The sequence below is a fragment of the Streptomyces sp. NPDC047108 genome (assembly GCF_040643575.1).
GTDB lineage: Bacteria > Actinomycetota > Actinomycetes > Streptomycetales > Streptomycetaceae > Streptomyces.
On the sequence record NZ_JBEYUP010000002.1, the window covers coordinates 111,906 to 169,576 of the forward strand.

Annotated in this window: 42 protein-coding genes, 5 tRNA genes and 1 pseudogene (2 of these 48 cut by a window edge); 21 read left to right on the forward strand and 27 right to left on the reverse strand. The window is 71.2% G+C overall.

Annotated elements, in window-relative coordinates:
- Positions 1-210 carry the start of a bifunctional 3'-5' exonuclease/DNA polymerase gene (locus ABZ822_RS05685; RefSeq protein ID WP_360847386.1) on the reverse strand. 1,539 nt of this gene lie to the left of the window's left edge, so 210 of the gene's 1,749 nt are visible here — the first part of the coding sequence; it begins with the start codon at positions 208-210; the stop codon falls past the left edge of the window.
- Between the two features lie 125 nt (positions 211-335).
- Between ABZ822_RS05685 and ABZ822_RS05690 the strand changes: the two genes are divergently transcribed.
- A complete protein-coding gene (locus ABZ822_RS05690) occupies positions 336-974 on the forward strand; it encodes a C39 family peptidase (protein WP_360847389.1) in 639 nt (212 codons plus the stop codon).
- A gap of 102 nt (positions 975-1,076) precedes the next feature.
- Here ABZ822_RS05690 and ABZ822_RS05695 read toward each other — a convergent pair whose 3' ends face one another.
- On the reverse strand, positions 1,077-1,571 hold the full coding sequence (locus ABZ822_RS05695; RefSeq protein WP_360847392.1) for a hypothetical protein: 495 nt from the start codon (positions 1,569-1,571) through the stop codon (positions 1,077-1,079).
- A complete protein-coding gene (locus ABZ822_RS05700; RefSeq protein ID WP_360847395.1) occupies positions 1,571-2,722 on the reverse strand; it encodes a molybdopterin-dependent oxidoreductase in 1,152 nt (383 codons plus the stop codon). Before ABZ822_RS05700 ends, ABZ822_RS05695 begins: the two co-directional genes overlap by 1 nt.
- Before the next feature lie 208 nt (positions 2,723-2,930).
- On the opposite strand from ABZ822_RS05700, the gene ABZ822_RS05705 reads away from it, so the two are divergent.
- A complete protein-coding gene (locus ABZ822_RS05705) occupies positions 2,931-4,451 on the forward strand; it encodes a glycosyltransferase 87 family protein (protein WP_360848772.1) in 1,521 nt (506 codons plus the stop codon).
- Positions 4,452-4,534: 83 nt separating this feature from the next.
- Here the strand turns inward: ABZ822_RS05705 and ABZ822_RS05710 are convergent, their stop codons facing one another.
- The 3 genes from ABZ822_RS05710 to ABZ822_RS05720 form a co-directional block, all read right to left on the reverse strand.
- Positions 4,535-5,299 (reverse strand): VOC family protein, encoded by a 765-nt coding sequence (locus ABZ822_RS05710; RefSeq protein ID WP_360847398.1) that lies wholly within the window; start codon positions 5,297-5,299, stop codon positions 4,535-4,537.
- A gap of 141 nt (positions 5,300-5,440) precedes the next feature.
- Positions 5,441-6,061 carry a hypothetical protein gene (locus ABZ822_RS05715; RefSeq protein WP_360847401.1) on the reverse strand — a complete coding sequence of 207 codons (621 nt, stop codon included), beginning with the start codon at positions 6,059-6,061 and terminating at the stop codon, positions 5,441-5,443.
- 10 nt (positions 6,062-6,071) lie between these two features.
- The gene (locus tag ABZ822_RS05720) at positions 6,072-7,790 is read right to left on the reverse strand and encodes a GAF domain-containing sensor histidine kinase (RefSeq protein WP_360848775.1); all 1,719 of its coding nucleotides are present in this window, start codon (positions 7,788-7,790) and stop codon (positions 6,072-6,074) included.
- A gap of 401 nt (positions 7,791-8,191) precedes the next feature.
- On the opposite strand from ABZ822_RS05720, the gene ABZ822_RS05725 reads away from it, so the two are divergent.
- A complete protein-coding gene (locus tag ABZ822_RS05725; protein WP_360847404.1) occupies positions 8,192-8,899 on the forward strand; it encodes a response regulator transcription factor in 708 nt (235 codons plus the stop codon).
- Between the two features lie 198 nt (positions 8,900-9,097).
- Here the strand turns inward: ABZ822_RS05725 and ABZ822_RS05730 are convergent, their stop codons facing one another.
- Together ABZ822_RS05730 and ABZ822_RS05735 are read right to left on the reverse strand one after the other, a co-directional pair.
- Complete coding sequence (locus ABZ822_RS05730) at positions 9,098-9,472, reverse strand: STAS domain-containing protein (protein ID WP_360847407.1); 375 nt, start codon at positions 9,470-9,472, stop codon at positions 9,098-9,100.
- A 49-nt stretch (positions 9,473-9,521) separates the two neighbouring features.
- Positions 9,522-10,403 carry a universal stress protein gene (locus ABZ822_RS05735; protein ID WP_360847410.1) on the reverse strand — a complete coding sequence of 294 codons (882 nt, stop codon included), beginning with the start codon at positions 10,401-10,403 and terminating at the stop codon, positions 9,522-9,524.
- A gap of 342 nt (positions 10,404-10,745) precedes the next feature.
- Here ABZ822_RS05735 and ABZ822_RS05740 point away from each other — a divergent pair, with 342 nt between their 5' ends.
- From ABZ822_RS05740 to ABZ822_RS05750, 3 genes are all read left to right on the forward strand, one after another.
- On the forward strand, positions 10,746-11,213 hold the full coding sequence (locus ABZ822_RS05740; RefSeq protein ID WP_360847413.1) for a cyclic nucleotide-binding domain-containing protein: 468 nt from the start codon (positions 10,746-10,748) through the stop codon (positions 11,211-11,213).
- A 390-nt stretch (positions 11,214-11,603) separates the two neighbouring features.
- Entirely contained in the window at positions 11,604-12,197 is a 594-nt protein-coding gene (locus ABZ822_RS05745) for a hypothetical protein (protein ID WP_360847415.1), read from the forward strand.
- Between the two features lie 235 nt (positions 12,198-12,432).
- On the forward strand, positions 12,433-13,458 hold the full coding sequence (locus ABZ822_RS05750) for a LacI family DNA-binding transcriptional regulator (RefSeq protein ID WP_360847419.1): 1,026 nt from the start codon (positions 12,433-12,435) through the stop codon (positions 13,456-13,458).
- 66 nt (positions 13,459-13,524) lie between these two features.
- Here ABZ822_RS05750 and ABZ822_RS05755 read toward each other — a convergent pair whose 3' ends face one another.
- From ABZ822_RS05755 to ABZ822_RS05785, 7 genes are all read right to left on the reverse strand, one after another.
- Entirely contained in the window at positions 13,525-13,905 is a 381-nt protein-coding gene (locus ABZ822_RS05755; RefSeq protein WP_360847422.1) for a hypothetical protein, read from the reverse strand.
- 16 nt (positions 13,906-13,921) lie between these two features.
- Positions 13,922-20,494, reverse strand: a complete 6,573-nt coding sequence (locus tag ABZ822_RS05760; RefSeq protein WP_360847425.1) for an RHS repeat-associated core domain-containing protein — start codon at positions 20,492-20,494, stop codon at positions 13,922-13,924.
- Positions 20,495-20,585: 91 nt separating this feature from the next.
- Positions 20,586-23,312, reverse strand: coding sequence for a LamG domain-containing protein (locus ABZ822_RS05765; protein WP_360848778.1), 2,727 nt, complete (start codon positions 23,310-23,312; stop codon positions 20,586-20,588).
- Positions 23,313-24,584: 1,272 nt separating this feature from the next.
- A complete protein-coding gene (locus ABZ822_RS05770; RefSeq protein WP_360847428.1) occupies positions 24,585-26,246 on the reverse strand; it encodes a GMC family oxidoreductase in 1,662 nt (553 codons plus the stop codon).
- Complete coding sequence (locus tag ABZ822_RS05775) at positions 26,243-26,914, reverse strand: DUF5987 family protein (protein WP_360847431.1); 672 nt, start codon at positions 26,912-26,914, stop codon at positions 26,243-26,245. Before ABZ822_RS05775 ends, ABZ822_RS05770 begins: the two co-directional genes overlap by 4 nt.
- A 3-nt stretch (positions 26,915-26,917) precedes the next feature.
- Positions 26,918-27,595, reverse strand: a complete 678-nt coding sequence (locus tag ABZ822_RS05780) for a hypothetical protein (protein WP_360847434.1) — start codon at positions 27,593-27,595, stop codon at positions 26,918-26,920.
- 323 nt (positions 27,596-27,918) lie between these two features.
- Positions 27,919-28,671, reverse strand: a complete 753-nt coding sequence (locus ABZ822_RS05785) for a sulfite exporter TauE/SafE family protein (protein WP_360847437.1) — start codon at positions 28,669-28,671, stop codon at positions 27,919-27,921.
- 641 nt (positions 28,672-29,312) lie between these two features.
- Here ABZ822_RS05785 and ABZ822_RS05790 point away from each other — a divergent pair.
- Both ABZ822_RS05790 and ABZ822_RS05795 read left to right on the forward strand, forming a co-directional pair.
- Positions 29,313-30,260, forward strand: a complete 948-nt coding sequence (locus ABZ822_RS05790) for a zinc-binding dehydrogenase (RefSeq protein ID WP_360847440.1) — start codon at positions 29,313-29,315, stop codon at positions 30,258-30,260.
- Between the two features lie 109 nt (positions 30,261-30,369).
- The gene (locus ABZ822_RS05795) at positions 30,370-31,164 is read left to right on the forward strand and encodes an IclR family transcriptional regulator C-terminal domain-containing protein (protein ID WP_360847443.1); all 795 of its coding nucleotides are present in this window, start codon (positions 30,370-30,372) and stop codon (positions 31,162-31,164) included.
- 150 nt (positions 31,165-31,314) lie between these two features.
- Here the strand turns inward: ABZ822_RS05795 and ABZ822_RS05800 are convergent, their stop codons facing one another.
- On the reverse strand, positions 31,315-32,055 hold the full coding sequence (locus ABZ822_RS05800; RefSeq protein ID WP_360847446.1) for a hypothetical protein: 741 nt from the start codon (positions 32,053-32,055) through the stop codon (positions 31,315-31,317).
- A 107-nt stretch (positions 32,056-32,162) separates the two neighbouring features.
- Between ABZ822_RS05800 and ABZ822_RS05805 the strand changes: the two genes are divergently transcribed.
- The 3 genes and pseudogenes from ABZ822_RS05805 to ABZ822_RS05815 form a co-directional block, all read left to right on the forward strand.
- Entirely contained in the window at positions 32,163-32,360 is a 198-nt protein-coding gene (locus tag ABZ822_RS05805) for a hypothetical protein (RefSeq protein WP_360847449.1), read from the forward strand.
- Positions 32,361-32,668: 308 nt separating this feature from the next.
- Positions 32,669-33,784, forward strand: a complete 1,116-nt coding sequence (locus ABZ822_RS05810; RefSeq protein ID WP_360847452.1) for a methyltransferase domain-containing protein — start codon at positions 32,669-32,671, stop codon at positions 33,782-33,784.
- Between the two features lie 160 nt (positions 33,785-33,944).
- Positions 33,945-34,079, forward strand: a pseudogene (locus ABZ822_RS05815) (SAM-dependent methyltransferase); the annotation flags it as partial.
- A 162-nt stretch (positions 34,080-34,241) separates the two neighbouring features.
- Here the strand turns inward: ABZ822_RS05815 and ABZ822_RS05820 are convergent.
- From ABZ822_RS05820 to ABZ822_RS05840, 5 genes are all read right to left on the reverse strand, one after another.
- Positions 34,242-34,314: transfer RNA gene (locus ABZ822_RS05820), tRNA-Lys, on the reverse strand.
- A gap of 322 nt (positions 34,315-34,636) precedes the next feature.
- Positions 34,637-36,853: a DEAD/DEAH box helicase gene (locus ABZ822_RS05825; RefSeq protein WP_360847456.1), complete on the reverse strand. Its 2,217-nt coding sequence runs from the start codon at positions 36,851-36,853 to the stop codon at positions 34,637-34,639.
- 1,322 nt (positions 36,854-38,175) lie between these two features.
- Positions 38,176-38,550 (reverse strand): fluoride efflux transporter CrcB, encoded by a 375-nt coding sequence (gene crcB, locus ABZ822_RS05830; RefSeq protein WP_360847459.1) that lies wholly within the window; start codon positions 38,548-38,550, stop codon positions 38,176-38,178.
- Positions 38,547-39,146, reverse strand: a complete 600-nt coding sequence (locus tag ABZ822_RS05835) for a CrcB family protein (RefSeq protein ID WP_360847462.1) — start codon at positions 39,144-39,146, stop codon at positions 38,547-38,549. The genes crcB and ABZ822_RS05835 overlap by 4 nt, the downstream gene beginning before the upstream one ends.
- A gap of 107 nt (positions 39,147-39,253) precedes the next feature.
- The gene (locus ABZ822_RS05840) at positions 39,254-39,604 is read right to left on the reverse strand and encodes a metallopeptidase family protein (protein WP_360847465.1); all 351 of its coding nucleotides are present in this window, start codon (positions 39,602-39,604) and stop codon (positions 39,254-39,256) included.
- Between the two features lie 141 nt (positions 39,605-39,745).
- On the opposite strand from ABZ822_RS05840, the gene ABZ822_RS05845 reads away from it, so the two are divergent.
- The 5 genes from ABZ822_RS05845 to ABZ822_RS05865 all read left to right on the forward strand — a co-directional run bounded on the left by ABZ822_RS05845 (position 39,746) and on the right by ABZ822_RS05865 (position 43,612).
- A complete protein-coding gene (locus ABZ822_RS05845) occupies positions 39,746-41,392 on the forward strand; it encodes a metallophosphoesterase (RefSeq protein ID WP_360847468.1) in 1,647 nt (548 codons plus the stop codon).
- A gap of 260 nt (positions 41,393-41,652) precedes the next feature.
- A tRNA-Glu gene (locus tag ABZ822_RS05850) sits at positions 41,653-41,725 on the forward strand.
- Between the two features lie 39 nt (positions 41,726-41,764).
- A tRNA-Asp gene (locus ABZ822_RS05855) sits at positions 41,765-41,839 on the forward strand.
- Positions 41,840-41,843: 4 nt separating this feature from the next.
- A tRNA-Phe gene (locus ABZ822_RS05860) sits at positions 41,844-41,917 on the forward strand.
- Positions 41,918-42,193: 276 nt separating this feature from the next.
- Complete coding sequence (locus ABZ822_RS05865) at positions 42,194-43,612, forward strand: hypothetical protein (protein ID WP_360847471.1); 1,419 nt, start codon at positions 42,194-42,196, stop codon at positions 43,610-43,612.
- 133 nt (positions 43,613-43,745) lie between these two features.
- Here ABZ822_RS05865 and ABZ822_RS05870 read toward each other — a convergent pair whose 3' ends face one another.
- Positions 43,746-44,954 (reverse strand): Ig-like domain-containing protein, encoded by a 1,209-nt coding sequence (locus ABZ822_RS05870; protein WP_360847474.1) that lies wholly within the window; start codon positions 44,952-44,954, stop codon positions 43,746-43,748.
- 314 nt (positions 44,955-45,268) lie between these two features.
- On the opposite strand from ABZ822_RS05870, the gene hrpA reads away from it, so the two are divergent.
- The 3 genes from hrpA to ABZ822_RS05885 all read left to right on the forward strand — a co-directional run bounded on the left by hrpA (position 45,269) and on the right by ABZ822_RS05885 (position 49,862).
- The gene (hrpA, locus tag ABZ822_RS05875; RefSeq protein ID WP_360847477.1) at positions 45,269-49,231 is read left to right on the forward strand and encodes an ATP-dependent RNA helicase HrpA; all 3,963 of its coding nucleotides are present in this window, start codon (positions 45,269-45,271) and stop codon (positions 49,229-49,231) included.
- A 162-nt stretch (positions 49,232-49,393) separates the two neighbouring features.
- Positions 49,394-49,468, forward strand: a tRNA-Asp gene (locus ABZ822_RS05880).
- A gap of 115 nt (positions 49,469-49,583) precedes the next feature.
- Positions 49,584-49,862 (forward strand): DUF6274 family protein, encoded by a 279-nt coding sequence (locus tag ABZ822_RS05885; protein WP_360847480.1) that lies wholly within the window; start codon positions 49,584-49,586, stop codon positions 49,860-49,862.
- A gap of 392 nt (positions 49,863-50,254) precedes the next feature.
- Here ABZ822_RS05885 and bldC read toward each other — a convergent pair whose 3' ends face one another.
- Together bldC and ABZ822_RS05895 are read right to left on the reverse strand one after the other, a co-directional pair.
- The gene (gene bldC, locus ABZ822_RS05890; protein WP_003949541.1) at positions 50,255-50,461 is read right to left on the reverse strand and encodes a developmental transcriptional regulator BldC; all 207 of its coding nucleotides are present in this window, start codon (positions 50,459-50,461) and stop codon (positions 50,255-50,257) included.
- Positions 50,462-50,930: 469 nt separating this feature from the next.
- Positions 50,931-51,767, reverse strand: a complete 837-nt coding sequence (locus ABZ822_RS05895) for a hypothetical protein (protein WP_360847483.1) — start codon at positions 51,765-51,767, stop codon at positions 50,931-50,933.
- 191 nt (positions 51,768-51,958) lie between these two features.
- On the opposite strand from ABZ822_RS05895, the gene ABZ822_RS05900 reads away from it, so the two are divergent.
- Together ABZ822_RS05900 and ABZ822_RS05905 are read left to right on the forward strand one after the other, a co-directional pair.
- Entirely contained in the window at positions 51,959-53,065 is a 1,107-nt protein-coding gene (locus ABZ822_RS05900; RefSeq protein ID WP_360847486.1) for a Glu/Leu/Phe/Val dehydrogenase dimerization domain-containing protein, read from the forward strand.
- A 309-nt stretch (positions 53,066-53,374) separates the two neighbouring features.
- Entirely contained in the window at positions 53,375-53,635 is a 261-nt protein-coding gene (locus ABZ822_RS05905; RefSeq protein WP_360847488.1) for a DUF3073 domain-containing protein, read from the forward strand.
- A gap of 116 nt (positions 53,636-53,751) precedes the next feature.
- Here the strand turns inward: ABZ822_RS05905 and purM are convergent, their stop codons facing one another.
- The 3 genes from purM to ABZ822_RS05920 form a co-directional block, all read right to left on the reverse strand.
- Positions 53,752-54,825: a phosphoribosylformylglycinamidine cyclo-ligase gene (gene purM, locus ABZ822_RS05910; RefSeq protein WP_360847490.1), complete on the reverse strand. Its 1,074-nt coding sequence runs from the start codon at positions 54,823-54,825 to the stop codon at positions 53,752-53,754.
- 33 nt (positions 54,826-54,858) lie between these two features.
- Positions 54,859-56,418: an amidophosphoribosyltransferase gene (gene purF, locus ABZ822_RS05915; RefSeq protein WP_360847493.1), complete on the reverse strand. Its 1,560-nt coding sequence runs from the start codon at positions 56,416-56,418 to the stop codon at positions 54,859-54,861.
- A gap of 336 nt (positions 56,419-56,754) precedes the next feature.
- Positions 56,755-57,671 carry the 3' portion of a hypothetical protein gene (locus ABZ822_RS05920; protein ID WP_360847496.1) on the reverse strand. The gene runs 832 nt beyond the window's last position, so only the last 917 of its 1,749 coding nucleotides appear in the window; its start codon lies beyond the right edge, outside the window; it ends in the stop codon at positions 56,755-56,757.

A 57,671-nucleotide genomic window follows, 5' to 3' on the forward strand; every position in this document is an offset into this window, starting at 1 on the left:
CCCGACGCGGACGCCGGCGGCGAGGAGCCGGGGATGGAGGTCGGCGGTCGACCGCCACACCCACCGCTCGACGTCGGGCAGGCGTGACCGTACGGCGTCGGCGACCCCGGACGCGGGCACGTCGGTGACCGGCCCGTCCGTCCGCCCCTCGGCGTCGAGGGCCACGAGCCGGGCGCCGCCGTCCTCCGTCACTGCCACGGCACACCGCATGGGGGGAGTCTGGCACCGGGGTACGACAACGCGGCCGGGCAGCGGGTCCGGCCGGCGTCAGGACCCGGGCAGCGGCGCCCTGTCGCGATCGCCGAACCGCCCCGCCCGGCGGCAGACTCGGGCCCATGACGGAGAAGACGGACGCCACGAGCGTGATCCACCCGGTCCCGTACTACGCCCAGTGGGAGTCCCCCGCCCTCGTCCCCGCGATCATCGCGGGGACCCTCCACGCGAGCGAAGACCCGCTGTGGCCGAAGTCCGGAGCCGCCGACGCCGCGGAGTACGCGTTCTGGTCGTGGCGGATCTGCGGCATGGCCTGTCTCCGCATGGCGCTCGACCACTGGGGCCACGAGGTGCCGCCCGCGGTGTCCCTGGCCGAGGAGTGCACGGAGGCGGGCGCGTACGTCCGGCATGCCGACCGGGTCGACGGGCTGATCCACGCCCCGTTCGCCGCGTACGTCCGGCGGCGGTGGGGCCTGTTCGCCACCTCCGTCCCGGAGTTGCCCGCGTGCGACCTCCCCGCGCACCTCCGCGCGGGCCGCCTCGTGGTGCTGTCGGTGCATCCGTCGGTCCGCGAGCTCGCACCGGACCCGCCGGCCCGGGGCGGGCATCTGGTCCTCGCGGTCGGCGTCACCCCGGACGCGGTGGTCATCCACAACCCCTCGGGATTTCCCGGCCGTTCGCAGGAGTTCGCCCACGTCCCGTGGTCGGATCTGGACCGCTTCTCCGCGGCCCGCGGCATCGTGCTGGGCCCGGCCGGATGACCCCGGCCCTCCCGTCCAGGCCCCACCCGTACTGGCCCCCACCCGTACAGACCCCTTCCCGTACGAGCCCCCTCCCGTACGAGCCTCCGGACCGGCGGCATGTCAGTCGTCCCGGCGGCGCGCCCTGAACAGCCGGAGCGCGGCCGGCGCAGCGGCGCAGACCGCCGTCGCCCCCAGCAGCACCAGCCAGTTGCGGGGGTAGTCCAGGGGCAGGGCGGTGGGGTTCGAGGTCCGGCCCGGCCGCAGGAGCGGCGGCAGGGCGACGACGGTCAGACTGCCGCCGACCACCAGCGCGCCGCGCAGCGGACCGCGGAACACGTCGAGCCTTCGGCGGCCCACCGATTCCCCGGTCGTCACAGCGCCCTGCGCCCCGGTCGGCAGGGTCTCCGGCCCCCGCCTCCTGGTGGCCCGGACGAGCAGCCACCCCACGCCCAGCACCACCGGCGCGATCACGGCGTCGTGCAACGCCACCGCCCCGCCCAGCCACACCACCACGTCCTCCGGGTTCCGGATCCGTCCCTCCACGAACAGCAGCCACGCCCCGACCCCCATCAGGCCCAGCCCCGCCGCGCACAGCAGTCCGCGCAGCGCCCGCATCACAGCACCTCCAGCCGCGTGACCCACTTGGTCTGGAGCACCCCGGGCCGGTTGGGCGCGATGATGCGTGCGGGGTAGCCGTGGTCGGGGGACAGTTCCTCGCCGTGCAGCCGCAGCGCCAGGAGCGTCAGCGGATCGCGGGCGTGGGTGCGGCCCATCTCCATGACGCGGTACGCGCCCCGCCGCTCCATCGACGTCACCCGTATCCGTGCGGACGGTGGCGCCGCGGTCCGTTCGAGCAGATCCCGCACGCGCACGCCGGACCACTCCGCCGACGCGCTCCACCCCTCGACGCACGCGATGGGCAGCGTCACCCGGGCCTGCTCCATCGCCGCCAGCTCGTCCAGCGTGAGGGTGTACGGCAGCGGCCCCGTGACCGTCAGCCGCCACCGCTCGCGCACTTCCGCGCGCGGGCCGATCCCGGCCGCCGCGGCCGTGCGGTTGACCGGCAGGCCCTGCGGCCCGTGGCCGGGGTGGCGCGGGGCGAGCAGGTCCAGGTGCCGGAGCGGGGTGACGGACTGACCCGCCGTCACGACCGTCACCGCGCCGACGGCAGCGCCCACGGCGGCCAGCAGCGAGCGGCGGTCCGGTCCGTCCTCCGCGGGGAGGGCGAGGGTTCCGGACGACCGGCGGCCCCAGTGCGCCGCGATCTCGGGAGCCTTGACGGCCAGGTGCAGCAGCAGCGAACCCATCAGCAGCCAGCCCACGGCGTAGTGCACGGGCACGAAGGAGAACGGCCACGGATACCACTGCGCGATGTTCAGCAGTCCGGTGAACAGCTCGAAGAGCGCCGACGCGACGAGCACCGCCACCGACAGCCGCTCCAGCGCATGGCGTACGGAGCGCACCGCCGGGCGGACGAACAGCCGCGGGTAGACCGCCCACAGCTTCGTCAGGAGCAGCGGGACGGCGGCGATGCCTGACGCGACATGCAGTCCCTGGCTGACGCGGTAGCCCCATACCGGACGGGACGGCAGCCCGTTCGCCGGCCAGGCCGGGGGGTGTTGCAGCACATGGCTGACGAGCCCGGTCACGAAGCACACGGCGACCGCGGCGGCGAGGAGCCGGCCGGTGACCGTCGCCGTTCGGGCGTCGTGCAGCGCGCCCGAGAAGACGGGCAGGGACGGGCGTCGTGGAAGGCGGGGCGTCATGGCCCCCATCAGACCTCGGTTCCGGGGGCGTTCGGGCGGTCCGGATCCTTACGAAACACGGACGTCGGGGGCGCGACCGGCCCGTCCGCGCGGTCGCGGTGCCACGCTGAGCCAGGTGATCAGCCGCGTCGACGGACCCGCGAAAGCCGCCCCCGTCCCCCTCCCCTCCACCCGGTCACCGGCCTTCAGGACGGCGCTCGCCACCGCGCTGCTCGCCGCCCTCGTCGCCGTCCTGGCGCTGACCGTCCGCAGCGACACCTTCCACACCGCCCCGGCCACATCGACCGCCTGGTACACCGCGGCCTGGGTGCTGTTCGCCGCGGCCGTGCTGTCCCTGCGCGCGGTGGGCGGGCGCAGGGCGGCGGTCCTGGTGGCGGCCGGTGGCGTGGCCGTCGCGGCGACGGGGCTGCTCGCCCCGCCGCGTACGAGCACCGACGCGTACCGCTACGCCTGGGACGGCCGGGTGCAGGCCGCGGGCATCTCCCCGTACGACCACGCTCCCGCCGATCCGGCCCTGGTGCCGCTGCGGGACGGCTGGCTGTTCCCGACCGGCGCGGCGTGCGACGGCCCGGACCTGGCCCGCGTGCCCGCCCCGCCGGGCGAGGTGCGCTGCACGCGCCTCAACCGCCCGGCCGCGCACACGATCTATCCGCCGGTGGCGGAGGGGTACTTCCGTCTCGTCCACGCGGTGTCACCGCCGGACGGGCGGCTGGCGCCCCTGCAGACCGGCGGCGCGCTGCTGTCCTCGGCGACGACCGCCGTGCTGCTCGTCGTCCTCCGGCGGCGGGGGCACGGCCCGCACGGGGCGGCGTACTGGGCGTGGTGTCCCGCCGTCCCGATCGAGGCGGTGAACAACGCGCACGCCGACGTCCTCGGGGTGCTGCTGGCCGTCGCGGGACTCGGGGCAGCGACGTTCGCGCGGCGGCGCCCACCGGCCGCGGGGGGCAGGCCCGGAGAGGGCCCCACCGGACGGGCAGTTCCGGCCGTACGGACGCTCCTCCACCGGCCCCTTCTCACCGGCATCCTGCTGGGCGCGGCCACGGCCGTGAAACTGCTGCCCGCCGTACTCCTCCCCGGCGCCCTCTCCGGTGTGCTCGCCCGGGGAGCCGCGACACCCCGGACGCGGCTGCGGACCGCGGCCGCCGTCGTGCTCCCCGCGGCGGCCGTCGTGGCCCTCGCCTACCTTCCCTACGTGCTCGCGTCGCGTGCCTCGGTCCTCGGCTATCTCGGGGGCTACGCGGCCGAGGAGGGGTACGACGACGCATCGTCCCGGAACCGTTTCGCGCTCCTGCGGCTCGTCCTCCCCGACGCGTGGGCCCATGGCGCCGCCGCCGCCGTCCTCCTGGCGGTGGTCCTCCGGGTGCTGCGTCGCGGCGACCCGGCGCGCCCGTGGCGGGGCGCCCTGGTCGTGACGGGTACGGTCTTCCTCGTGCTGACGCCCGGGTACTCCTGGTACGCACTGCTGGTGGTGGCCCTCGTCGCCCTGGACGGCCGGTGGGAGTGGCTGGGCGTCGCGGTGGCCGGTGCGGCTTCCTATGTGGCGGGCAGGCTGGTCGCGGGGGACGACGCGATCGGCCCCTGCGCGTACGCGGTGGCCGCGGCGGCCGTCCTGACGGGACAGGTCCTGCGCTCCCGGGGCCGTTCGCGCCGTCAACCCGCAAGTGACGGCGGCGCGGTGAGCGTCAACCCGCAAGTGACGGCGGTCCAAGAAGCGTCAACCGGCAAGTGACGGTGCCACGCCCCGCCCGGACGTGACAACTGCGCCCCGCCCGGACGTGACAGCTGCCCGCCCCTCCCGGACGCGACCGCCGCTCAGCCCTCCTCGGGCTCCGGGGTGTAGACGGCGAACATGCCGCCCTGCGGGTCGAAGAGACCGGCGACCCGTCCCGTCCCGGGGATGTCCATGGCCGGATACCCCACGCGCCCGCCCAGTTGCAGGGCCGTGTTGACCGCCGCGTCGACGTTGAGCACCGCGAAGTAGAGCGTCCAGTGCGGGGGCAGATGGGCCGGGTGGTTCGCGTCCGTTTCCACCATGCCGCCGAAGTTGATCCCGCCCGCGCCCCAGTGGACGTACTCCTCACCCTCGGTGCTCCAGCCGAAGACCGACGGATAGAAGGCCTTCGCCGCCTCCGGGTCGCGGGTGGCCAGCTCCACCCAGCACAGCGCCCCCGCCTCGTTCAGCCGCGCGGCTCCCCTGAACGTACGGGCCTGCCACAGCGAGAAGACGGCTCCCGCGGGGTCGGTGGCGACCGCGAAGCGTCCCATGTCGAACACCTCGCCCGGGTCCACCAGGACCGAGCCGCCCGCCTTCCGGATGTCGGCGACCGTCTCGTCGGCGTCGGCCACGGCGACCGCCATCGTCCAGCCGGTCGGCTGCTCCTCCCCCTGGAGCGGGCTCAGTCCGGCGACGGGGTCGTCGTCGAGGAGCAGCATCGTGTAACCACCGGCCTCGGGGCGCGGGTCGGGCTCGGCGCGCCAGCCGAGGAGACCGCCGTAGAAGGCCGCGGCCCCTTCGGGATCGGAGGTGGCCAGCTCAGCCCAGCAGGGGGCGCCGAGCACGGGCTCGCTGATCTTCACGGGGGTCTCCTCACGCGCGGAGGCGGTCGCTGCTGCCGACGTTCTCATGCGGAGCGTGACCGCGCAGGGGGAAGTGAAACCCCTTGCCGCGCCCCGTCCCGAGGCCCGTCCCACCAGGCCTCTCCGTGCGGCTGCCGCCGTCTACGCCTCCGGGTCCGGCTCCCCGTCCTGCCCGGTCTCCGGCTCCTCGCGGTCCGGTCCTGCGCCTTTCTCCTGCCGGTCCCGCCCCTCGCCGTTCGTCTCCCGGTCCGGCCCCTGCGCGCGGACACGGTGGACGTGGTCGAGGGAGTCGCGGAGGTCCGTCAGCCAGGTGTCGGTGTTGCGCTGCACCAGCCGTACGCACCAGGCCAGGGCGTCGCTGCGACTCCTGGCCACGCCGCCCGCGATCAGGGTGTCGAGGACCTGCCGCTCCGGCTGCCGGAGCCTGGTCATGACCGGTGCCGCGACGTTGGTGTACAGGCCCCGGCGGCCGCCGCACTCCACGCCCCACGACACCTTGCGGCCGTAGCGGTGCTCGGCTTCCCGGGCCACCGTCATGCGGTCCTCGCGGGTCCGCTCGCGGAACTCCGCGATCCGCCCGTCGAGCGCCGCCTCCCGTTCTGCTTCCGGCGCGTCCGCGGGCAGATCCGGCTCCGGGATGCGGCCGATGACGGTGATCTCCTCGCGGTCCGCTGTCACGTCCAGCAGCTCGACGAAGAGTCCGTCCGGCAGCCGCCCCGCGAACCAGCCGCGCAGCGCGTCTCTCTGCTCTGCCGTAATCATGTAATCGAGATTACGCCGTCGGCACCTGCCAGACCAGAGTCGTCCCGCCGCCGGGACGGTCCGCCAGCTCCAGCTTTCCGCCGAGCTGCTGGGCCCGCTCCGTCAGATTGCGCAGCCCGCTGCGGGGCGCGTCGGCCGGGATGCCCACGCCGTCGTCGCTGACGGTGAGCGTGAGGTACGAGGCGCCGGCCTCGATCGCGACCTCCACATGGCGGGCGTTCGCGTGCCGGGCCGTGTTCGTGAGCGCCTCCCAGAGCACCGCGATCACATGGTCGGCGACCTCGCGGGGCACCTGCGTGTCCAGCAGCCCCTCCATGCGCAGGCTCGGCGCGAAGCCCAGGACGGGGACGACCTCGCCGACGGCGCGCACGGCGCGCGCCCGGAGGTTCTGGCCGGAGCCGGTCTCCCGCGACCGCAGACCGAAGATGGTCGTCCGGATGATCTTGATCGTCTCGTCCAGGTCGCCCACCGCGCGCAGCACCCGCTCCGACGCCTCCGGGTGCCGGATGATGCGCTCCGCGCTCTGCAGCGTCATGCCGGTCGAGAACAGCCGCTGGATGGCCAGGTCGTGCAGGTCGCGCGCGATACGGTCGCGGTCCTCCAGGATCGCGATCTGCTCGGCGTCGGTCCTGCGGTCGGCGAGCTCCATGGCCACCGCCGCCTGACCGGCGAAGCCCAGCAGCGGCTCGATCTCCTCCTCCTGGAACTCCGCTCCGTCGGCGGCGCGCACCAGCATCACCACACCGCGCATCTCGTCGCCCGTCCCGATGGGGACGGCGACCGCGGGGCCGAGCCCCGGGAACCGCTCCGGCGCATGCTGGATCCGGGGATCCTTCAGGACGTCGTCACTGGTCACCGGCTTGCCGGTGGAGAGCGCCTCGCCCCGGAGGGTCCCCTCTATCGGCAGGACCAGCCCGCGGTGCGCCTCGGCGTGATCACCGATCGCCAGCTCCACGGCCATGGTTCCGGTGTCCGCCACCGGGACGGCCACCACCGCCAGCGCCGCGCCCGTGATCTCCTTCGCCTGATCGGCGATCAGCCCGATCACCTCGTCGCGCGCCCGGCCGGACAGCAGACTGCTGGTGATCTTCCCGCTGGCCCGCACCCAGCGCTCGCGGCGCGTGGCCTCCTCGTACAGCCGCGCGTTGTCGATCGCCACGCCCGCGGCGACGGCCAGGGTGGAGAGCACGGCCTCGTCCTCGGCGTCGAACTCGACACCGCCGCGCTTCTCGGTCAGATAGAGGTTGCCGAAGACGTGGTCCCGCACCCGGATCGGGACACCGAGGAAGGTCCTCATCGGCGGGTGGTTGTCCGGGAAGCCGTACGAGGACGAGTGGTCGGCGATGCTGGACAGCCGCAGCGGCTCCGGATGGTCGATCAGCTCGCCGAGGATGCCGTGCCCCGAGGGGAAGGGGCCGATGGCGGCGATGTCGTCGTCCGTCACCCCGACCGTCAGGAACTTGGACAGCTTGCTCCCGTCGGGGCCGATCACGCCCAGCGCGCCGTACTTGGCGTCGACCAGCACCGCCGCCGCCTCGGCGATCCGGCGCAGCGCCTGCTCCAGATCCAGTTCGCGGCCGACCGACAGCACGGCCTCCAGCAACCGGTGCACCCGGTCGCGCGTGCCCCGTGCCATCTCCAGACGGGTCTGCACCTCGTCCAGCAGCTCGTCGAGCTTGAGCTGCGGCAGCTTGTCGCGGTCCTCGCCGGAGCGCCCGCGCGTGCCCAGGGGGTCTCCCGTGCCCGGGGGACCGCCCGCACCGGAACGTGCGCCCCCCGAGTGCGGCGCCCTGCCGCGCTCTTCCCCTTCGTGCCCGTCATGGGCACCCCGACCAGCACCGGCCACAGCAAGTCTCCTCCGGACGAGAACGCCCTCCGGACGCGGACCGACCATCCACCTCACCGCCATTCTCACGCGCCCGGCGGCACACGGCCTGTGGAGCGGGTCCTGCCCGGTCCCCGCAAGGGTCGGAGCCGGTCCCGCAGGACCGGCGAGCCCGCGGGCAGCCAGGGCAGGACGGGGCCGCACCCCCGGTGGGTCCCGCCCGCGATCCCCCGTCCCCGGACCCCCTTCCGATCCCCTTCCGATCCCGCCTGGCGACGCGGCAGCAGGTGGCGCACGCTGTTCACGTGAGCACGAAGGTCTTCCTGCTCGACGACCACGAGGTCGTACGCCGCGGGGTGCGCGACCTCCTCGAATACGAGGAGGACATCTCGGTGATCGGCGAGGCGGGCACCGCCGAGCAGGCACTCGTCCGGATCCCCGCGCTGCGCCCCGACGTCGCGATCCTGGACGTACGGCTGCCGGACGGTGACGGGGTCGCCGTCTGCCGTGAGCTGCGCTCGCGCATGCCGGAGCTGTCCTGCCTGATGCTGACCTCGTTCGACGACGAGGAGGCGCTGCTGGACGCGATCATGGCCGGTGCCTCGGGCTATGTGCTCAAGCAGATCCAGGGGTCGGACCTGGTCACCGCGGTCCGAACGGTCGCGTCCGGCCAGTCCATGCTCGACCCGAGCACCACGACGCGGGTGATGGCCCGGTTGCGCGGCGAGGACGTGGACGACGAGTCCGACGAGAGCGCGATGCCGCGTCTGACCGAGCGGGAACGGGAGATCCTCGTACTGATCGGGGACGGGCTGACGAACCGGGAGATCGGTCTGCGGCTCCATCTCGCGGAGAAGACGGTCAAGAACCACGTCTCACGGCTGCTGGCCAAGCTGGGGGTGGAGCGGCGCATCCAGGCGGCGGTCATCGCCACGCAGGCGCAGGACCGCCGGGAGTCGCAGGAGCGGGAACTCCATGAGCGGGGGCACGACCAGCCGCAACGGCACGACTAGCACCGGGTCGGCGAGCGACTGGCGCGACTGGCACCGGACCGGCGGCCGGATGGCACCGGACCGGCGGCCGGATGGCACCGGACCGGCGAGCGACTGGCACCGGGTCGGCGGCCGGATGGCACCGGGTCGGCAGGCGGACGCACCCACGACCCAGCGGACGTACCCACGCCCCACGCGGGGCGGACGCGCAGAGGTCGACTACGCCGCCGTGGCGACGGCGGCCTCGACGGAGTCGTGCAGATTGAAGTAGCCCGTCAGGTGCGCCAGGCGCAGCACCCGGGACACCGCGGGGTCACGGATCACGATCGACAGGCGCCCGTTGCGCTCGGTCGCACGGCGCCGCGCGCGGACCAGCATCGCCAGCCCGCTGGCGTCGAGGAAGCTCACCTCGCGCATGTCCAGCACGATGTGCGGCTGGTGGCCCCCGGTCAGGACATCGAGGTAGTCGGAGATTCCCGGGATGTTGAGGATGTCGAGCTCACCGCGCAGCTCCACCACGGACTGCCGGCCCACGACCCGCTGCCCCATGAACTCCCCATGCCCGTCCAGGCTCTTGTCCTCAAGCATGGCCATCACCGCATTCATTGCTGCTCAATTCCTTCTGTCTCTCAGGTTCGATCTCTCACTTGTGCGGAATGACCGCTACCGGGCACCGCGCGTGGTGGATCACCGCGTGGGCCACCGGTCCGAGGTGGGTTCCGTGGCCCGGGTTCTGCGCCCGGCGGCCGATGACGAGCAGGCCCGCGCGGGCCGCCGCCTCGACGAGGTGGTGCCCGGCCCGCCCGCAGACCGGGGCCTCCCCGACGTCGATGTCGGGGAACTTGCTGCGCCACGGCCTGAGGGCTTCGGTGAGCGCCTCGCGCTCCTCGTCCTCCTGCCGGGGCGTGGTGTCGTGTCCGGGGCCCGACGCGTAACGGTGCACGGGCGGGACCTCCCAGGCGTAGGCGACCCGCAGAGGCGCCTGCCGACGGTCGGCGGCCTCGAAGGCGAAGGCGATCACGTCGTCCGACGGCCGGTGCAGATCCAGCCCGAGGACGACTTCCCGGCCCGACGTGGGTGACCGTTCCGGCTCGCTCTGGCCCTGCTCGCCGGGGCGGACGAGCACCACGGGGCGCGTCGCCTCGGCCAGCGTCTCGAGACCGGTCGAGCCGAGCAGGAACCCGACGATGCCGCCGAGGCCACGGGAGCCGAGCACGAGGAGCGCGGCATCGGCCGAGGCGGCGAGCAGCGCGGCGACCGGGGTACCGGACGCCAGCTCGGTGGTGACGGCCAGCTCGGGGTGGAGGCTCTTGATCCGTTCCTCCGCCTCGTGCAGGAGGCGCGTCGCCCAGTCCCGCTGCGTGTCGTTGGACGGGGCGAGGGCTCCGGGGTGAACCTTCCACTCCCACGCCTGCACGAGGCGGAGCGACGTGTTGCGCAGCAGCGCTTCCTGGGCGGCCCAGTCAGCGGCGGCAAGGCTCTCCAGAGAGCCGTCCACACCCACCGCGATGGTTCCGTCCCGCACGTCCGGCCTCCTTTTCTGCCCTTGCTCCATCCAGACTCCCGGCGCGGCCCCCTCGCGGGCAGGGGGCGCCCGGCCCTCTCCTGGACCCGACCGGCCCCACCCCCGCGCCGGGCCCCGATCCGGGCACCCAGGGACCTTCGGCCCTCCCGGCAGGGCCCGGTCAGCCCTGGTGCCGGCGCGATCGGACATGGGGACGCTGGTGTCGTACGGGCAGTGGGCCGCCCGGCAGGGCACGGACGACCCGGCACGGACGCTCCCGGCCGGGTGGCGATCGTGAGTCCGGGACGGGCACGCGCAGTGGGCCGCCCCCGAGGCGTGCCACACACCGGAAGGGAGCGCGACATGACCGGCGTGATCACCAGGGGCGGGGTACTCGCCGCTCTGCCGGCGGACCACCTGGACGAGCTCATGGCGCTCGCGCGCGAGGTCTCGTTCCCGGCGGGCACCCGCATCATCGAGGAAGGCAGCAGGGCGGACCGCTTCTGGGTGATCCGCTCCGGAAGCGTCGCCCTCGACATCCACGTCCCCGGGCGCCGTCCGGCGATGGTGGAGGAGATCGGCGCGGGCGAACTGCTGGGCTGGTCCTGGCTGTTGCCGCCGCGCCACTGGCACCTGGGGGCCGAGGCCCAAGGCCTGGTCTGGGTCTACGAGTTCGACGGCGGCGCGGTGCGCGGGCTCTGCCGGAAGGAACCGGTGCTCGGCATGGCGCTGGCCATCGAGGTCGCGGACGCCATCGCCCAGCGCCTGATGGCGTCGCGTACGCGGCTGCTGGATCTGTACGGCCCGAACGGCAGCGGACCGGCGTGGTGACGAGGGGCTGGCGTTCGCGGGGCTGAGGACGGGCGTACGGCTGAGGGCGGGCGCACGGCTGATGGCGTGCGTGCGGCTGATGGCGTGCGTGCGGCTGATGGCGTGCGTGCGGCTGATGGCGTGCGTGCGAGGGGGCCGTCCCCGCGCACCCTCGACTGCGCGGGCAGGACACGACACCGTCGCCGCCCCGCCTCGTAATCGACGAACCGTCAGCGGTACCCAACTCCCGTACTGCACAGTCGAGTTCACCGATCCCTTCGGTATGACCGTTCATGGCGCGCGGGGTGCGGGCACCCGCCGCAACGAAAGTCCATCAACTTTCAACAACCCATAGCGTACACACGGAATCCCGGCTACCTTCACACTTCCAACACATCAGGGGGGATCTCCGTGGCACACCCGAACATGCCCAACCAGCCGTACCCGCCCATGCCTCAGGGGCCGATGCCGCAGCCGCCCGCACCGCAGCGCAGTTGGTTCGCCCGGCACAAAGTGCTGACCGTCTTCGGCGGGATCTTCGCCCTCTCCCTCGCCATCGGCGTCGCCAACGGCGGCGGGGACGAAGGCTCCAAGGGCACCCAGGGCAGCGACACCCGGGCCACCGCCCCCAAGGAGAACGTCGAGCCGAAGCAGGCCGCGGCGGAACAGGCCGAGGACGCGGAGGCCGAGGACGCGCAGGCCGAGAAGCCGGCGGTGAGGGAGAAGAGCCAGGCGGACCAGTTCAAGGACTTCGTGGCGAAGAGCGGCACGCCCACCGAGAAGGCGGCGGTCCGGCACATCACCAAGATCCAGGGCGCGGAGGAGCAGAACGACATCCTCGACTCCGCGGAGGTCTACACCGACTTCACCGGCGGCCTGATGGGCCCGCACCAGAACGAGGGCAAGCTGATCGCCTCCGCCTTCGCCGACTGGAAGGACTCGGAGAACGGGCTCGTCACGGTCTACGACCAGGACGGCGAGATCCTCTCCAACGGGCAGTTCTGATCATCCGCGTCCGCCGGTGACGGTCCGCCGGTGGCCGCCGCCCCTCCTCGCACCGAGGCCCGGCCCCTGTGGCGCCCCCAGCGCCCCAGGGGCCTCTCGCGTCCCAGGGGCTTCTCGCGCCCCAGTTCGCCGAGGCATGACAAGACAGCCGACCCATCCGTGCATAACGTTGAAAAGCGAACCTGCCCACGGAGCGCCGCACGGAGCACCGCGCCACTGCCGGAGGGGGTCGGTCATGAGGGTGAGCCTGAAAGACGTAGCCGAGCGCGCGGGCGTCTCGATCAAGACCGTCTCGAACGTCGTGAACAACTACCAGCACATCACCCCCGCCATGCGCGCCCGCGTCCAGCACGCGATCGACGAACTCGGCTACCGGCCCAATCTGACCGCCCGCCACCTGCGCAAGGGGCGCACCGGCATCATCGCGCTCGCCCTCCCCGAACTCGCCAATCCCTACTACGCGGAACTGGCCGGAGCCGTCATCGACGTCGCGGCCGAGCACGACTACACGGTGCTGATCGATGTCACGGGCGGCCGCCGCCGGCAGGAGGCCCAGGTCGGACAGGGGTTCCGCGCGCGGGTGACGGACGGGATCATCCTCAGCCCGCTCGAACTGCGCCCCGAGGACCTGCGCAACCGCGACGACGACGCACCGCTCGTCCTGCTCGGCGAGCGCGGTGACGGTGTCCCGTACGACGCGGTCGCCATCGACAACGTCGCGGCGGCGCGCACCGCCGTACGCCACCTCACGGGCCTCGGCCGCCGCCGCGTCGCGTTCCTCGGCGGCCGCACGGACGACACCGCGCACCCCGCCCACCTCCGGCTGCGCGGCTGGCGCGAAGTCCTCGCCACGCAGGGCGTGGAGGCCCCGGACCACCTGATCGCACCGACGAACGGCTGGGACCGCGCGGACGGTGCCGAGGCGATGACCCGCCTGCTCGACACGGACGAACCGCCCGACGCCGTCTTCGCGTACAACGACCTGCTCGCGATCGGGGCGCTGCGGGTGCTGTCGCAGCGCGGGGTCCGGGTGCCGGAGGACATGGCGGTGATGGGCTTCGACGACATAGCGGAGAGCCGCTTCGGGGCGATCACGCTGACGACGATCGCCCCTGACAAGCGGGCCATCGCCCGCTTGGCGATCGAGTCGATCCTCACCCGCCTCCAGGACCCGGACCGCGGCCCGGATTCCCTCCGCAGGGGCGAACTCCGCCCGGAATACCGGCTGATGGAGCGGGAGAGCACGCTGGGGCGCGGATGAAGCAGCAGGCCCACGGCCTCGCCCCCCGCACGCGGGCTACGAGACGCATTCCCGATCTCGGCTGCGTCAGGCAAACAGCAGGGACGCCTTCTCTCGGACACACACCTCGAGAACAGAAACAAGGCTGCGAGCCTTGTCAACACAACCAGGAGACACCGCAGAAGCACCCAGCCCCTCCCAATGCGCGACAATATCCCGAAGTCGGGGGAGCATCGCGCGGCATTCACGGTAAGCGATCTCCCCCTCATTGTCAGGGTGGTCAAGAAACGGCAGGAGCGGCGAGCGCACCTCCCCCCAAGAACCACTCCCACCAAATCCTTGCATCCGATCAAGCGGAATACCCTCTTCCGACGCAATCAGGCGCCGAAAGTCGGCAAACTCGGTGTACGCCCAAGAGACATCGGGGCTATTGATGTCGTCATCGTCGGGCATGAGCATGATTCCCACGTCCCACCTCCCGCTTTCACTTACCTATCACCTTGTACGCAATCCCCTTCTTATCCAGCCATGCGGACACACTCGCAGGTATGGAATTCTCCGATATTACCGCGAACTCCGCACCGCCTTCATTCGCTATTCGACGCGCGTCACCTACATTCCCCCTAAATTTCTCCATCACCTTCGGCCTATTCATCGCAGTATGCCAGAACCTCCCCGATTTGGCTTCATACCAGGTTTCAGCCTGGGCGCCTTCCTGTACGTACGCCCCGTCAAATTCCCGCCCCCCGGACTTAAAACTTCCACGCCCTCCGAGTTTCCCCACAAGGAAATCCTCGTAAGCGGCTCCACCCTCTTGCGCAGCTCGACCGCTACCAGAAGCCCCGGCTTCGTCGGCTTCGCGAAATGCCCGGCCGAGCTTGTCTGCACCACTACTTCCCAGCGCATATCCACCCGCGGCGATGGTGCCACCCACTGCTATTTGAGGCCCTCCGGCGACACACAACACGCCGGTTCCGCATTCCACCACACCCGCTGCGGCAAGTAGAAGCCCCCCTCCGCCCATCAGGGCTCCCCCAGCGCCTTCGATGAGCCCTGTCCAGAAGTCCACATTTGCGATCAAGCTGCTGACGTAGTTCCCGGAATAGGTCTCGTTATCCTGCGGCCCCTTTCTCGCGCAATACGTCGTAATCCCCGCGCCCGAACAAGTCAGCGAAGAGCCGTTGCTCCTCGATGTATGTCCAGTGCTCGAGGTCGCCGCGGTGCCGTATCTGATTGCCGCCGAAGCGTTTTGAGTCAGCCTTGGCTTCTTCGACGGTATGTGGCCCGGCGTCGTGTTCTCGTAGTTGGGGCCAGGGCGGGTCGGGCAGTCGATGTCCGCGCACAGGCCCGTCGGGTCCGCGCTCGTCACCGGGTTGTTGCTCGCGTACGAGTAGCCGTTGAGGCTCTGCGGAGCCTCGACGGACAGCACAGGGTCGACGCTGATGAACTGCCCGGTCGACGGGTCGTATTCGCGCGCCCCGATGTGGGTGAGTCCCGTCGAGGTGTCCGCCGGTTTGCCGAGGAAGCCCTTGTCGTCCGGCCAGCCCGTGGCCTGAGGGCCGCGTGGGGCGCCGAACGGGGTCGTGTAGCGCTTCGTCACGGCGTACGTCGTCGCGTCGAGCGCGACGCTCGACGTCCCGTGGTGGTCCGCGGCGAGGAACTTGAGCTTGGAACCCGACGTACCGGCCGTGGCCGTGCGCACGGCGATGGTCCGGCCGTTGGCCGTGTAGTAGCGGCTGGCCGACAGGGTCTTGGCCGATCCCTTGACCGTGAGCCGTACTTCCATCTCGCCCAGGTAGAGCACCGTGTCGCCGTCGCCCTTCGCGCGGCGGATCAGCAACTCGCCGTCGGCGTCGTACAGGTAGCTCGTCTCCGTCGTCCCCTCGGTGGTCTTGGCGAGCTTGCCCTCGGCGTTCCAGGTCAGGGTCTGACCGCTCTTGGGTCCGGGCCGCGTGCGGGTGTTGCCGGTCTTGTCGACGGTGTAGTCGGCGGTCTTGGAACCCGTGACGGTCTTGGTCAGCGCGTGCGGCTGACCGGTGGGTGTGCCGTAGGTGTAGGTCGAGGTGGTGTTCCCCGAACCGGCGTGGGTCGTCTCCGTCTTGCGCTGACCGGCATCGTTGTACGTGTACGACGACCAGTACGGGGCCTGTCCGTCGATGTTCCCGGTTGTCCGGCCCGAGGCCGCGCAGTCCGCGGTCTTCGGCGTCCACGACTCGGTCAGCCGTCGATGACCGTCGTACGTGAAGCACTGGTAGTCCGGCTTGCTGGTGCCGCCCTGGGTGGCGGCGTCGAAGATCGAGGTCACGTTGCCGGCGTCGTCCTGGCTGAACTTCAGTTCCTGCGGCATGTAGCCGTGCACGTCGTCGGTGACGAAGAAGCGCTTGGGACGCCGTGTGCCCGGCTCGTACTCGTAGTTGAGGTAGGCCTTCTTCGCCGAGCTGGTGCCGCTGATGCCCAGGGTGAGCTGGTTGAGGTCGCCCTGCGGGGAGTACGCGGCACCCTGGAGATAGCCGCCCGCACCTTGAGAACTGATCTGCTGACCGGTCCCGTTGTATCGGTACCCGATCATCTCCGAAGGCAGACCGCCGGCGGCCGGTGTCCCGGACTGCCGGATCTTCCCGTCGCTGCGGTAACCGGTGATGAAGGAGAGGGTCTTCGCCACGCCCGCCGTCACCAAAGGATCGGTGTCGGGCAGGAGAAGCTGGCTGGTCATGACCTGGTACATCGGGCTGTAGAGGGTGACCTTCTGCGTGTACGCCTTGCCCGACACACCCCCGTCGTAGCGCACAGCGGTGTCCTGCTGTCCCTTGGCCAGGGTGTCGAAGGTCCAGGCGGCCAGCTTCTTGGAGTCGGTCTTGCTGCCCTCCCACAGGCCGGTCTTGCGGCCGAGGGAGTCGTACTCGTACAGGAGCGCCCTGGATTCTGCGTCGGTGGTGCTCGCGACCTGGTCGAGGCTCGTGTAGGCCGTGGTCGTGGTGCCGCTGTCGGGGTCCGTGGACGTCACCATGCGACCGAACAGGTCGTAGGAGTAGGACCACTTGGCCTGGTCGGGCCCGGTGACGGTCTTCTGCTGGCCGCCCGGGGTGTAGGTCAACGCCGTGGTGGTGAACCCGGTGCCCTCCGGCTTCGGACCGGCGTATTCGCGCCGCTCGGTCGTCTGGCCCAGTGCGTTCGTCACGACGGCCGTGGCCTGACCACCGGCCGGTGCCGAAGCGGTCACCGTGTCGCCGCTGTAGGTGCTCTCCGTCGTCCACCGGGTGACGTTGTAGTTCTTGGTCACCTGCTTGACGGCGCGGCCCGCGCCGTCGTACGTGGTGTCGGTCTGGACGGGCGCCTGGCCGCCTTCGGTCTCCACCGGTGTGCCGTTGGGCTGCGAGGTGTTGTCCCAGATGTCGCCCTGCGCGCTGACGGCGAGCCCGCGGTCGTCGTAGAGCGTGAGGGACACCAGACGTCCGCCCACCGGCGTCGGACTCTGCACCTGGCGGCTGCGTAGCAGGGAGTCGTAGAACTCGTACGTGGTGTTGTAGTTGATGCCTTCGCCCTGCAAGGCCCCGGTGGCGACCCAGGACATGCCCGAGCGTGTGACCTTGTAGTCGTAGACGTAGTTGGGGCTCTGGTCCAGAACCTTGACGCGGTTGGGGAGCCACTGCTTGGTGACGCGGCCGAGGCTGTCGTACTCGGTCTCGGTGATCTTTTTGTTCGGGTCGACGACCTTGGTGGTGGAACCGGTGGCGTAGTCCACCGTGGTCGTCGTCTTGTGCTGCTTGGCGTTCTCGGTCGTGGTCGCGGTCAGCGGGCCCGCCACCGCGGGGGTGTACGTCGTCGTGGCGGTGGTGACGTCGTCGGTGTCCTTCACCGTCAGGGGACGGCCCAGCGCGTCGTACGTGGTGGTCGTGGTCTTCTGCCACGCCGGGACGTTGTCGCTGCCGTAGCTCTTCGCACGGCCCGTCCAGGCGGGCTCGCCCTGTGTCGGCTTCTGGGACGCGGACCAGGCGGTGGCCGTGGTGTCGTCGTAGACCGTGGCGGTGTCGGAGATGACGTCGCCGGGCCGCGTGGAGTCGGCGGGCAGATCCAGATCCGCGTCCGTGGTCGAGCACGTGGCCGCGACCTTGCGGGCACGCGAGGCAAGGGAGTTGATGCCGCGTGCGTCGTTGCGGGCGTACCAGGTGCGGGTGCAGGTCTCGTCGCCGCTGACCGCGTCGTCACCCCGGTCCTCGACGGTCTCAGCCATGCCGTGGTCGTCGTAGGTGGTCACCGTCGTCCGGACGCGGTCCCGCGGGGTGATGCCGCTGGTGACGTTGGTCCGGGCATGCGTGGCCTGGGTGCGCACGTAGTACGCCTCGGTGTCCGCGTACGACTTGTGCTGCGTGGCGGTCCGCTTCGACCACGGGTCGCTGACGGTGCCCTCGACCTCGGTGGCACCGTTGTAGGTCACCGTCTCGCGGGTGAACCCGGCGTACGGGTCGGAGTCGGTGATCTCGCCGGCCCTGATGCCCGTGACCTTCACGGACTTGCGCTTGTCAGGGTCCGGTGTCTTCCCGTCAGGACCGAGGACGCGGTCGCCGTTCATGCCGCGCAGGTGGACCGTCACGGTCTTGAGCTGGTCGCTGTCGCTGTCACCGGTGAGATGGGTGACCCGGCCGAAGCCGCGCCAGATCGACCAGGTGCGCTCCTTCGCGGGCGTCATCGGGTCGTCGTTGTAGTGCCAGGCACCGCCGCCGGAGTAGCTGTACGTGTGCTGGACGGCTTCGGAGCCACCGTGCGGATCGGTCGTGGACACGGAGGTGACCGGGTACTGCTGGAACCAGTCGAGCTGGAGGTCACTGGCGCCGTTCGGCGACCAGTACACCGGGTAGCAGCGGCGCGTGTTCTCGTCCGCCTTCGGCATCGTCTGCCCGGCCACGCAGTCGGCGGGCGCATAGCTGACGATCGTCTGCGCTCCGGCCTCCGAAGTGACGGTCTTCAGGCGCGGCTTGTCGAGCGAGAGGATGTCGTCGGTGGCCCCGTCGACGCGGTTCGGCAGGAAGACGTGCGTGAACGTGACCGGGTCGAGGGCGAGATCGGAGCCGCGCTTTCCGGTGTGCCGGATCTCGTCCAGCCACAGGGACTGATCGGAGGAGTCACCCGTGTCACCGGGGTCCAGATAGAGCTGCCTGAACGACCACTGGTCAACGGCCGCGTAGCCCGGCGTGGAGGCGGCCGCGTCCCACGCGTGGGTCGTGACGCCGGTGAGCCGCTTGCGGGTGAAGAAGGACGGGCCGACGTTGCCGGTGCACTTGTCGCCGTCCTTGCACACCGAGTCGAACGGCACGTCGGGCCAGTTGTCGCGGGTGTCCTCGGTGAGGGAGTCGCAGCCTGTGCCGGAGGCGAGACAGCGTTCGGCGTAGGAGAAGGTGACCTTGTCGGAGGCGGACGGCGCGGCCGAGAACAGGGCGCCGGCCCGCTGGCCGTAGCGGATCTCCTTCAGGTACCCGCCGCGGATGTAGCCGGTTCCGGTGTTGTCGTCCCCGAGCTTGTCGTAGTTGTTCTCCTCCGCTTCGTACCAGTAGGTCATCGCGTTGCCGTGGGTGTCCTCGACGTAGTCGAGGTTCCAGCGCCAGGCCTGCTTCCTGTCCCTGCCGGAGAAGGTGGACCCGTCCGCGTAGCCCGGCTCCCCTTCGTCGTCGCCGAAGACGGGGACGGTCCAGACGGATTCGGTACGGTCGTCGGCTCCGGCCCCGTCGAGCTTGTTCCGGCCGAAGACGTACCGGGTTCCCTCGCCGGTGACGACGGTCCAGTACTCGCCGTTGTCGTCACCGTTCTCGGCGCCGGTGGAGCGCGTGACCGTGGAAGCGTCGTCGTTCTTCAGACGCCACTGACCGGTGGTGTCGTCCTTGACGAGTTCACTGGCCTTGCCGTTGAGGACGAGTGAGGCGTTGTCGTACTTCCAGCACTGGTCGAACTTGTCGTCGTGGCCGTCGTCCTCGCAGGAGCCGTACTTGCGCTCGATGTAGGACGAGGTGATGTCGAAGCCCTCGCCGACCGCCGTGCCCTGGTTGTTGGTGGAGGCGGTACGGCCGTCCACGCTGCCCGAGTCGTAGGAGATCGCCAGGTCGGGTGCGGGCCCAGCAGCCGCGGGCGGAGTCCGCAGCGGGTAGGACCAGGTGAACGTGCCGGACGAACCTCCGGCTTCCCAGGTGGAGGACGCCGCGAGCGGGGTGGCCTTGTAGTCGCCGGCACCGGACTCGGTACCGGCGGCCAGGGCCAGGACGACCCTCTGCCCGCCGGAGGCGGCCCGTCGGAGCTGCGTCCTCTGCCCCGCCTGCTCACGGGCGCCCTCGGCCGTGGCCGACTGCTCTGCGGTGAAGGCGAGTTGGGCCCGCAGTCGTTCGGCCGCCCTGTCGTTGGTGAACGTGAGCGGCTCGCGCTTGCGGCATCGCGGCTTCTCCGGCGTCGTCAGCGCGCAGGAGGGCAACCGGACGATCTGCAGGCGGCCCGCCCAGTCACCGCCGTAGGCGGAGGCGAACGCCGAGTAGTCCACGCTGAGCCCGGCCCCGCCACCGTTCTTCGGGCCGGTCGCCGTCAGCACGACTCCCTTGACGCCGAGTTCGGCGGCCTCCTTCCGGCCGAGCACATCGACCGTGACCGCGGAAGCCCGTCCTCGGCGCTTCTCCCCCTTGCGGTTTTCCGGTGCGGAGACGGCCACCGGCAGGGTTCCGGCCCGTGCCTTCGTCTCACCGGACCTGGGCGGGGCCAGCACCGCAGTCCCGCTCCGTGGCCAGGTGACCTCACGGCGCTGAACCGCTCGCGCGCGCCGCGCGGCCGTACGGTCCGCCTCGGCGGACCTGGCAACGGCAGCGGCGTTCTTCCGGTTCACCTGTGCGGTGAACGGGGACACCTTCGTGGCACGAGGAGCCCTCAGCTCCGGCTTGCCCAACGGGTCCGCCTCGGCGGCGAAGGCCACCGGCGTGAGCAGTCCCGGCACCATGGCAAGGCCGACGACCGCGGCGATCCGTCGCTGCCATGCCCGTCTGCGTCGCGTGCCCGTCCGGGACCTGCCGGACGTGAACGGGTTCATCACGTGTCTCCTCGTGTGCTGCCGCCCGTACCGGGGCGACCGGCCACTGCTGTTGGTCTGCAAGAAGAAGCGGAGTCGGGAGCCGCGGCGGCTACGCCGACGGCTGTGCGATACGGACGGCGACTTGTTCCTCGGTCATCGCGCCGGTCCACACGCGCACCTTTGCCAGGTCGCCCGGCAGGTAGTGGCCCAGGGTGCCGCCGTCCTGCCCGCGGCCGACCGAGAGCGACCCGCCGCCCTGTTGCGGCGCCGCCAGTCCTGGATCTCCGTCACCGCGCTGGAGGAACGGCCCCACGTGCAACTCCGCGACGCCGTACCGCTGGTGGCCCTCGGTGTCGGTGAAGTCCCTACCGGCGTCGAACACACCGGTCACGTCGACCCAGGTGTCCCACTCGTGATCGCCGATCACGGCGTCGGCCTGCGCGACGGCCGTGTCGAGCACCGAACCACCGGCGTCGAGGGCTGTCCGTCCGAAGACCCAGCGGTAGTCGCCGTCGCCGTCACCGTCGGTGTCGGGCGTCTTGGCCACCCAGAGGGCCCAGGACGACTCCTTGCCCCCCGGTGCCGCCTGCGCGGCCACCAGCCCCTTGTACCCGACCGGTTTGGAGGCCAGGAGAGCCTTGGAGAGGCGTACGCGCGCGGACACCGTGAAGGAACCGGTCTCGTCCACCACCGGGCCGTTCGCCGACGCATGGCCCGACGAACCGTTCAGTACCAGCGCGGTGGCGTCCGCCCCGGTCAGCGATGCTCCCGTGGCTGACAGCGTCAACCCGCCGCGGTGATACGGGAAGGAGGTCGCCGCCGGGTCGTCGGGATCCTCGGGGCTCTCCGCGACCTGGGTGCCCTGGGAGATGCTCGCGTCCCAGTGCGCCACCAACTCGTTTGTCGGATCACCGCCCTTGTCGAGCCGGTTCTCCTCGCGGATCTGCTGCTCGGTCCGCGCGTCCTGCCAGAGCGCGACCTCGTCGACCCGGCCGAGGAAGTACTCGCCGTACGCCCCGCCGACCTTGGACCGGCCGATCATGAGGTTGCGGTCGGCGGTCCACGGCACGTAAGTGGGCGCGGCACCGGCCAGGACTACGGGGGTGCCCTGCGGGCGCCCGTTGACGTACAACTGGATCGTGTCGTTCGCCTTGTCGGTGTCCCCCTTGGTGTCGAAGACACCCGTCAGGTGGGTCCACACGTTCAGTGGCGGATTCGCCGTGTCGGCGGACGACCGGATGTAGGTGGGGTCGGCCTTGTCCTGGTCGGTCCTGTTGAAGACCCACTTCCTGGACGAGGACGAGTAGTAGAGGGTGAACGCCGATCCAAGCTCGCCCGGCGCGGACAGCACCACCCGGTTCGCCGAGGCATCCGTCAGGTAGGCCCATGCGGAGACCGTGAACGAATCCTGTGTGTTCACCGCCGGACCGTCCGTGGACGCGTAGCCGACCCGGCGGGCGGGATCGGTCAGGTTGTCGTTCAGCCGCAGTGAGTAGTCCCCCGCACCGCGGCGTGCCAGGGTCGACCACCCCGTTCCGTCCTGGTCGCGCAGCACGGCGTCGTGGCGTGTGCCGACCTCACCGGTGTCCTTGGCCACGGTCGCTCCCGAGCCCGGCGCACCGTCGTCGAAGCGCCATCGCCCGGTCGGCCCGGGTTCGACACCCACCTTGAAGGAGAACTCGGCGGGCGGCCCCCAGCGCACCCGTCCCTCCTTGTCCAGCTTCAGATCGCTGGCCTCGACGGACAGCGTCTGCGTACCGGACAACCCCGGGGTGACGTCCTTGACCTGCACCGGCGCGTTCGTGGTCGCCGCTTTGACCTGCGTGGTCGCGGAGGCTTCGGTGGTCAGGAGCCGCCACCGGTACGCCTTCACGTCAGCGTCGGCCGCGTTGGGCGTGAACGTGAACGTGCCGGGGCGTCCCGGCTCTCCCTGCGCCGCGCAGTCGTCGGCCGTGCACAGGGTGTACGGGCCGTCGGAGGCAATCGACGGCTTCTTGGGCGCAGTCGAGTCGATCCGTAGATAACACCAGGACGAGGAGGGCGAGAAGAGGTCGCCCGACGTGCCGTTGTAGCTCCAGTGCGACTGGGTCCTGGCCCGGAACCGGTAGAGACCGCCATCGGCTCGCTTGTCGGTCGTCGCCTTCTCCAGCGTTCCGTCCGGGTCCCATCCGCTGTCCGGCTTGTAGTCGCTCCAGACCTGCGACCACGTACCGGACGTGGTGTCCGTGCTGCTGCGCTGCATCACGAACTCGGCCTGCAGGGAGCCCTCTTCCTCCCCCTCGTGCGCCTCGACCTTGGTCTGCACGCTCGCCTGTACGGTCGGTGTGTCCACCGTCACCGTCAGCGGGTCGGAGGACGGGCGGCACTGGGCCTTGGTGCCCGTACCGGGGATCGCGCCGACCGAGCCAGGGACGCCGGGCTTGTGGACGTACCGGACCTTCAACTCGGCGTTGGAGTCGAAGCGCTTCCACGCCCGCGGCTGGCTCTCGTCCTTGGCGCGCAGCATCAGGGTCAGCCGGGAGATCCTTCCGTCCGCGAGGGAGCGCACGGTGGAGGCCAGATTCTCGTCGGGCTCGTCCGGGTTGTCGTTGAACTCCACCCACTGGTTGGGCTGTTCGGGGTGGCACAGATCGCCGCGCCCCGCCGAGACGTAGCGGTCCCCCATCTGGTCGAGCTGCTTCGGGCCCGGCCAGCGGGTCCCCTCCGAGATGTTGTCGGTTCGCTCCAGGTCCACCCAGTACGGAGTGCAGTTGAAGGACCAGGTCTCGTACGCCCGGAACGTGGCGTCCAGGACATGCTTACCGGCCAGCTTCGACGCGCCGAACTCGAAGTACATGCGGTCCCGGTAGCCGGAGCCGCACGCGTAGCCGTCCGCGGTTCCGCAGAGGCCGACTCCCTTGGGCTCGTCGAACTTCCAGAACTTGTCGCCGTCCGAGGACAGCTTCGTCCACTCCGACGCGCCCAGACCCACCGACGGATCGATGAACACGGGATAGACCGTCCGGCTGCCCCGCAGGACGTCCAGGTCGGGCTCCACCGATACAGCGCCGCCCCCGACCGTGACCGGAAGCTCCGCGGTGGCGTCGCCCTCGCCGGGCTGCGCCGGGTCGCCCTCGGGTGCCTGTTCCTCTCGCGGCTCGTCGGACTCGCGCGTGGCGGCCCGGCCCAGCTGGGCACTCGGTCCGGCCGCGTCGCCCGCGGAGTCCCACATCTGCCCGGACGGCCCCCGGAACACGGCGTTGCCGTCGGCGTCGACCGCTCGCAGCCCGCCGCCGGCTCCTGGTACCACGCTCACGCCATCACCGGTGGCATTCAGCTTGATCTCTTCGAGCGCCGGATTCCCCGCCGCCTGGGCCGTCTTCACGACCAGGACCTCGCGGTACCCCTCGGCCGTCGCCGTCAGCCGCAGGTCCACTCCGTCGATGACGTTCGCGTACGTCGCCGTCGGCCCGTCGAGGACGGGAGCGGGGAGGGAGCCGGGCCAGCCCAGCCTCAGCTCCTGCTCGCCGTGGCGCATCCGGAGCATCCCCGAACCGGACCCGCCCCCGGAGAAGTCGAGGCCGACGACTGCCGACTTCGGTGCCACACGCCCGTCGGCGCGCTTCGCCAGCGTGAGGTCGATGGCCCGCCACGAACCGTCCCCGGCCCGCGCCCGCTGGGGTTCCGTCGACTGCGTCAGCGTGTAGGTGCCGTCCGGGTTCGCCATCGTCTGCGAGTACTCGGTGCGCGCGGCGGTCACTTCCACCGGTTCGCCGGACGCCACCGCCCGGGCGGATGCCGACCGTTCGGTCAGGGCTGCCGACGCGGTGGTGGCGTGCGCCTGAACTGGGGACGGCGGGAGCACCGGCAGGACCGACAGCACCGACGCAAGAGCGATCGCGCCACCGATAGCATGGCGCGCCACCCGTCTTCGGGCACGCTTGCGCCGCCCCCCGGACCCCAACTCCACAGTCCCCACCCCAGAGTCACAGAATCTTCATAAGTGGGGAGAGTCAACGCTGCCTCAGTTCCCGACGTCAACGTGAACTGCGACACAAGCGATGGTGACAGCGGGTGTTCAGGCCAGGGGGAATCCGGCACTCCGCGGGCCGCGCCGGCGGGCCCGCGGCTAGCCGCGGGCCGCCGCCCGCTTCGTGAGCCTGCGGGCCTGCGCCGCCGTTTCCTTGCGGCCGGATGTGGAGCCGTCCGGGGCCGGGGCGCCGTAGCGGACGTCCACACCGGCGTCGGCGGCGCGGGCCACGATGCCCGGGACGGCGCGTTCCGCGAGGGCCGCGATCGTCAGCGACGGGTTGACCGTCAGCGAGGCGGGCACCGACGAGCCGTCCGTGACGAACAGCCCCCGGTGGCCCCGGAGTTCGTGCAGGTCGTCCAGCGCCGAGGTCGCCGGGTCGTCGCCGATGCGGGACGAGCTGAGCGGATGGGCCGTCACCGCGCCCGCCACGTCCTCCGTCCACGGCCGCACCCGCGCGAGCCCGTCCTTCTCGAGGATGGCCCGCAGTTCGGCGTCGGCTTCCCGCCAGCCTCTGCGCGTACGGTCGGTGGCCCGGAAGAAGAGGCTGCCGAGGCCGAGGCCCTGGGCGAGGCGGGTGAAGCTTCCGGTGGCCGGTACGGGGCCGAACGTGCCCTCGTTGTCGTCCTCCGTCATCGCCAGCAGCGTCAGCCACGACCGCCAGTTCTTGCGCATCCGTCGCTTCTCCACGCCGTACCAGCCGGGGCCGTCCTCCGCCGTCTGCGCCAGGACGTTGGTGATGGTCGGGAAGTAGATCTGCTGAAGCGAGAAGCGCGTGAACTCCTCGTCGTCCGCCCGCAGCCGGTCGTAGCTCGCGGCCGTGATCGGGCGGCCGATGTGCAGGGCCGCGTACGCCTCGCCGCCCGGGCGGGACAGGCCGAGCAGGGAGCGGACCTTGTCCTCGTCCACCTCGGCCACGCTCACGCGGTCGCCGTTCCCGGAGAAGTTGCGGCCCACCGCCTTCGGCACGCCGCCGAGCGCGACGGCCGAGCGCTGCAGGATCACCGGCGTGCCCACGGCGCCCGCGGCGAGGACGACGACCTTGGCGTGGATGGTCCCCGTGCCCTGCGGGACGGTGTAGTCGTCGGGGCCGAGGACGGTGTACGTGACGGCGTACCGGTAACCGGGCTGCAGCGAGGGCCGGATGATCTGCACCTCGTGCAGCGGCTCCACTCTCGCACCGTGCGCCTCGGCGGCCGGAAGGTAGTTGGTCAGCATCGAGCGCTTGGCGTCGAAGACACAACCGGACAGCATCCAGTTGCAGTTGGTGCACTGCTGGATGTCGACAGCGACCGGTACGGGGTTGCAGGTACGGCCCGCGCGGGCGCATGCCGAGGCGAACACGCCCCCCGCGTACGAGACGTCGTTCCAGCCCGTGCGCGCGACCGGAATCGACTCCTCGACCCGGTCGTACCAGGGGTCGAGGCTCCCCCGGGTGATGGCTCCAGGCCACAGCCGCCGGCCGATGCTGCCGCGGCGCTCGAACGCGAAGGTCGGCGCGCGCAGCGACGCCGCGAAGTACACCACGCTGCCGCCGCCGACGCAGTTGCCCGCCACGACCGTCATGCCTTCGCCGCGGATGACGTCGACGATCCGGTTGTACGTACCGAGCTGGGTGGACTGCGCGAAGTCGTCGCTCTCCAGCCGCGGTCCGCGCTCCAGGACGGTGACGCGTGCGCCGCCCGCGGCCAGGTGGTAGGCGGGGATGGCCCCGCCGAAACCGCTGCCGATGACGAGGACGTCCGTGGTCTGCGCTGTCATGCCGGGCTCCCCGATGCGGTGGTGGACGGGTGCAGCGGGGCGAGGGCCCGGCCGTAGGAGTACGCGCCGAAGCGCCAGGCGCCGTCCGCGCCGGCGGCCGGGAAGCCGAGCCAGGTCAGGCCCGGGTGGCCGGCGCGCACAGCCTCGGCCGTGTCGTCGTTCGCGGCGGTGTCGAAGGCAAGACACACCACCAGGGCGAGGACCTGCCAGATGGCGCGGTCGACGTCCTCCGGCCCGTACAGCTTGCCCACGAGCTTCGTGCGGTGGGCGAAGGACAGCCCGACGAACGGCGGTTGGAGCGGGGGCAGCAGGATCAGGTGCGTCGCGGCGTAGGCCGTGGCCCGGGTGGTGAGCAGGGCGGCGATGGCCGGAAGCAGCGGGCGCAGTGGCAGTTCGGGCGAGGCGAGGACGTCGAGCGCGCCCGCCTGGACCGCGCCGGGGCCGCTGACGGCCCCGGCCACGGCCCGGTCACCGGCGTGCCGCCGCTCCCCCGGGATGATCGTGTCGGCGAACGCCTCAAGCGTCTGTGCGGTGATGGGGTCCACCGCCGCCGGCGCGGCTCCGGCGCCGCCCGCCAGCGCACCCGCGGTCACGCCGCCGGCGGCCAGCGTGGCGGCAGCCGCGGCCAGTCCCTTCAGCACCGCCCGGCGGTCCGGTGGAGCACCCATGGCTCACCCCGCCAGACTGCAGGGAAGGCTGAACGGGAGCGTGACGCTGACGCCGCTCTCCCCCGACTCCTCGCCGAACTGCTCGAGCGCGCCGGCCAGTTCGGGGAAGTGGGGCCGGAGCGCGGTCACCGCGTCGCCGATCCCGGCCGAGGTCCCGTTGATACGGAAGTTCGTGACGCGGAGCCCGGCGCGCCGTGCGCCCTTGTCCCACCAGTACTGCCCGTCCCAGGTCACGTACGGCACATCTCCGCTCGACTTCTGCACGCTCCAGTGATCGCGCTGGTAGTAGCGGCAGGAGAGACCGGCGATCGCGAAGCGGGAGGGCTCGGCGAGCAGGAAGCGGAGCGCGCCGCCGTTGTCGATGGTGATGTCGCGCTTGTCGTACTCCACGCAGAGCGGGTCGTAGACCCACATCCACAGCGGGGGCTTCTCGCCCTCGCCGAAGTGGTGCCATACGCACTCGGACGTGAACGCCGGCTCCGAGAAGGGGCCGACGGTGGACGAAGCGGCGGCGGTGCCGGACGTCTCGGAGGACGCGGACGACTGCGCGGCCGAGGCGGACGAACCGGGTACGACGGCCGCGACGACCGCGCCGAGCGCGAGACCCAGCGCGGCGTTACGGAGCCTGGCGCGCGTACGGGAGCGGTGGCGGGGACGGGGGCGCGGGCGGGGCAGGGCCATGGAACCTCCTGGGTACGGGCAGGGGCGAACCTGGCGGCTCCGCATCGGGCGGTGGGGGACTCCGCGGCGAAGGCCATTCAGAGAATGCGGGCGCGCCGACGGGGTGGCAATACTTGTGCAGTGACTCATCCACTGAGTCACTGCCTGTTCACGGGTGGCCGGAACTCGTCACAACGGCCACGGAAGAGGCGCCGGTTCCGGGTGGTTCTTCACAGCATCCGAGGTATGAACGGGGAGAAAGCGGGCGTTGGCGGCGCGGCCCGGGGACCAGGACCGGGACCACGCGCGGCGCGACGGCTGCGCTCGGAGCAGGGCCCGCCGCCTCAGAGCGCGACCGCGACCGCCGCCGTACCACCGACCAGGACGATCACGCCGCGCAGCACGGCCGGCGGCAGCCGGCGGCCGACCTTGGCGCCCAGCCATCCGCCCAGCGTCGAACCGGCCGCGATCACCCCGGCCGCCGACCAGTCCACCTCGGTCACCGCGATGAAGACGACCGAGGCGACGCCGTTGACGAGGAACGCGAGGACGTTCTTGGCGGCGTTGAGGCGCTGCAGGTCGTCGCTGAGGAAGCTCCCGAACAGGCCCATGAGCAGGACGCCTTGGGCCGCGCCGAAGTAGCCGCCGTACACGCCCGTCCCCAGGATGCCCAGCCACAGCGGGACGCCGCCGTCGCGCCGCCCGCGGTCCGGGCGCTGCTTCATCCAGCGGTTCAGGCGGGGCTGGAGGACGACCAGCACGCAGGCGAGGAGGATCAGGACGGGGACGGCCGCGCGGAAGGTGTCAGCGGGCAGGTTCAGCAGCAGGACGGCCCCGACGAGTCCGCCGGTCAGCGATGCGGCGCCGAACCGGACCAACCGCCGCCGCTGGCCTCGGAGTTCACGCCGGTAGCCGTACGCCGCACTGATGACGCCGGGGACGAGCCCGACCGTGTTCGACACATTGGCCAGCACGGGCGGACTGCCGAAGGCCAGCAGGGTCGGGAACGTGATCAGGGTGCCGGACCCGACCACCGCGTTGATCCCGCCCGCGGCGACGGCCGCCGCCCCGATCGCCACAGCCTCGAACGCTTCCACGCTGCCCCCGCACTGGTCGCTGCCCCGCACCGGTCATGGACGACTTCCCGCACCCGAACGCGGCCCGCCGTACGGCGGCGGCGCCCCGTACGCGGCCCGGCGGAGATCGTCGCCCTGCCCCGACGCCAGGGTCAATCCCGGGCTTTGCCCGCACGGACCCGAGCGAAGGCCGCCGGCCCGCAGCATCCGCCCCGGGTACGCCCGAACAGGCCGGACACGGACGCGACCACAAGGGCGGAATTCGGTCCGCATGATCCTGGGGCCCGTGTGCGGGTGGCACGGGCGGGGAAAGGCGAGAACGTCACGAGTGAACGACGAGATTCCGTTCCTCACGCTTGCGTTCCCGCTCCCGAGATGCCTGTGCCGTTTCCACTGGTCTCCCCCGCGGAGCAGTGGAAGGGAATTGCACATGGGCCCCAGGAATGCGACGCGGACACTATGCCAACGCGCCTTTACACACCGCAAGCCAGTCATTCTCCGGTTCTCGCCACGCGAGAATCCGGAGATCGTTTCTCGGAGGGCGAGAAAGAGCGATCCCGTTTCTCACCCCATGAGAATCGCAAGGTGACAAGGCGGCGCAACCACCCCGAACCACATGCCATAACCTGTCAACGACCTACCCAGAACTGTGAGGGAGTGCAGTGCGAGCGATCACGATGCGGGAATTCGGCGGCCCGGAGGTGCTGGAGCTCGCCGATGTTCCGGAGCCCGAGCCTCGCGCCGGGTATCTACTGGCGAACGTGAACTGCGCCGGCGTCAACTACGCGGACGTCCATGTGCGGGGAAACACGTATCTGAACCCGGTCGAGCTGCCGTACATCCCCGGAAACGAAATCGTCGGGACCCTTGACGGCGGGCGTCGCATTGCGGCCCTGACGGCGGGCGGGGGTTATGCGGAGAAGGCTCTCGTCCACCGGCGCGTCATCTGGGACATCCCGGACGACGTGACCGACGAGCAGGCCGTTTCCCTGACCCTGCAGGGCAATTCGGCCTGGCATCTGCTGTTCACCGCGGCACAGGTGACCAGCGGCCAGCGTGTCCTCGTCCCCGCCGCGGCCGGTGGCGTCGGCTCCCTCGCCGTACAACTGGCCAAGGGCGCCGGAGCGAAGGTCGTCGCGCTGGCGAGCACCGAGGAGAAGCGCCGCCTGGCGCAGGACATCGGCGCGGACGCGGTCGTGGACTCCTCCACGGCGGACGACCTCACCGAGCGCATCCTGGAGGCCGCCGGCGGTCCGGTCCAGGCAGCGCTGGAGATGACCGGCGGTACGACCTTCCACCAGGTGCTGGGCGCGGTCGCCCCCCGCGGCCGCGTGGTCGTGTACGGCTACGCGGGCGGCGAACTCGCGGCCGTCCCCACACGGGAGTTGATGGAGCGGTCCATCACGCTGTCCGGGTTCTGGCTGCCTCACCTCTACAGCGACCGTACGGCGCTGCCGACGTCGATGCGGGCGCTGTTCGCGGCCGTACGGTCCGGGGACCTGCGGCCGGTCATCGGGAAGACCTACGCACTCGGCGAGGCGGCGCAGGCACACCGCGACCTGACCAGCCGTGCTCAACTGGGAAAGCTCCTGCTGGACACCGCTCAGTAAGATCGTAGATCCCCACGCGGACCTACGAGTTGGAACGGCTCGTCCCCGCCACGGGGCCGCGCCTCTGCAGGAGGAGGCGCGGCACACGGCTCAGCGGAGGAGTGACCAGATGGGCGCCGGGACGAGCCACGCCGAACGCGTCTTCCGGGTGCAGCGCGCATTCGTCGACCTCGGAGGACCTGACCACAGCCTGAGCGAACTGGCGGAGACGACGGGGCTGGACGACTCGACCGTCAGCCGGATACTGCAGAGCGGCATCTACAGCGGCACGTTCGCCCGCCCACGCCGCGGGCGGTACCAACTCGCCCGGTCGGTCAGCGAGTTGGCGTTCCACGCGCTGTCGCACGACGGCCTCTCGGGGGACGAGGCCCACGCCGTGCTGCAGCAGCTCCGGCTGGCGACCGACGGGGGCATGGTCTTCCTCTACATGAAGGCGCCGTTCGGTGGCGTCAACCGGCAGTGCATCGACATGGCCGTCGGCGACTCGGACCTCGTCGAGCTGGGGATGACACCGCGGGACGTCCTGTCGGTCACCCGCTCCCTGCGCACAGGGGCCTCGGGCCGGACGATACTCGCGTACCTGCCGCAGGTCCTTCAGCAGCGGGTCTTCGACGAACCGGTCCCCGACGAGGCCGGCCCCGGGGTCTACCAGGACAACGACGAACTGCGGGACTCCCTCGCGGACATCCGGGACCAGGGCCACGCCGTGGGCTACCAGGAGTGCATGGCGGGCTGGAACTCCTGCGCGGCTCCCATCATGTGGGACTCCTCGATCATGGGCGCGGTTCTGCTCCTGCGCCCGGCCGACGTGATGCCGCGGGTGCCGCAGAAGGTCATCGACGCCACGAAGCACGCGGCGGCCCAGCTGAGCCGCCTGGGCGGAGGCGACTGGCCCGCGAGCTGACGCCCGCGGGCGGGCGTCCGGGATCACAGCGCGCCAGCACTCCAAGGCCATGGCCTGATCGGCACTTTCGAGGTGGGCGGCCGCTCGCACCCCCTGGCCACTCACACGACGCCCCCGCCGACTCCGGTCGGCAGGGGCGCTGTCGTGCGTTCACGGCCAGACGGGGCGCCCGGTCTCCCACAGAGCAGCGACATGACTGGCGAAGCGGTCGTACAGGCCGTCGTCGCCAAGCCTCCGCAGGTGCAGCATCGGCGAATCGTGCCCGAGGAGATTGGAGATGTGCGGCGTCACCAGCATCTGATCGTCGAAGGTGAACACGGAGAGAGCGATGTGCTCGTCGCTGTACTTCGCCTCGATGCCCGGCTCGTCCCTGATCTTGTCGAGCGCATCCAGCGTGATGCGGATCCGGGTCCCGACCGTGAGCGGAACACCCTCGACCTCTTCACGCTTACGGGTGACCTCCGACTCCGGATCACCGACGACGAACCGCACCGCGCATCCGTCCCGAGCCTTCCGCTTCAACCGGTCCGCGAGCCGCGGATGCTCCTGCCAGACGAAGTAGTTCGTGTATCCGGCAAAGGTCACGGACTGTGACGCCGCGTCGATGAGCGACGCCCACACGCTGGTCGGGCACGCGTTGCGGTAGGGGTAGGCGGAGACGATCTCGCGGTCCGCGCCCACCTTCACGGTGGACCGGACAGCCTTCGGCCACAACACGTCTGCGCTCACTCCCAACGCCGTCTCCACCTCGGCGCGCGTCCTCGGATGCGGGACCCGCGACGGGTCGGATAACCATCGTTCGGCGGTCTTAACCGTGACGCCGACTGTACGGGCGAGCCGTCCGGTGGTCATCTTCGATTCAGCCATAGCGTCGCGCAGCGCAGTGTTCAAGACGCCCCCCGAGGACGTTTGGACTTTCTTGGACGGTTGACCCTAGACGACGTGACGTGCTCCCCGTGTCCGTTGAAACGTCCCTGGTGCGGGCCGAAGTTGGAGTCATGGAGCACACCGACAAGCCCCACGCTTCACCCACCCGCGAGGCACTGCGTCGCTACATGGCTCGCCGCGAAGGCATGGTGCGCGCGGTCCCGGAAGGCACCACCGACCTCGATGGCATGGACGGCTACACCCTCTCCCGTGGATCCATGGCGTACCCGCCGTGCCGGTGTCCGCGATGCCGAAAGACCAACGGCTGACAACGCCTCCAACACCCCCAGTGCCGACCGGCATGCCCAGAGGGTCGCCCAGTGCGGTCGAGCTCGATCACCGCCCGCGCCGCCCCTGAGACCGGGGTCGCCGACGTGACGGCGGATCCGTAGACCGTCGGCGACCCCCTTCAACGCCCTCCCGGACACGGGCGGGTGACGCGACAACCGAGGAGAAGCTCATGCTCCACGCCGATGACGGCAAGCACGGCGGTAACCCCGCCCCGATCAAGCCGTGGACCCCTCCGCCGACGCCGCCGTCCCCCGACGGCGACGGATCCTGACGGGAGACTGACGCCATGACGGACCCCGAGAAGCGGGCCACAGGTCACCGATCACTGCTCAAGCACCTCGACGAGCGCGGCTTACTCGACGATCCATGGCGGCGCGTGTGGGACGCGGTCCCGCGTGACCTGTTCATCCCGCCGAGGATCTGGCGGCAGCGCTCGACCAGGTGCGAGCCGGTGAGGACCGACGCCGCGTGGTGGGAGTTGGTCCACAGCGACGAGCCCGTGGTCATCCAGGTGGACGACGGACAGGAGGACGGGCCCGGTGTCGCCACCTCGTCCAACTCGATGCCGTCCATGGTCGCGCGCATGCTCGGCCTGCTCCAGGTCGAGGACGGGCATCGCGTCCTGGAGATCGGCACCGCCTCGGGGTTCGTCGCGGCGCTCCTGTCCGAACGCCTCGGCGAGGAGCGGGTGTTCAGTGTCGAGCTGGACCCTGGGCTCGTCGAGCGCGGCCGGCACAACCTCGCGGCGGCCGGCTACGCGCCGACCGTCGTACAGGCCGACGGCGAGAAGGGATGGCCGGCCGCCGCGCCGTACGACCGGATCATCGCGACGTGCGCACTGCGACGCGTGCCGTTCGCTCTCGTCGGTCAACTGCGGCCCGGAGGCGTCCTGGTGGCCCCGCTCGTCCGGGAGTTCGGGAGCGGCGCCCTGGTGCAGCTCACCGTCCAGCCGGACGGCACCGCCGTGGGCCCGTTCCGTGGGGGCGCCTCGTACATGCCCATGCGCTCGCACCGCGCTCAGGCAGGGGCACCGATCGACGAGAGCACCGGCCGGTGCACGTCGACCGGCCTCGACCCGGCGCACGCCGTCACACTGCCGTTCACCCTCTACGCCGGCGCCCGCATCCCGGGCCTGTCGATGGTGAGCCACCGGGAGGACGACGGTGTTCGCGTCTGGCTCGACGACGGACAGGGGTCCGGCGCCACGCTCGGCTCCGGCGAACCCGTGTGGCTGTACGGCCCGCGAGACCTGTGGACCGAGGTCGAGCGGGTCCATGCGGAGTTCCGTGACCTCGGCTCACCGGGCACGGAGGAGTTCGGCCTCACGGTGACTCCTGACGGTCAGGGCGTGTGGCTCCACACGCCCGCAACTGTCGTCGAACCCCTCCGACTTCACCCGTAGCTCGCCCGGGGCTGGCAAAGGCCCGCCCCGCCGTCCCCGCCCCCGGAGGTCATCCGTTGCCCGTACCGCACGACATCGCCGCCGAGACCGAGCTGTGGGACACCTACGCCGAGCGCCTTTACGCCGAGAGCGCCTTCAAGGCCGACGCCGAGCCGGTGCCTACCGCTACAGCTACCGCCCGGCCGTGTGGGAGCGGCTGCTGAGCCGCGCCGGCTTCGGTACGGCGGAGGCGCGCATCCTCGACGCCCCCGAGCCCGGTCACGTCGGAACCCTGATCGTCCGCGCCGCCGCTTGATGTCGCGGCGGGCCCCGGCCGTCCGCCCCGTGGCGGAGGGCCAGGCCTCGCCCGATCGTTCGCCGCTCAGGCCGACGGGGGCCCTGCGGCGCCGCCGCCCCCGGGCGCAGCGAGACCCCGCTCCCTCGGACGACGTCCCAGGTGGCGGGGCCTTCTGTGCGGTAGGCCGTGTGGGACTCGAACCCACAACCAATGGATTAAAAGTCCACTGCTCTGCCAATTGAGCTAACGGCCCGTGATCGTGCTCCCCCGAGCATAGCGGGGACGCGCCCGACAGCCGATCGGGTATCCGCCGGGCGCGTACGGGAGGCGGTCCCGGTGCCCGGTACGTACGGGGCCGGGCCTCCGGACCGCACCCACCGGCACCTGGGCCGTACCGGCCACGGCCGCATACGGTACGCCCTCCCCCCGCGTCCACGTCCAGGCCCCCGCCGAAACGCCCCTGCCGGCGGGGGCGTCCGAGCAGGAGCGCCCGGACACGCAGCCGCCCCCGGGCACCGAAGTGGCCCGGAGGCGGCGGTGGTTCGGCGGGCCGGCGCGTGCGGCCGGCCGTCGGGTCAGCCGTTGCGCTTCCAGCGCGGCTTGTCGGCGCGACGGTCGAACGAACGGCCGCCGGTGGAGCCGCCGCGGTGGTCGTCGCGCTTGGCCGGACGCTCGTCGCGGCGGTCACGGTTGAACGGGCGGTCGTCGCGCCGGTCGCGGTTGTACGGGCGGTCGCCGCCACGGTGGTTGTGGTCGCGGCGCTCGAAGGAGCGGCCGCCGCCGAAGCCACCGCGCTCGCCGTCCCGGCGGTCGCGGTTGAACGGACGGTCCCCGCGCCGGTCGCGGCCGCTGCCGCCACCGGTGCTGCCGCCACCGAAGCGGCGGTCGTCGCGGTCGAAGGTGCGGCCACCGCGGTCGTCACGACGGTCACGGTTGAACGGACGGTCGTCCCGGCGGTCACGGTCGCGGTCGCGGCCGCCGCCGAAGCCACGGTCGTCGCGGCGGTCGCGGCCGTACGGGCGGTCGCCGTAGCCACCGCGGTCGTCGCGGCGCTGGAAGCCACCGCGGTCACCGTCCCGGCGGTCGCGGTTGAACGGACGGTCCCCGCGCCGGTCGTCGTCGCGACGGTCACGGTCACGGTCGCGGCCGTAGGAGCGGGGCGCGTCCCGGCGCTCGTCGCGGCGCTCGTACCGGTCGTAGGCGGGGCGGCGCGGCTCGTCCTGCGCGGCCGGCGCATCCACCGGAGCCTGGGCAGCGGCGGCAGCGGGCTTCTCGGCCGCGGCGTCCACCGCGGTCGGGCCCGTCTGCGCCGGGACCTCGGCAGTGGCGGACGCGGCGGCGGGGCTCTCGACCGCGGAGGCGGCCTCGGTCGAGGCCACGACCGGCTCCTCACCGCGCTCGCGCGCCGCACGCGCGGTCAACCGGTCGGCCTCGTCGCGGAGTTCGGCCGCGCGGCGCTGCGCACGCTCCAGCTCGCGCGTGAGGTCCTGGACCTCGCGCTCCGCCTGCTTCGCGGAGTTCGCCGCGGACTCCGCCTGCACCTCGGTGAGCGAGCGGGCACCGGTGATCCGGGCCACGTCCTCGTCGAAGGCACCGGCGCCGCCGACGATGTGGCGCGAGGCGTCCACGCCCGCGTCCTCCATCAGCCGGAAGATCTGCCGCCGCTGGTGCGGAAGGGCCAGCGACACGACCGTGCCGCTCTGCCCGGCCCGCGCGGTGCGGCCCGAACGGTGCAGGTAGTCCTTGTGGTCACCGGCGGGGTCGACGTTCAGGACCAGGTCGATGCCGTCGACGTGAATGCCGCGCGCGGCGACGTCGGTGGCGACGAGCACGTTGACGTACCCGTCCTTGAAGTCGGCGAGCGTACGGGTCCTGGCGCCCTGCGTCATGCCGCCGTGCAGCGCGTCGGCGCGCACCCCGGCGTCGCGGAGCTGCTCGGCGACTCGGTCGGCGCCGAGCTGCGTGCGGACGAAGATGATGGTGCGGCCCTTGCGGGCGGCGATGGCGGCCGTGACCGGGGCCTTGTCCTTCGGCTTCACGACGAGCACGTGGTGGCTCATCGTCGTGACCGCGCCCTGCGCCGCGTCGACCTCGTGCGTGACGGGGTCGGACAGGTAGCGCTTGACGAGGGTGTCGATCTCGTTCTCCAGCGTCGCGGAGAACAGCATCCGCTGGCCGCCCGGAGGCACCAGGTCCAGGATCTCGGTGACCTCGGGCAGGAAGCCCATGTCGGCCATCTGGTCGGCCTCGTCGAGGACGGCGATCTGCACCTTGTCGAGGGAGGCGGCGCCGCGGTCGATCAGGTCGCGCAGACGGCCCGGGGTGGCGACGAGGATGTCCACGCCGCGCTCCAGGGCGCCGATCTGGTTGCCCATCGAGGTACCGCCGCAGACGACCTTGAGCTTGAGGCCGAGCACGTCGCCGTACGGCTGGAGCGCGTCGGAGACCTGCATCGCCAGCTCGCGGGTCGGGGTGAGGATCAGGCCGCGGGGGCGCTTCTTCTCGGTGTAGCCGCCGGCGAGCTGGGTCAGCAGCGGGAGGCCGAAGGAGAGGGTCTTGCCGGAGCCGGTACGGCCACGACCGAGGATGTCCTGACCGGCCAGTGCGTCCGGGATGGTCGCGGCCTGGATCGGGAACGGGGTGGTCACGCCGTTCTGGGACAGCTTGCGGACGACGGGCTCGGGGAGCCCCAGGTCCGCGAAGGTGGTCCGGGGAGCCTCGGGGGCCTCCGCGACCTCGGCGACCTCGCCGTTCTCGGGCATGACGGCGTGGTCAGACGTGGAAACAGACATGCGAAATGCGAACCTTCCGGAGTCTCGGCACGCGCCCAAACTCCGTGATTCGCATACGACCGCCTCAATGCGGTCAGGCCACGGGAAGGAAAAGGAACGCGCCATTCGCGGCGCGCTTCGGTTCGGCGCCGGGCAACATGGGATCAAACGATCTACCACCATACGCACCTGGCACCCCCCGAAGCAAACCGGCTGAAGGAGACCTTCACCACCCCGGCAGCACGGTGGACGGGCAGGGCACCCGGCGCCATCAGGCCGCCGTGGCAGGGGAGTTCGGGCGCGGGGGGGGTGCGGCGCTCGGCGGCAGAGGGCGCCCGCACGCGACGGGCGCGCTCCGGCATACGTACCCGCCGGTGTGCGGCACGGATTACGACGGATCCCCGGCCTCGGCCCCCCGCACGGCAGCGCCCGGCCTCGGCCGGAGTGAGGCGGGCGTCAGCGGCAGGTGAGCTCGTGGCATTCGGATCCGGCGCGGTCCCCCAGCCACCCCGACGCGGAACCGGAACCCGCCGCAGCCCCGGATCCCGATCCCGACCCCGACCCCGATCCCGACCCCGCCGAGGATCCCGGCTCGCTCTCCTCCGACGACGGGTCCTGACCGCTGGGCGTGGCCGACGGCGAGGCCGACCCGCTCGGCCGGGTTCCCGACGGCGACGGTCGGGGCGACGGCGCGCTGGGCTCCGCCGACGGCGCACCCTGCGAGGGCGAGGCCGACGGCGGCTCCGACGGCTGGGAGGGGCGAGGCCGCGTGTGCTCGGCGCCCGGGCGCGTACGGTCACCCGACGGGCGCGTGGAGGTATCCGCATTCCGCCGCTCGCCTCGCGCGCCCCCGTCGCGTACGCCGCCCTTGGCGTCCTCCATACCGCTGTCCTGCCCGCGTCGTCCGTCCGCGGCGGCGCCGCCCTTCGTCTGCGCGCCACCGCCGTCCGGCGTCGCCGCGCCCTCGCGGTGCCCCACGGAGCCGGTCCGCTGCGCGTCCTCGGGATCGCTCACGCTCATGCAGCCCGTCGCCGCGGCGATCGCGAGGACCGCGGCGCCCAGACGGCACGACCTCCCGCTGACGTGGCGAGGCCCCGCGGCCGACAGGGAGGGGACCGATGGCGCGGAGGGGGCAGACGGACAGGAGGAGCGGAGGCGGCGGCGGTCGGGGAACAGGAGCACGTGCGGGCACCTCCGGCGCGGCAGGGGGAGAGGGTTACCCGTGCTCAACTGCCCCTCCCCCGGCCAGGACACGGCCCGGATCCGCCTGCGAGGCCCCGGCACTCCTGCGCCCTGCGCGTAGGCGGCCGGCGACGGTCTTGCCCAAGGACGACTCGAACGACTCAGCCGAAGAAGGTCTCCGCGGCGATCACCCCGAGCCAGGCCGCGCCGAGCCCCACGCACAGCGCGCCCACCGTGTTCCCCACCGCCAGGAGCATCCGGCCGCGCTCGGCGAGGCGGAGCGACTCGTACGAGAAGGTCGAGTACGTCGTCAGGGCTCCGCACAGGCCCGTCCCCAGCAGGAGCTGCAGTCGCGCGGACGCCGCGCCCGCCGTGACCGCCCCGGTCACCAGGCCCAGGATCAGGCTCCCCAGGATGTTGACGACGAAGGTCCCCCACGGGAAGACCGTGTCGTGCCGGGCCTGTACGGCGCGGTCGGTGAGGTAGCGGAGCGGCGCGCCCACGGCGGCGCCCGCGATCACGAACAGCCAGTTCATTCGTCCGCCGCCTTCCCCGTCTCGCCCGCCCCCGTCTCCCGCTGTGTGTCGGGCACGGGCGCCTCCCGGAACGCGGCGCGCGTCAGGACGGCCGCCGCCCAGACCGTGCCGAGCGCGGCCCCGAGCGTTCCCAGGGCGTACGCCACCGCGATGCCCGCATCACCGCTCCGCAGCAGGCCGACCAGGTCGACGGCGTACGTCGAGAAGGTCGTGTAGCCGCCGAGCACGCCCGTACCGAGGAACGGCCGCAGCAGCGGATGGCCCGCGCCGCGCTCGCTCACCAGCACCATCAGCACGCCGATCAGCGTGCAGCCGGAGACGTTGACCCAGAAGACGTCCCAGGGGAACGCGCCCCTGGGCGCGGGCCACGCCAGCGACGCCCCGTACCGCGCGCACGCCCCCGCAGCGCCGCCGGCCGCGATCACGGCGAGCACCTGCCAGAGGCGGTGGCCCGCGGTCTCGGCGCGGTCGGCCGGGACGTGGAGATCGACGTCGGGGTCGACGGGTTCGCCCCGGTACGCGCCCGCGGCGCTCGCCCCGTGCGCGGCCCGGTCATCAGCCCCGTGCGCGGCCTGCTGGTCCGCTCCGTGCGCCACCCGGTCATCAGCCCCGTGCGCGGCCTGGTGATCAGCTCCGTGATGCGCCGACTGCGCCGGCCCTGACTGCGCCTCGCCGTCCTGGCCGTCGGACCCCGAGCCGCCGCTCACCCGTAGCCCAGCGCGTGCAGCCGCTCGTCGTCGATGCCGAAGTGGTGCGCGACCTCATGGACCACCGTGACCTCGGTCTCGGACACGACGTCCTCGCGGGTGTCGCACATGCGCAGCGTCGGCCCGCGGTAGATCGTGATCCGGTCGGGCAGCACCCCCGCGTACCACTCCCCGCGGTCGGTGAGCGGCGTCCCCTCGTACAGCCCGAGCAGCTCGGGATCCTCCGCCGGTGGTTCGTCCTCCACGAACACGGCGACGTTGTCCATCAGCCTGGTCAGCTCCGGCGGGATCCGGTCGAGCGCCTCGGCGACCAGTTCCTCGAACTCCTCGCGCGTCATCTCCAGCACGCCCCTCATTCTCCGCCACGCGCCGCACTTCCGGCCCTCCACCCGCCAGACCGGCACGGCACCGGCGCGTACGCACCCCCTCACGCCCACCATCGGTGCCCCGTCCGCATGGGCCCGGCGGCGCCTGGGCATACGGCCACAATGGATCGCGAACCATCCCGGTCGCCTCATCCGTCGTCTCTTCCACACAGCGCGTCGCACACCCTGCGCGCCCTGCGCACGGCCGCGCTGCGCCGCCCGCGGAACCTGCTCCGCCGCCCGCGGGGCCTCGGCCGCCGCACCCGGAGCGGCGCCGCGGCCCTGGAGCTGTCGCGCGCCCCGCACCCGTACGTCCGTGCCGTCGGCCTCATATCGGTCGTCCTGCTCGGCGCGTGGCTCGGTCTGCTGATCGTCGGCAGCGTCCGTACGCCCGTCGGCCCGATGGACACACGCATGACCCTGCGTCCCTCCTTCACCGGTGGCACCAAGATCAATGTGTCGCCGCTCGGTTCGCTGGAGATGCGCAGTCACACCGGCCCCATCAGGCTCGACGTCGATGTCGACCAACTCGACCCGGACCGCTCCGCCGCGCTCGTCGACCACCCGGAGCGCATCGCCGGTCTGCAGGACGAGGTCTCGCACGACGTCACCGCGGGCACGCTCGACCTGGCCCTGCGCTCCTGCGTGGCCGTGGTCTCCGGCTCGTGCGCCCTCGGGCTCGCCGTCTACCGCAGGCCGCGCCCCGCCCTCGCCGCGAGCGGGCTCGCGCTGACCCTGCTCGCCGCGTCCGGCGGCCTCGCCTACGCGACGTGGAACCCGAAGTCCGTTCTGGAGCCCAAGTTCTCCGGACTGCTGTCCTCCGCCCCGAGCGTGGTCGGCGACGCGCGCAGCATCGTGAGTGATTTCGACGTCTACCAGCAGGAGTTGGCGCGGCTGGTCACCAACGTCACCAAGCTGTACGACGTCACGTCCACCCTGCCCGCGTACCAGCCCGACCCCACCACCGTCCGCGTGCTGCACGTCTCCGACATCCACCTCAACCCGGCGAGCTGGCACATCATCGAATCGCTCGTCGAGCAGTACGAGATCGACGTGATCGTGGACACGGGCGACACCATGGACCACGGCACGGCCGCCGAGAACGGCTTTCTCGACCCGGTCTCCACCCTGGGCGCCCCGTACGTCTGGGTGCGCGGCAACCACGACTCGGTCGCGACGCAGAAGTCGATGGAGGGACGGGAGAACGTCCACGTCCTGGACCACGGGAAGACCGTGCAGGTGGCGGGGTTGCGGCTGGCGGGCGTCGGTGACCCGCAGTTCACCCCGGACCGCTCGGTCGTCGCGGCGGGCGATCCGGTCGAGGAACGCGTGGGGCGTGAGCTGGCCTCGGCGCTGCGGGTGCAGACGGCCGTCGACCGGCCCGTCGACATCGCGCTGGCGCACAACCCGGTGGCCGCCGAGCAGACGGACGGCACCGTCCCGCTGGCCCTCGCCGGCCACATCCACCGCCGTACGAACGTCCTGCTCGACGGGGGCACCCGGCTGATGACGCAGGGCTCGACGGGCGGCAGCGGGCTGCGCGCGCTCGAGGGGAAGGAGCCGGACCCGGTCGAGGCGTCGGTGCTCTATGTGGACCGGGAGGCGCACACGCTCCAGGCGTGGGACGAGATCACGCTGGGCGGCCTTGGCCTGTCGACGGCCGAGGTCAGCCGGCATCTCCCGGAGAGCAACTCACCGGACGCGACGCCCTCGCCCGGCGATTCCGCACCGGACTCCGGGAGGGAGTCCACGCCCGGCACGCGGCCGTAGTCGGCGCGGCTACGGGAGGCTCGCCCGCGCGCGCCCGCCCGGAACGACTCCAGCCCGGAATGACCCCGCCCGGCGGGACAGCGGCGACCGGGAAGGCGGGGTGAGCCGGAGCGGCGGGAAGGGACCGGGTCCGTCGCCGTCCGGGACGGTCCGGGACCGCCTCGATCCGGATGGGAAACCGTTTTGGCGATAGCTCCTCCCATCCCATATGCTTCTCACGTCCCCGACGGCGCCGACAAAGCGCTGCAGGTGGGCCATCAGCCCTCATCGTCTAGTGGCCCAGGACGCCGCCCTTTCAAGGCGGTAGCACGGGTTCGAATCCCGTTGGGGGCACGCAAGATCCTGTGCGAGACTGTCCTCGCACAAGCTCTTGGTCCTGTGGAGCAGTTTGGAGTGCTCGCCACCCTGTCAAGGTGGAGGCCGCGGGTTCAAATCCCGTCAGGACCGCTGCGGCTGGGTAGCTCAGTTGGTACGAGCGTCCGCCTGAAAAGCGGAAGGTCGCCGGTTCGACCCCGGCCCCAGCCACCGTAGCCCTCACCAGGGCAAACGCCCTCTCCGAAGTTCATCGGAGAGGGCGTTTTCGTGCTCGTGACATCACCTGGTGACATCAACCGCTCAGGAAAGCGCCTCGTCCGCTCCGGCGCAGCCGCCCGGGCGACGCAGGTTGGTGGGCGGGGGGGCCGCGTACAGGAGTCCCCGTAGGCCGTCGGGAGGACACCGGTCGTCGACCCATGTCGAGCCGCACTGGACGTCGTTGGGGAGGTCACAGGTTCCCGAACCAGGCCCGGAGGAACAGTGCAGGTGCAGCGGATCGGACGAGCCACGCTGGTGGCCCTGGCAGTGGCGGGAATGGCGTCCGCAGGGCCTGGGATCGCCTTCGCGGACGGACCCGGCGCCACCGCCACCGCCTCCGGCGGTAACGGCGCGGCCGGCGGGCTCCTCCAGCAGAACACCGCGCAGCAGAGCAGGCAGAACAACACCTGCGGCAACCACAACAGCACGATCCTCGAGGTGGCAGGCGGCCGGTCGGTGGGCCGCTGCGCCGGCGATGACACCTCCCTCAACGAGCGCGTGCTGACCAAGGGCGGCGGCGCGCACGCCGACGGCGGCAGTTCAGGCGCCGACGTGCTCCAGCGGAACACCGCCCAGAAGGGGCGGCAGAACAACGACTGCGACCACAGCTCCACCCTCGTCGTGGAAGGCGGCCGGGTGGAGAGCCGCTGCGTCCACCACGACCGGTCCCGCAACCACCGCACCCTGACCGAGAGCGGCGGCGCCCACAGCACCGGCGGCGCGGCGGGGCCGTCCTTGTTCCAGCAGAACACCGCCCAGGAAGGGCGGCAGAACGCCTCGTGCGCCTTCTCCGGCGGGTCCGCCCTCCAGGTGGACGGCGGCCGGCTGGAGAGCCGCTGCATCACCCGCGACCTCTCCCGCAACGACCACTCCCTGACCAAGAGCGGCGGCGCCCGCGCCGCCGGCGGTGGTGGTGCGACCGGCATCGTGGTGGTGGAGGACAACGTCGCTCAGGAGGGTCGGCAGAACAACGCCTGCGACCGCGTCCTCAACAACGGCATCAACGTGACCGGAGGCGGCGTGGAGAGCCGCTGCGCCGCACACGACCTCTCCCGCAACCGCCACACCCTGACCAAGAGCGGCGGCGCCCACACCACCGGCGGCGCTGGGGCCGGATTCGTATCTCAGCAGAACACCGCTCAGTCCGGTCGGCAGAACAACGCCTGTGCCCGCCTCAACAGCGCCAACATCGACGTGGACGGCGGCCGGGTGGAGAGCCGCTGCGCCTCCCACGACAGCTCCCGCAACGACCACACATTGACCAGGGGCGGCGGCGCCCACTCCACCGGCGGCAACGCGAGCGCCGATCTGTTCCAGCAGAACACCGCGCAGGAAGGGCGGCAGAACAACGCCTGCGCCGACCTCAATCGCTCCTTCGTCGGCGTGGACGGAGGCCGGGCGGAGAACCGCTGCGCCCACGACGACCGCTCCCGCAGCGTGGGCACCGCCGAGATCAGCGGGGGCGCCGAAGTGGAGGGCGGCTCGAGCACGGCGGCACTGCTCCAGCAGAACACCGCTCAGGAAGGCCGGCAGAACAACGCCTGCGGCAACCTCGACAACACCACCCTCAGCGCCACCGGCTCCCGCAGCCAGGCGCAGTGCCGGACCGTCGACACCTCGACGAGCATCCGCTCCGTCCAGCGGTAGCCCACCGCGGGAAAGCCCCCTCCGAAGATCATCGGAGGGGGCTTTCCCGTACGCGTGCCGTCACGCCCTGACGTCGGCCGGTCATCGGCCGGTCACGCCGGCGCTTCATCGCCGGCGACGGCGCGAGCGGACGCTACTTGAGGGCGCTCATGCCCTGCCACTGCGACCAGCTCGGGTTCCAGTCCCCGAAGCCGTTGCCCGTGGCGATCGTGTCCTCCGTCGAACCCGAGATCTCGAAGACGTCGCCGACGTTCAGCTGCTCGTACAGCCACGCCGCGTCGGAGGTGCTGAGGCCCACGCAGCCGGAACTGTCGTTGACGACGCCGAACTTGCCCGCGTTCCACGGCGCGGCGTGCGCGTACGTGCCCGAGTGGCTGAGCTTCATCGAGTAGTCGACCATCTTGTCGTAGGCGTCCCCGAGGCCGACCGTCTCGGAGTTCATCCGGATGGTGCCCTCCTTGGCCAGCAGCACCATCGTGCCGTTCCAGGTGGCGTTGGCCGGGCGGCCCGCGGAGACGGGGAGGGTCCGGACCGTCTCGCCGTCGCGGATCAGGGTGAGCTTCTTCGCCTGGACGTCGACCTTGGCGATCTGGCTCTTGCCGATCGTGAACGAGACGTCGTAGTTCTTGGCGAAGAACCGGCCGCCGCCGCTGTTCACCCCGCTCAGGTTCGCCTTCAGCGCGACCTTGGTCCCGGACTTCCAGTACTCCTTCGGCCGCCAGTCGGCGCGGTCCCGCCCGTCGTGGTTCTTCACCCAGCCCCAGGAACCCTCGGTCCCGGGTGTGGCGGAGACCTTCAACTGCCGCTCGACCGCCGCCTTGTCGGTGACCGGGTGGTCGAAGGTGATCGACACGGGCTGTCCGACGCCCACCGTGGCACCCTCGGCGCCCGGGGACAGCGTGACCTTGTTGACGTTCGCGTCGGTCGCCGCCGTGGTGGAGAAGGTGGCCTTCGAGGAGCTCTGCGCGCCGCCCTCGTTCCTGGCCTCGGTCCGCACCGTGTACGTGGCGCCCGGCGCGATCCGTGACGAGGACTTCCACGCCGTACCGCCGTCGGAGAGCGAGCCGCCGATCCTGGTGCCCTTGTCGTCGGTGACGGTGACCTCGGTCAGCTCCCCGCCCTTCGCCGTCACGGCTATGCGCTTGCCCGGCTCGACGTCCTTCGCGCCGTCGCCCGGATTCACCGACACCTTTGCCTTCTCGGCGGCCTCCGCGGACGCCGGACCGCCTCCCGAGCCGCCGCAGGCGGACAGGGCGAGCACGCCGGTGACGGCGAGGACGGCGGCACAGGCCCTGACGAGCGCGTGCGGGCGGCGGGAGCGGTGGGGGACGGGCGATCGCATGACGTGGCGGCCTTCCTGGGTGCGGCGTGACACCGGGCAAGACGGCCGTTCGGACTGTCAGGTTCTGTTCTTTACGGTCCGGATTTCCACGGAACGTCACGATGCTGTCACCAACGTGACGGAACGTCGACCTCCGGGCCGAGGACCGGGCCGTCGGCCGCACGCGAGGACCTCTCCGCCCGTCGGCGCGGGCGGACAACGCCCCCGGCACGGACGGCGACACCCCCGGCACGAACCCCGTGGATTCCTGCGCCGCGCCCCGCCGGTGAATTCGTTGGCCGAGCGATTCAGCGAAGTGAGATCCTTGACCAGGTATGCCTACTTCCTCGCCTTCCCCCGTCGCCTTCGCCGCCCTGCACGAGCGGCTCCGCGAGCTCACCCTGCGCGACGAGCGGAAGCTCGGGCGGAGGCTCGACGGCGCCCGGCGCATCCGTAAGCCCGAGGCACGGCAGTCCGTGCTCGAGGAGATCGCGGAGGAGATCGAGCGGGCCGAGTCGCGGCTCGCCGCCCGCCGCTCCGCCGTCCCCGAGATCACCTATCCCGACGCGCTGCCGGTCAGCCAGAAGCGCGACGCCATCCTGGAGGCGATCCGCGATCACCAAGTGGTGATCGTCGCGGGCGAGACCGGCTCCGGGAAGACCACGCAGATCCCCAAGATCTGCCTGGAACTCGGCCGCGGCGTACGTGGCCTGATCGGGCACACCCAGCCGCGCCGGATCGCGGCCCGTACGGTCGCCGAGCGCGTCGCGGAGGAGCTGAGGACGCCGCTGGGCTCGGCCGTCGGCTGGAAGGTCCGCTTCACCGACCAGGTCGGCGACGACACCCTCGTCAAGCTGATGACCGACGGCATCCTGCTCGCCGAGATCCAGACCGACCGTGAGCTGCATCAGTACGACACGATCATCATCGACGAGGCCCATGAGCGCAGCCTCAACATCGACTTCATCCTCGGCTACCTCGCGCAGCTCCTCCCCCGGCGCCCCGATCTGAAGGTCGTCATCACCTCGGCGACGATCGATCCGGAGCGCTTCTCACGGCACTTCGGCGACGCCCCGATCGTCGAGGTCAGCGGCCGTACGTATCCGGTGGAGGTGCGTTACCGCCCGCTGCTCGAGGAGGGCGGCGAGGACAGCGACCGCGACCAGGTCACCGCGATCTGCGACGCCGTCGACGAGCTGCAGGCCGAAGGGCCGGGCGACGTCCTGGTGTTCCTGTCCGGCGAGCGGGAGATCCGCGACACCGCCGACGCGCTCACGAAGAAGAACCTCCGCCACACCGAGGTGCTCCCGCTCTACGCCCGGCTCTCGCACGCCGAGCAGCACCGGGTCTTCCAGCGCCATACGGGCCGCCGCATCGTGCTGGCCACCAATGTCGCCGAGACGTCCCTGACCGTCCCCGGCATCCGGTACGTGATCGACCCCGGCACCGCCAGGATCTCCCGCTACAGCCACCGGACCAAGGTCCAGCGGCTGCCCATCGAGCGCATCTCGCAGGCCAGCGCCAACCAGCGCAAGGGCCGCTGCGGCCGTACGTCGGACGGCATCTGCGTCCGGCTCTACTCCGAGGACGACTTCCTCACCCGCCCGGAATTCACGGACGCGGAGATCCTCCGCACCAACCTCGCCTCGGTCATCCTGCAGATGACGGCCGCGGGGCTCGGGGACATCGAGAAGTTCCCGTTCATCGACCCGCCGGACCGCCGCAACATCAAGGACGGCGTGCAGCTCCTGGAGGAGCTGGGGGCGCTCGACCCGCAGCAGAAGGACCCGAAGAAACGGCTCACCGGCCTCGGCCGCAAGCTCTCCCAGCTCCCGGTCGACCCGCGTCTGGCCCGTATGGTCCTGGACGCCGACCGCAACGGCTGTGTGCGGGAGGTCATGGTCATCGCCGCCGCGCTGTCCATCCAGGACCCGCGCGAGCGGCCCACGGACAAGCAGCAGCAGGCCGACCAGCAGCACGCCCGCTTCCGCGACGAGAGCAGCGACTTCCTCGCCTTCCTCAACCTCTGGCGCTACATCCGGGAGCGGCAGAAGGAGCTGTCGTCCTCCGCGTTCCGCCGGATGTGCCGCAGCGAGTTCCTGAACTACCTGCGCATACGCGAGTGGCAGGACATCTACACCCAGCTCCGCCAGGTGGCCAAGACCATGGGCATCCACCTGAACGAGCAGGACGCCGCCCCCGACCGCGTGCACACCTCGCTACTCGCGGGCCTGCTCTCGCACATCGGCCTGAAGGACACGGACAAGAACGAGTACCTGGGCGCGCGCAGCGCCAAGTTCGCCGTCTTCCCGGGCTCCGCGCTGTTCAGGAAGCCGCCCCGGTGGATCATGTCGGCCGAACTCGTCGAGACCTCGCGCCTCTGGGCCCGGGTCAACGCGAAGATCGAGCCGGATTGGATCGAGCCGCTGGCGCAGCACCTGGTCAAGCGGACGTACAGCGAGCCGCACTGGGAGAAGGACCAGGCGGCGGTCATGGCGTACGAGCGCGTGACGCTGTACGGCGTGCCGGTCGTCGCCCAGCGGAAGGTCAACTACGGGCGGATCGACCCCGAGACCTCGCGGGACCTGTTCATCCGCAACGCCCTGGTGGAGGGCGACTGGCGGACCCACCACCAGTTCTTCCACGACAACCGCAAGCTGCTCGGCGAGGTCGAGGAGCTGGAGCACCGTGCCCGCCGCCGCGACATCCTCGTTGACGACGAGACGCTCTTCGACTTCTACGACCAGCGTGTGCCCGAACACGTCGTCTCGGGCGCGCACTTCGACTCGTGGTGGAAGCACAAGCGGCGCGAGGAACCGGACCTGCTCGACTTCGAGCGGTCGATGCTCATCAACGAGAGCGCCGAAGCGGTCACGAAGGACGACTACCCGGACACCTGGCGGCAGGGGAAGCTGAAGTTCCGGGTGACGTACCAGTTCGAGCCGGGGGCGGACGCGGACGGCGTGACCGTGCACGTACCGCTCCAGGTGCTCAACCAGGTCACGCCGGACGGCTTCGACTGGCAGATCCCGGGGCTGCGCCTGGACGTCGTGACCGAGATGATCCGGTCCCTGCCGAAGCCGGTCCGCCGCAACTACGTCCCGGCACCGAACTTCGCCCAGCGCTTCCTCGACGCCGCGGGGCCGGAGGCGGCGGGAGGCGAGCCGCTCCCGGTCGCGCTGGCGCGCGGCCTCCAGCGGATGGTCGGCGTACCGGTGAGCGCGGACGACTTCGACCTCGGCAAGGTCCCGGACCACCTGAAGATCACCTTCCGGGTGATCGACGAACGGCGGCGCAAGATCGCCGAGGACAAGGACCTGGAGGCGCTGCGGCTGAAGCTCAAGCCGAAGACGCGCGCGGCCATCTCCAAGGCCTTCGAGCAGGCCTCAGGGGCCTCTGGCGGGCCCGCGGGCCCAGAGCAGCGCACGGGCCTCACGGAGTGGACGATCGGGGCGCTGCCGCGCACCTTCGAGACCCGGCGCTCGGGGCAGCCGGTGAAGGCGTACCCGGCGCTGGTCGACGAGGGCGCGTCGGTGGCCGTACGGCTCTTCGACACCGAGGCGGAGCAGGCCGAGGCGATGTGGCGCGGAACCCGCCGGCTGATCCTGCTCAACATCCCGTCCGACCCGGCCAAGTTCGCGCAGAGCAAGCTCACCAACCAGCAGAAGCTGGCCCTGTCGAGCAATCCGCACGGCTCGATCCCGGCCTTGTTCGACGACTGCGTGACCGCGGCCACGGACCGGCTCATGACCACGCGCGGAGGCCCGGCCTGGGACGAGGAGTCCTTCCGCAAGCTCTTCGACGCGGTACGGGCCGATCTGGTGGACGCGACGCTTGACGCGGTCCGCAAGGTGCAGGAGGTGCTGGCCGCCTGGCATTCCTGCGAGCGCCGGCTGAAGACGCCCCCGCTGTCGACGAGCGCCGTGCTGCTCCCCTCGCTCACGGACGTGACGCAGCAGCTCGCCGAGTTGATCCGGCCCGGCTTCGTCACGGCCCACGGCGTTCGGCGCCTGCCGGACCTGCTGCGCTATCTGGTGGCCGTCGACCGGCGCCTGACGCAGCTCCCCACGAACCTCCAGCGAGACACGGCGCGGACTGCCAAGGTGCACGAGATGCAGGACGAGTACGCGTGGCTGCTGGAGCAGCTGCCACAGGGCAAGCCGGTGCCGCAGCAGGTGCGGGACATCCGCTGGATGATCGAGGAGCTGCGGGTCAGCTACTTCGCGCATGCGCTGGGCACGGCGTACCCGGTCTCGGACAAGCGGATCGTGAAGGCCATCGACGCGGCGGTGCCCTAAGGCGGTCATGGTGAATCCCCGGCCGCCACGGGGCCTGCGTACGACCGGTTCTGCCTCGCGGCGGGGGTAGTGCGGCCGTTGCCAGGAGTGAGTTCGACCGGCCTCCTGAACTGCTGTAGAGTCTCTTCTCGCGGCAAGACACCAGTTCAGCCGCGAAAACCTGGTCCTGTGGAGCAGTTTGGAGTGCTCGCCACCCTGTCAAGGTGGAGGCCGCGGGTTCAAATCCCGTCAGGACCGCTTCGACACCAAGGCCCGGATCCTCTGGATCCGGGCCTTCTGCGTGTCTTGACTCGGGCACGTACCGGAGGTACCCCAGACATCAGGGGATGCGGGGTACGGGAGGTATGCGCGCATGATGACGTCTGCGAGGCATGAGACCAGGGCCCTGCTGCGAGCCCATCTGTCGGCTGCGACCCGCTATCGCCATCTGACGCGCCATTGCCCGATATGCCACCAGTTGCAGCGACTTGCCATGGAGCCCACGGCGGCCGAGGCCGCCGCGACCCAGCCCCGGGATGCGTCGAACCGGAATGCCCTGGAGACGGCCGAGAGCCCCCGCGAAGAGGGACGCGAGCACCCTCAGGACCAGGAGCGGAACCCGCAGCGGGACGAGGGCCTTTCGGCCCCTTGACCCCGGGACCGTTGGCTCGCGAAGCTCACTACAGCACGTCCTCGCCAGGGGACAAGCGAATGGTCATGTGACGGGAGTCACCAAAGAAGTTTCTAAACTTGCGGAACTCAACCCCCCTCCCCCGGCCGTCAATTTAATATGTGCAATTGCACTTGGCTGGGAAAGCCTACCGGTGGGTCACCGAAGCGCGTAAGGGGACACATCCGGCCATGGCCGTACGGGCGGCTCTCGGGCACAAAAAAGATCGCGCTGGACCCGGCGGAGTCCAGCGCGATCGACGACGTACCCTCGATGCCGAGGAGATGGGCCTGTTGGGGCAGGCGCTCGTCGTATGGAGCTAATGGGCCATCACGGGCTTGGGGGAACCCTGAATCGCCCCGTTATGGAGTTGTTCAGGCCTCGCTGCGCTGCTGCGGAATGCCCGCGAGCAGTGCACGCACCTCCGCTTCGCGGTAGCGGCGGTGCCCTCCGAGCGTGCGGATGGACGTGAGCTTGCCTGCCTTGGCCCAGCGCGTGACCGTCTTCGGGTCCACGCGGAACATCGTGGCAACCTCAGCCGGGGTCAGCAGCGGCTCGGCATCAGGGGTGCGAGCGGTCATGAGCGGCCTCCTCGGGAGAACCGAACCAAACGGTTCTTTCCTCTAAATTCTGCACCTTGACCCGCGTTGCCCGAAATGGCGCACGCAGGCCGAGTCGGTTATAGGACGAACGGCTTGTCCTCGGCACTACAACTACACCATCTGTCCAGCCGCGTCGGCCAAACCGATGGATTTGCCCTCTCAGGTGTTCAACCTCGACGGAAGCCGATGGACCATGCCATAACGGACAGTCACGCGTCCGTGACGATCAGTCACAGCGATGTCCGGGGTCCTCATCAGACCCCGCGAACAGAGTGCAATGCCAATCTTCCGCCCATAGTTGGACGAAGGGAGCCCTCCGGACTCCTTGTCCTATTTTGGCACGAGGGTATGGGATCAGGGCAAGACCCGTCTTAGTGCCGTCCGTCACGCTTGCGGCATTGGCGGATCTTGGAACGAGGGTCCCGGTACGCGAAGTGTGAGGTCCGCGTCAGCTCGCGAACTGCCGCTCCCGCACCGCACGCCAGCGGTCCGTCAGCCGCTCGTACGCGCGGCCGGCCCGGGCTCCGTCGCCCTCGCGCAGCGCCTGCAGCCCTTCCGCCACATCCGCGGCGGAATGGTCCTCGGCGAGCTGCCCTTCCGGTAGAGCATGCACCAAGCCGCCGTAGTCCAGCTCCACCAGCGACCGCGGATGGAACTCCTCCAGCCATCGGCCGACCCCTTCCAGGCCGTCGATGAGCGGTCCCTCGTCCATGGAATCGCGCAGAACGCGCAGCGCTCGGGCCACCCGCCGCCGTGCCTCGACCATCGGCGTCCGGTAACGCAGAACCGGCTCTGTGGCGTCCTTCACATATTCACGCTCGCCCGCCGAGAAGAGGGCGAACCACAGGACCGGTACATGCCAGGTGGACGTACGGATCCACGGCCGGGCGTCCGGGTTGCGCTCCAGCCACCGTTCGTAGTCGGACTCGGCCTGGCGCCGCACCACGGCGGGCAGGACCGCGTCCAGCACGGGCTTCGGAAGCTGCTCGGCCAGCTCCTCCAGGGCCAGCCAGCCACGCAGCCGGGTGCGCCACGGGCAGACGCACGTCACCCCGTCCACGACCGCGACGAAGGCGTCACTGCTCTCGTGCACCGGCACGGGCACGGGCGGAACGGGCAGCAAGTCGGCCAGCGAGCGCCGGAGTTCGTCCTGCGCTGTGGGGATCTCCTTGCGCTCCGCGTAGCGGTACCAATGGGAGCGCTCGGGCTCCGGGAACGCGGCCAGCGGTTCGTAGACCCGCAGGTACGCCGCATACGGGACCACCACCGACGACGCCTCGCCCACGCGCCCACTCCTCCGCTCGCCGCCGGGAGTTGCCCCCGCTGACGCTATTGATCGTCCCACGTGTGTACGCCACACGGAGGTGATCCCGGGCACCTCGGTGACCGGATCGCCTGGCAGGATCTACGCTGTGGCCACCGGGCCCTCCCCCACCCCAGGAGGGCGTCTCCTTCGCGTCTCCAGGAGTCACCACCGTGACCGACGTACGTCACACCGCCGACGATCTCGGCGTGCTGTCCACCCTGTTCCGCTCCGAGCAGGGAGGCCATGAGCAGGTCGTTCTCTGCCAGGACCGCGACAGCGGCCTGAAGGCCGTCATCGCGATCCACTCCACCGCCCTGGGCCCCGCCCTCGGCGGCACCCGCTTCCACGCGTACGCCTCCGACGAGGAGGCCGTCCTGGACGCCCTCAACCTCGCGCGCGGCATGTCCTACAAGAACGCCCTCGCCGGCCTGGACCACGGCGGCGGCAAGGCCGTCATCATCGGGGACCCGGATCTGATCAAGAGCGAGGAGCTGCTGCTCGCCTACGGCCGGTTCGTCGCCTCGCTCGGTGGTCGCTACGTCACCGCCTGCGACGTCGGCACCTACGTCGCGGACATGGACGTCGTCTCCCGCGAGTGCCGGTGGGCCACCGGCCGCTCCCCCGAGAACGGCGGCGCCGGCGACTCCTCCGTGCTGACCGCCTTCGGCGTCTTCCAGGGCATGCGGGCCAGCGCCCAGCACCTGTGGGGCGACCCGACGCTGCGGGGCCGCAGGGTCGGCATCGCGGGCGTCGGCAAGGTCGGCCACCACCTCGTCGAGCACCTCCTGGAGGACGGCGCCGAGGTCGTGATCACCGACGTGCGGCAGGAATCGATCGACCGGGTGCAGGCCAAGCACCCGCAGGTGATGGCCGTGCCCCACACGGACGCCCTGATCCGCACGGAGGGCCTGGACATCTACGCCCCGTGCGCGCTCGGCGGCGCCCTCGACGACGCGACCGTCCCGGTCCTCACCGCGAAGGTCGTCTGCGGCGCGGCCAACAACCAGCTCGCCCACCCCGGCGTCGAGAAGGACATCGCCGACCGCGGCATCCTGTACGCGCCCGACTACGTCGTGAACTCCGGTGGCGTGATCCAGGTGGCGGACGAGCTGCACGGCTTCGACTTCGACCGCGCCAAGGCCAAGGCGACCAAGATCTTCGACACGACGCTGGCCATATTCGACCGCGCCAAGGCCGATGGCATTCCGCCCGCGGCCGCGGCCGACCGCCTGGCCGAGCAGCGCATGGCCGAGGGCCGCGCCCGCGCCACGGTCTGACCGGAACACGCCGGGCGGCCGGACCGGACACCGGCACGACCGGCCCGCCGAGGGGTGACGAGACATGACTCACCACCCGTCGGCGGGTCGGTCCCGAGCAGAAGGTAAAGTCAGAGCTGACCAGCGAGGACGGGGCTCCTCGCGGGTTGTCCGGCGTGTCGCGTCCTGCGGGCGACGTACCGTACGGCCGCGGAAGCAGGTACCGTTGAAGCCCTACGGACCGGTCTCTCCCTGGAGAGCCCGCTCCGACTCATGAACGCGTGTCAAGACTCTGGGGCCGTCGAGCCCCGTCGTTGAGGGGGTCGAGCCATGGGGCGCGGCCGGGCCAAGGCCAAGCAGACGAAGGTCGCCCGCCAGCTGAAGTACAACAGCGGTGGGACTGATCTCTCACGCCTGGCCGAGGAGCTGGGTGCAGCACCGAATTCGAGCCAGCCGCCGAATGGCGAGCCGCTCGAGGACGAAGAGCTGGACGACGACCCGTACGCACAGTACGCGGATCGCTACAACGATGAGGACGACGAGGACGACGACGAGTCGTCCGAGCAGTCCGCCTATCGTCGTCGCGCTTGATGCCGCGCACGGCCCACGCCGTACCGCGCACGCAGCAAGCCCGACCACAGCACGACCACTGACCCGGTCCGGGGCCTTCCTCCGGACCGGGTTCTGTGCTGCCCTTACGGGCGCCCTCAGCCGGCGTAGTCACCGGTCAGGGCCACAGCCTCGGTGCGGTCACCGCGCTCGGTGACCTCGCCCGCGACCCATGCGTCGACGCCGCGGTCCGCGAGCGTGGCCAGCGCGACGTCCACCGACTCCGCGGGGACGACCGCGACCATGCCGACGCCCATGTTCAGCGTCTTCTCCAGCTCGCCGCGGGCCACGTCCCCGGTGCGGCCGACCAGGTCGAAGACCGGGCCGGGGGTCCAGGTGGAACGGTCGATGCGCGCGTGCAGGCCGTCGGGCACGACGCGGGCCAGGTTGTTCGCGAGCCCGCCGCCGGTGATGTGCGAGAAGGCGTGCACCTCGGCCGTACGGGTCAGGGCCAGGCAGTCCAGCGAGTAGATCTTGGTGGGCTCGAGCAGTTCCTCGCCGAGCGTGCGCCCGAACTCCGGGATCTCGCGGTCCAGGGACCAGCCCGCACGCTCGAACACGACGTGACGGACGAGCGAGTACCCGTTGGAGTGAAGTCCGGAGGACGCCATGGCGATCACCGCGTCCCCCGTACGGATACGATCCGGGCCCAGCACGCGGTCGGCCTCGACCACGCCCGTGCCGGCGCCCGCGACGTCGAAGTCGTCGGGGCCGAGAAGGCCCGGGTGCTCGGCGGTCTCGCCGCCGACGAGCGCGCAGCCCGCGAGCACGCACCCCTCGGCGATGCCCTTGACGATCTGGGCCACCCGCTCCGGGTGGACCTTGCCGACGCAGATGTAGTCGGTCATGAACAGCGGTTCGGCGCCGCACACCACGATGTCGTCCATGACCATCGCGACGAGGTCGTGGCCGATGGAGTCGTACACGCCCATCTGCCGCGCGACGTCGACCTTCGTGCCGACCCCGTCGGTGGCGGAGGCGAGCAGCGGGCGCTCGTAGCGCAGCAGCGCCGAGGCGTCGAAGAGGCCGGCGAAGCCGCCGAGGCCGCCGACGACCTCGGGGCGGGTGGCCTTCTTCACCCAGTCCTTCATCAGCTCGACGGCGCGGTCGCCCGCCTCGATGTCGACGCCCGCGGCGGCGTAACTGGCACCAGTGGTCCCGGACTCGGACATGCAGAGGTTCTTTCGTGTCGTTGGGTACGCCGCTTACGGGCGGCGCAGCGCGTCGGCGCCGCCGACACCTGCGGTGAGGGTCTGCACGCCGTCCACGTCGGCCTTGGTCTGCGCGGCCGTCTCGGACTCCAGCAGGTGCTTGCCCAGCAGCTCCGGGTCCGGCAGATCCATCGGGTACTCGCCGTCGAAGCAGGCACGGCACAGGTTCGGCTTGGCGATCGTCGTGGCCTCGATCATCCCGTCGGTCGAGATGTAGGCGAGGGAGTCCGCGCCCAGCGACTTGCCGATCTCCTCGACCGACAGACCGTTGGCGATCAGTTCCGCGCGGGTGGCGAAGTCGATGCCGAAGAAGCAGGGCCACTTGATCGGCGGGGAGGAGATCCGGATGTGGACCTCGGCCGCGCCGGCCTCGCGCAGCATCCGGACCAGAGCGCGCTGGGTGTTGCCGCGGACGATCGAGTCGTCGACGACCACCAGGCGCTTGCCGCGGATGACTTCCTTGAGGGGGTTGAGCTTGAGACGGATGCCGAGCTGCCGGATGGTCTGGCTGGGCTGGATGAATGTCCGGCCCACATAGGAGTTCTTCACCAGGCCCGAGCCGTACGGGATGCCGCTCTGCTCCGCGTAGCCGACGGCGGCCGGCGTGCCGGACTCCGGTGTCGCTATGACGAGGTCGGCCTCTGCCGGGGCCTCCTTGGCCAGGCGGCGGCCCATCTCCACGCGGGAGAGATAAACGTTCCGCCCGGCGATGTCGGTGTCGGGGCGGGCGAGGTAGACGTACTCGAAGACGCAGCCCTTGGGGCGGGCGTCGGCGAAGCGGGTGCTGCGCAGCCCGTCCTCGTCGACCGCGATCATCTCGCCGGGCTCGACCTCGCGGATGAAGCTCGCGCCGACGATGTCGAGCGCGGCGGTCTCGCTCGCCACGACCCAGCCGCGCTCGAGGCGGCCGAGGACCAGCGGGCGGATGCCCTGCGGGTCACGGGCGGCGTAGAGGGTGTGCTCGTCCATGAAGGCGAGGGAGAAGGCGCCCTGGACCTTGGGCAGGACGCGGGGCGCGGCCTGCTCGACGGTCAGCGGCTTGCCGTCCTCGTCGACCTGGCCCGCAAGGAGCGCGGTGACGAGGTCGGTGTCGTTGGTCGCGGCGACCTGGGTGGCGCGACCGCCCTCGCGGGGCAGCTCGGCGACCAGTTCGGCCAGTTCGGCGGTGTTGACCAGGTTGCCGTTGTGACCGAGGGCGATCGAACCGTGCGCGGTGGCACGGAACGTCGGCTGCGCGTTCTCCCACACCGAGGCACCGGTGGTCGAGTAGCGGGCGTGGCCCACGGCGATGTGGCCCTGGAGGGAACCGAGAGAGGTCTCGTCGAAGACCTGGGACACCAGGCCCATGTCCTTGAAAACGAGGATCTGGGAGCCGTTGCTCACCGCGATGCCCGCGGACTCCTGTCCGCGGTGCTGCAGCGCATACAGCCCGAAATAGGTGAGTTTGGCGACCTCTTCTCCCGGGGCCCAGACGCCGAAGACACCGCAGGCGTCCTGGGGGCCCTTCTCGCCGGGGAAAAGATCGTGGCTGAGTCGTCCGTCACCACGTGGCACGCGACCGAGTCTAAGACAGGTCGGGGATTAACCCGAACCGGGTACGGCGCCGCACCTGTCGGATCCGACGACGGGACGGTCGAAACGAGGGTCGGGGACGGGTTCCGATGTGCCGCGCGGGACGTGTCGTCGCGCTGCGTGCCTGGTGAGAGCGGTGCGGGAACGGATCACGCCGCGGGCGAATGACGGGTGCGTCACACTTGCGGCGCGCTGCGCGGACGGGGCGGTACGGGAGGGTTCGTACGGGGTGGTGGCGCCGGGCGAGGGACGGTCGTACGGGTGGGCCCCGCGTACGGGATGGTGCTGCCGTTGCCGGCCCTGCCCATGGGGTGGGGCTCACATCACGTACAGCGCCCAGGCCGTCCAGGCCATCAGGGGCAGGACGATCAGCGGTGCCACCGGCCATCCGCGCTCGCGACGCGTGCTGATCCGGGCGGGCCGCAGCTGCGGGTGCACGCGCATCGCCGTGACCTCGTCCGCCGCGCGGCGGCCGGGGTCGTCGTCGCTCTCGCCGCGGCGCCAGAATCGGGACGGTGCCACGCGCAGACTCCAGACGACGCCCTCGCCGCGCTCGCGCACCCGCAGCTCGCCGTTCTCGTACCGGGCGATGCCGAGCCGGTCCCACGGGAGGTGGCGGACCCGCCAGGCTCCGGTGAGCCAGAGACCGTCGCGGTCGGCGGTCGCGCGCCAGTTCAGCATGCCGGCGGCCACGGTGAGCACGGAGCCGAGGAACACGACGAGCAGGGCGTACCACCAGGGGAAGTCCTGGTCGTTGAGGTAGCTGCCGAGCACGGCGATCACGAAGAACAGGGCGAGGAGCCCGAAGGCCCGGTCGGCGAGGCGCGGACCCCAGTGGGCCGGCTCCTCGCGCGGGGAGAGCCGGGCGGCGGTGCGGATGGTGGCGGCGACGGCCTCGAGCTGCTGGGTGGTGTCGACGCTGCCGAAGAGGAGGGCGTCGAGGGTTTCGTCGTCGCGGGCGAGCGGGGCCGCCGGCGTACGGCGGGAGGACCGGACCGGGCGTACGGCCTGGAAGGTGTACTCCGTGATCAGCTCGCCCCCGGTCGTCGCGGAGACGAGGGCCACCTCCGCGCGTGCGCAGGGCAGACCGAAAAGGACGGCCTCGCGGGGGCGGGTGAGGGTGCGCAGCCGGGCGGCGGCCTCCTCCGGGCTGGACGGCTCCGCGTCGTGGTCGAGATCGTCGAGGACGTCCCCGAGCCCGTGCTCGTCGGCCTCGTCGGCCTCCTCGTCCTCGT

Bases quoted from the DNA above. Each gene is read 5' to 3' on its own strand.
- crcB (WP_360847459.1), bottom strand. From the start codon at position 38,550: ATGAACTGGCTGTTCGTGATCGCGGGCGCCGCCGTGGGCGCGCCGCTC.
- ABZ822_RS05845 (WP_360847468.1), top strand. From the start codon at position 39,746: ATGGATCGCGAACCATCCCGGTCGCCTCATCCGTCGTCTCTTCCACAC.
- ABZ822_RS05765 (WP_360848778.1), bottom strand. From the start codon at position 23,312: ATGTACTTCGAGTTCGGCGCGTCGAAGCTGGCCGGTAAGCATGTCCTG.
- ABZ822_RS05905 (WP_360847488.1), top strand. From the start codon at position 53,375: ATGGGGCGCGGCCGGGCCAAGGCCAAGCAGACGAAGGTCGCCCGCCAG.
- purM (WP_360847490.1), bottom strand. From the start codon at position 54,825: ATGTCCGAGTCCGGGACCACTGGTGCCAGTTACGCCGCCGCGGGCGTC.
- ABZ822_RS05870 (WP_360847474.1), bottom strand. From the start codon at position 44,954: ATGCGATCGCCCGTCCCCCACCGCTCCCGCCGCCCGCACGCGCTCGTC.
- bldC (WP_003949541.1), bottom strand. From the start codon at position 50,461: ATGACCGCTCGCACCCCTGATGCCGAGCCGCTGCTGACCCCGGCTGAG.
- ABZ822_RS05805 (WP_360847449.1), top strand. From the start codon at position 32,163: ATGGAGCACACCGACAAGCCCCACGCTTCACCCACCCGCGAGGCACTG.
- ABZ822_RS05715 (WP_360847401.1), bottom strand. From the start codon at position 6,061: ATGATTACGGCAGAGCAGAGAGACGCGCTGCGCGGCTGGTTCGCGGGG.
- ABZ822_RS05700 (WP_360847395.1), bottom strand. From the start codon at position 2,722: ATGACGCCCCGCCTTCCACGACGCCCGTCCCTGCCCGTCTTCTCGGGC.
- ABZ822_RS05795 (WP_360847443.1), top strand. From the start codon at position 30,370: ATGGGCGCCGGGACGAGCCACGCCGAACGCGTCTTCCGGGTGCAGCGC.
- ABZ822_RS05780 (WP_360847434.1), bottom strand. From the start codon at position 27,595: ATGGCCCTGCCCCGCCCGCGCCCCCGTCCCCGCCACCGCTCCCGTACG.
- ABZ822_RS05740 (WP_360847413.1), top strand. From the start codon at position 10,746: ATGACCGGCGTGATCACCAGGGGCGGGGTACTCGCCGCTCTGCCGGCG.
- ABZ822_RS05695 (WP_360847392.1), bottom strand. From the start codon at position 1,571: ATGCGGGCGCTGCGCGGACTGCTGTGCGCGGCGGGGCTGGGCCTGATG.
- ABZ822_RS05690 (WP_360847389.1), top strand. From the start codon at position 336: ATGACGGAGAAGACGGACGCCACGAGCGTGATCCACCCGGTCCCGTAC.
- ABZ822_RS05730 (WP_360847407.1), bottom strand. From the start codon at position 9,472: ATGGCCATGCTTGAGGACAAGAGCCTGGACGGGCATGGGGAGTTCATG.
- ABZ822_RS05775 (WP_360847431.1), bottom strand. From the start codon at position 26,914: ATGGGTGCTCCACCGGACCGCCGGGCGGTGCTGAAGGGACTGGCCGCG.
- ABZ822_RS05825 (WP_360847456.1), bottom strand. From the start codon at position 36,853: ATGTCTGTTTCCACGTCTGACCACGCCGTCATGCCCGAGAACGGCGAG.
- ABZ822_RS05810 (WP_360847452.1), top strand. From the start codon at position 32,669: ATGACGGACCCCGAGAAGCGGGCCACAGGTCACCGATCACTGCTCAAG.
- ABZ822_RS05760 (WP_360847425.1), bottom strand. From the start codon at position 20,494: ATGAACCCGTTCACGTCCGGCAGGTCCCGGACGGGCACGCGACGCAGA.
- ABZ822_RS05770 (WP_360847428.1), bottom strand. From the start codon at position 26,246: ATGACAGCGCAGACCACGGACGTCCTCGTCATCGGCAGCGGTTTCGGC.
- hrpA (WP_360847477.1), top strand. From the start codon at position 45,269: ATGCCTACTTCCTCGCCTTCCCCCGTCGCCTTCGCCGCCCTGCACGAG.
- ABZ822_RS05885 (WP_360847480.1), top strand. From the start codon at position 49,584: ATGATGACGTCTGCGAGGCATGAGACCAGGGCCCTGCTGCGAGCCCAT.
- ABZ822_RS05750 (WP_360847419.1), top strand. From the start codon at position 12,433: ATGAGGGTGAGCCTGAAAGACGTAGCCGAGCGCGCGGGCGTCTCGATC.